Origin of the sequence: Sulfuricurvum sp. (assembly GCF_028681615.1) — a bacterium.
Taxonomy (GTDB): Bacteria; Campylobacterota; Campylobacteria; order Campylobacterales; family Sulfurimonadaceae; genus Sulfuricurvum.
Genome location: NZ_JAQUHV010000010.1, coordinates 1 through 57,671, shown reverse-complemented (window position 1 = coordinate 57,671; position 57,671 = coordinate 1). Strand labels below are relative to the sequence as shown.

The 57,671-nt window shown below is 44.1% G+C and carries 56 protein-coding genes (1 of these 56 running past the window's edge); 28 read left to right on the top strand and 28 right to left on the bottom strand.

All coding sequences use genetic code 11. The annotated features are described in order from the left end of the window. The 6 genes in view from speA to flgA are tightly spaced (at most 9 nt apart) and all read right to left on the bottom strand, a layout consistent with a single transcriptional unit that may run on beyond the window. Positions 1 to 92 carry the start of a biosynthetic arginine decarboxylase gene (gene speA, locus PHE37_RS09860; protein WP_299997059.1) on the bottom strand. Its footprint begins 1,738 nt before the window's first position, so only the first 92 of its 1,830 coding nucleotides appear in the window; it begins with the start codon at positions 90 to 92; the stop codon falls past the left edge of the window. Positions 93 to 101: 9 nt separating this feature from the next. Next, entirely contained in the window at positions 102 to 1,316 is a 1,215-nt protein-coding gene (hisS, locus tag PHE37_RS09855; RefSeq protein ID WP_300008544.1) for a histidine--tRNA ligase, read from the bottom strand. Then, a complete protein-coding gene (tmk, locus tag PHE37_RS09850; RefSeq protein WP_299997053.1) occupies positions 1,313 to 1,894 on the bottom strand; it encodes a dTMP kinase in 582 nt (193 codons plus the stop codon). Before tmk ends, hisS begins: the two co-directional genes overlap by 4 nt. After that, positions 1,879 to 2,370 (bottom strand): pantetheine-phosphate adenylyltransferase, encoded by a 492-nt coding sequence (coaD, locus tag PHE37_RS09845; protein ID WP_299997051.1) that lies wholly within the window; start codon positions 2,368 to 2,370, stop codon positions 1,879 to 1,881. Before coaD ends, tmk begins: the two co-directional genes overlap by 16 nt. Continuing rightward, positions 2,363 to 2,893 (bottom strand): UbiX family flavin prenyltransferase, encoded by a 531-nt coding sequence (locus tag PHE37_RS09840; protein WP_299997049.1) that lies wholly within the window; start codon positions 2,891 to 2,893, stop codon positions 2,363 to 2,365. Before PHE37_RS09840 ends, coaD begins: the two co-directional genes overlap by 8 nt. Further along, positions 2,890 to 3,753 (bottom strand): flagellar basal body P-ring formation chaperone FlgA, encoded by an 864-nt coding sequence (gene flgA / locus PHE37_RS09835; protein WP_299997046.1) that lies wholly within the window; start codon positions 3,751 to 3,753, stop codon positions 2,890 to 2,892. The genes PHE37_RS09840 and flgA overlap by 4 nt, the downstream gene beginning before the upstream one ends. An 81-nt stretch (positions 3,754 to 3,834) precedes the next feature. Here flgA and PHE37_RS09830 point away from each other — a divergent pair, with 81 nt between their 5' ends. After that, positions 3,835 to 6,180, top strand: a complete 2,346-nt coding sequence (locus tag PHE37_RS09830) for a bifunctional diguanylate cyclase/phosphodiesterase (RefSeq protein WP_300008541.1) — start codon at positions 3,835 to 3,837, stop codon at positions 6,178 to 6,180. Here PHE37_RS09830 and PHE37_RS09825 read toward each other — a convergent pair. Together PHE37_RS09825 and sulP are read right to left on the bottom strand one after the other, a co-directional pair. After that, positions 6,143 to 6,400: a thioredoxin family protein gene (locus tag PHE37_RS09825; RefSeq protein ID WP_300008538.1), complete on the bottom strand. Its 258-nt coding sequence runs from the start codon at positions 6,398 to 6,400 to the stop codon at positions 6,143 to 6,145. The genes PHE37_RS09830 and PHE37_RS09825 overlap by 38 nt on opposite strands. Then, positions 6,400 to 8,067: a SulP family inorganic anion transporter gene (gene sulP, locus PHE37_RS09820; RefSeq protein ID WP_300008535.1), complete on the bottom strand. Its 1,668-nt coding sequence runs from the start codon at positions 8,065 to 8,067 to the stop codon at positions 6,400 to 6,402. Before sulP ends, PHE37_RS09825 begins: the two co-directional genes overlap by 1 nt. Positions 8,068 to 8,180: 113 nt before the next feature. On the opposite strand from sulP, the gene PHE37_RS09815 reads away from it, so the two are divergent. Further along, positions 8,181 to 8,801 (top strand): hypothetical protein, encoded by a 621-nt coding sequence (locus PHE37_RS09815; protein WP_299997482.1) that lies wholly within the window; start codon positions 8,181 to 8,183, stop codon positions 8,799 to 8,801. Next, positions 8,798 to 9,208 (top strand): c-type cytochrome, encoded by a 411-nt coding sequence (locus PHE37_RS09810; RefSeq protein WP_299997484.1) that lies wholly within the window; start codon positions 8,798 to 8,800, stop codon positions 9,206 to 9,208. The genes PHE37_RS09815 and PHE37_RS09810 overlap by 4 nt, the downstream gene beginning before the upstream one ends. Positions 9,209 to 9,212: 4 nt before the next feature. Here the strand turns inward: PHE37_RS09810 and PHE37_RS09805 are convergent, their stop codons facing one another. Then, complete coding sequence (locus PHE37_RS09805; RefSeq protein WP_299997487.1) at positions 9,213 to 10,508, bottom strand: TolC family protein; 1,296 nt, start codon at positions 10,506 to 10,508, stop codon at positions 9,213 to 9,215. A gap of 150 nt (positions 10,509 to 10,658) precedes the next feature. Here PHE37_RS09805 and PHE37_RS09800 point away from each other — a divergent pair, with 150 nt between their 5' ends. From PHE37_RS09800 to PHE37_RS09785, 4 genes are read left to right on the top strand one after another with little or no spacing between them, the layout of a single operon-like run. Further along, the gene (locus PHE37_RS09800) at positions 10,659 to 11,825 is read left to right on the top strand and encodes an HlyD family efflux transporter periplasmic adaptor subunit (RefSeq protein ID WP_299997489.1); all 1,167 of its coding nucleotides are present in this window, start codon (positions 10,659 to 10,661) and stop codon (positions 11,823 to 11,825) included. A 14-nt stretch (positions 11,826 to 11,839) separates the two neighbouring features. Further along, positions 11,840 to 13,456 (top strand): ATP-binding cassette domain-containing protein, encoded by a 1,617-nt coding sequence (locus PHE37_RS09795; protein ID WP_300008532.1) that lies wholly within the window; start codon positions 11,840 to 11,842, stop codon positions 13,454 to 13,456. Beyond that, positions 13,453 to 14,565 carry an ABC transporter permease gene (locus PHE37_RS09790; protein WP_299993438.1) on the top strand — a complete coding sequence of 371 codons (1,113 nt, stop codon included), beginning with the start codon at positions 13,453 to 13,455 and terminating at the stop codon, positions 14,563 to 14,565. The genes PHE37_RS09795 and PHE37_RS09790 overlap by 4 nt, the downstream gene beginning before the upstream one ends. Continuing rightward, complete coding sequence (locus PHE37_RS09785) at positions 14,562 to 15,644, top strand: ABC transporter permease (protein ID WP_299993437.1); 1,083 nt, start codon at positions 14,562 to 14,564, stop codon at positions 15,642 to 15,644. The genes PHE37_RS09790 and PHE37_RS09785 overlap by 4 nt, the downstream gene beginning before the upstream one ends. Here the strand turns inward: PHE37_RS09785 and PHE37_RS09780 are convergent. Genes PHE37_RS09780 through PHE37_RS09770 form a run of 3 tightly spaced genes read right to left on the bottom strand, consistent with a single transcriptional unit; the run spans position 15,641 to position 19,054 of the window. Then, complete coding sequence (locus PHE37_RS09780; RefSeq protein ID WP_299993436.1) at positions 15,641 to 16,810, bottom strand: MFS transporter; 1,170 nt, start codon at positions 16,808 to 16,810, stop codon at positions 15,641 to 15,643. The two genes, PHE37_RS09785 and PHE37_RS09780, sit on opposite strands and share 4 nt — an antisense overlap. Before the next feature lie 20 nt (positions 16,811 to 16,830). Next, positions 16,831 to 18,294, bottom strand: coding sequence for a diguanylate cyclase (locus tag PHE37_RS09775; protein WP_299993435.1), 1,464 nt, complete (start codon positions 18,292 to 18,294; stop codon positions 16,831 to 16,833). Beyond that, positions 18,284 to 19,054 (bottom strand): phosphate ABC transporter substrate-binding protein, encoded by a 771-nt coding sequence (locus tag PHE37_RS09770; RefSeq protein WP_299993434.1) that lies wholly within the window; start codon positions 19,052 to 19,054, stop codon positions 18,284 to 18,286. Before PHE37_RS09770 ends, PHE37_RS09775 begins: the two co-directional genes overlap by 11 nt. 258 nt (positions 19,055 to 19,312) lie before the next feature. On the opposite strand from PHE37_RS09770, the gene PHE37_RS09765 reads away from it, so the two are divergent. Next, a complete protein-coding gene (locus PHE37_RS09765; protein ID WP_299993433.1) occupies positions 19,313 to 20,806 on the top strand; it encodes a SulP family inorganic anion transporter in 1,494 nt (497 codons plus the stop codon). 34 nt (positions 20,807 to 20,840) lie between these two features. Here the strand turns inward: PHE37_RS09765 and PHE37_RS09760 are convergent, their stop codons facing one another. The 9 genes from PHE37_RS09760 to PHE37_RS09720 form a co-directional block, all read right to left on the bottom strand. Next, entirely contained in the window at positions 20,841 to 22,700 is a 1,860-nt protein-coding gene (locus PHE37_RS09760) for a GGDEF domain-containing protein (protein ID WP_299993432.1), read from the bottom strand. Positions 22,701 to 22,779: 79 nt separating this feature from the next. Then, on the bottom strand, positions 22,780 to 23,211 hold the full coding sequence (locus PHE37_RS09755; protein WP_299993430.1) for a rhodanese-like domain-containing protein: 432 nt from the start codon (positions 23,209 to 23,211) through the stop codon (positions 22,780 to 22,782). 9 nt (positions 23,212 to 23,220) lie between these two features. Next, positions 23,221 to 23,589, bottom strand: a complete 369-nt coding sequence (locus tag PHE37_RS09750; RefSeq protein ID WP_299993428.1) for a thioredoxin family protein — start codon at positions 23,587 to 23,589, stop codon at positions 23,221 to 23,223. 9 nt (positions 23,590 to 23,598) lie between these two features. Beyond that, the gene (locus PHE37_RS09745; RefSeq protein WP_299993427.1) at positions 23,599 to 24,303 is read right to left on the bottom strand and encodes a cytochrome c biogenesis protein CcdA; all 705 of its coding nucleotides are present in this window, start codon (positions 24,301 to 24,303) and stop codon (positions 23,599 to 23,601) included. Then, complete coding sequence (locus PHE37_RS09740; RefSeq protein WP_299993425.1) at positions 24,304 to 24,540, bottom strand: thioredoxin family protein; 237 nt, start codon at positions 24,538 to 24,540, stop codon at positions 24,304 to 24,306. It lies immediately after the preceding gene. Positions 24,541 to 24,659: 119 nt separating this feature from the next. Beyond that, positions 24,660 to 24,920 (bottom strand): hypothetical protein, encoded by a 261-nt coding sequence (locus PHE37_RS09735; RefSeq protein ID WP_299993423.1) that lies wholly within the window; start codon positions 24,918 to 24,920, stop codon positions 24,660 to 24,662. A gap of 8 nt (positions 24,921 to 24,928) precedes the next feature. Beyond that, the gene (locus PHE37_RS09730; RefSeq protein ID WP_299993440.1) at positions 24,929 to 25,873 is read right to left on the bottom strand and encodes a permease; all 945 of its coding nucleotides are present in this window, start codon (positions 25,871 to 25,873) and stop codon (positions 24,929 to 24,931) included. After that, entirely contained in the window at positions 25,873 to 26,277 is a 405-nt protein-coding gene (locus PHE37_RS09725) for an arsenate reductase ArsC (protein WP_299993421.1), read from the bottom strand. The genes PHE37_RS09730 and PHE37_RS09725 overlap by 1 nt, the downstream gene beginning before the upstream one ends. After that, positions 26,274 to 26,597 (bottom strand): metalloregulator ArsR/SmtB family transcription factor, encoded by a 324-nt coding sequence (locus PHE37_RS09720; protein ID WP_299993418.1) that lies wholly within the window; start codon positions 26,595 to 26,597, stop codon positions 26,274 to 26,276. Before PHE37_RS09720 ends, PHE37_RS09725 begins: the two co-directional genes overlap by 4 nt. A 115-nt stretch (positions 26,598 to 26,712) precedes the next feature. On the opposite strand from PHE37_RS09720, the gene PHE37_RS09715 reads away from it, so the two are divergent. Both PHE37_RS09715 and PHE37_RS09710 read left to right on the top strand, forming a co-directional pair. Beyond that, on the top strand, positions 26,713 to 27,129 hold the full coding sequence (locus PHE37_RS09715; protein WP_299993417.1) for an arsenate reductase ArsC: 417 nt from the start codon (positions 26,713 to 26,715) through the stop codon (positions 27,127 to 27,129). Between the two features lie 17 nt (positions 27,130 to 27,146). Continuing rightward, a complete protein-coding gene (locus PHE37_RS09710; RefSeq protein WP_299993415.1) occupies positions 27,147 to 28,400 on the top strand; it encodes an arsenic transporter in 1,254 nt (417 codons plus the stop codon). A 63-nt stretch (positions 28,401 to 28,463) separates the two neighbouring features. Here PHE37_RS09710 and PHE37_RS09705 read toward each other — a convergent pair whose 3' ends face one another. Further along, the gene (locus PHE37_RS09705) at positions 28,464 to 29,147 is read right to left on the bottom strand and encodes a transglutaminase-like cysteine peptidase (protein WP_299993413.1); all 684 of its coding nucleotides are present in this window, start codon (positions 29,145 to 29,147) and stop codon (positions 28,464 to 28,466) included. A 194-nt stretch (positions 29,148 to 29,341) separates the two neighbouring features. Between PHE37_RS09705 and PHE37_RS09700 the strand changes: the two genes are divergently transcribed. Then, positions 29,342 to 30,709 carry a class I SAM-dependent methyltransferase gene (locus PHE37_RS09700; protein ID WP_299993411.1) on the top strand — a complete coding sequence of 456 codons (1,368 nt, stop codon included), beginning with the start codon at positions 29,342 to 29,344 and terminating at the stop codon, positions 30,707 to 30,709. Positions 30,710 to 30,713: 4 nt separating this feature from the next. Here PHE37_RS09700 and PHE37_RS09695 read toward each other — a convergent pair whose 3' ends face one another. From PHE37_RS09695 to proB, 3 genes are all read right to left on the bottom strand, one after another. Continuing rightward, entirely contained in the window at positions 30,714 to 31,964 is a 1,251-nt protein-coding gene (locus PHE37_RS09695; protein WP_300008529.1) for an ArsS family sensor histidine kinase, read from the bottom strand. Further along, positions 31,957 to 32,625: a response regulator transcription factor gene (locus PHE37_RS09690; RefSeq protein WP_299993409.1), complete on the bottom strand. Its 669-nt coding sequence runs from the start codon at positions 32,623 to 32,625 to the stop codon at positions 31,957 to 31,959. Before PHE37_RS09690 ends, PHE37_RS09695 begins: the two co-directional genes overlap by 8 nt. 77 nt (positions 32,626 to 32,702) lie before the next feature. Then, positions 32,703 to 33,470: a glutamate 5-kinase gene (proB, locus tag PHE37_RS09685; protein ID WP_299993408.1), complete on the bottom strand. Its 768-nt coding sequence runs from the start codon at positions 33,468 to 33,470 to the stop codon at positions 32,703 to 32,705. Positions 33,471 to 33,664: 194 nt separating this feature from the next. Here proB and nhaD point away from each other — a divergent pair, with 194 nt between their 5' ends. Genes nhaD through PHE37_RS09670 form a run of 3 tightly spaced genes read left to right on the top strand, consistent with a single transcriptional unit; the run spans position 33,665 to position 37,057 of the window. Beyond that, positions 33,665 to 34,990 (top strand): sodium:proton antiporter NhaD, encoded by a 1,326-nt coding sequence (gene nhaD / locus PHE37_RS09680; RefSeq protein WP_299993406.1) that lies wholly within the window; start codon positions 33,665 to 33,667, stop codon positions 34,988 to 34,990. 22 nt (positions 34,991 to 35,012) lie between these two features. After that, positions 35,013 to 36,083, top strand: a complete 1,071-nt coding sequence (locus tag PHE37_RS09675) for a hypothetical protein (RefSeq protein ID WP_299993404.1) — start codon at positions 35,013 to 35,015, stop codon at positions 36,081 to 36,083. A 41-nt stretch (positions 36,084 to 36,124) separates the two neighbouring features. Further along, on the top strand, positions 36,125 to 37,057 hold the full coding sequence (locus tag PHE37_RS09670; RefSeq protein WP_299993403.1) for a mechanosensitive ion channel family protein: 933 nt from the start codon (positions 36,125 to 36,127) through the stop codon (positions 37,055 to 37,057). A 27-nt stretch (positions 37,058 to 37,084) separates the two neighbouring features. Here PHE37_RS09670 and PHE37_RS09665 read toward each other — a convergent pair whose 3' ends face one another. Next, positions 37,085 to 37,765 (bottom strand): EF-hand domain-containing protein, encoded by a 681-nt coding sequence (locus PHE37_RS09665; protein WP_299993402.1) that lies wholly within the window; start codon positions 37,763 to 37,765, stop codon positions 37,085 to 37,087. Positions 37,766 to 37,909: 144 nt separating this feature from the next. Here PHE37_RS09665 and PHE37_RS09660 point away from each other — a divergent pair, with 144 nt between their 5' ends. After that, positions 37,910 to 38,824 carry a cation diffusion facilitator family transporter gene (locus tag PHE37_RS09660; protein ID WP_299993400.1) on the top strand — a complete coding sequence of 305 codons (915 nt, stop codon included), beginning with the start codon at positions 37,910 to 37,912 and terminating at the stop codon, positions 38,822 to 38,824. A 4-nt stretch (positions 38,825 to 38,828) separates the two neighbouring features. Here the strand turns inward: PHE37_RS09660 and lolA are convergent, their stop codons facing one another. Beyond that, on the bottom strand, positions 38,829 to 39,347 hold the full coding sequence (lolA, locus tag PHE37_RS09655) for a LolA-like outer membrane lipoprotein chaperone (RefSeq protein ID WP_299993398.1): 519 nt from the start codon (positions 39,345 to 39,347) through the stop codon (positions 38,829 to 38,831). Between the two features lie 117 nt (positions 39,348 to 39,464). Here lolA and secA point away from each other — a divergent pair, with 117 nt between their 5' ends. Genes secA through PHE37_RS09640 form a run of 3 tightly spaced genes read left to right on the top strand, consistent with a single transcriptional unit; the run spans position 39,465 to position 43,942 of the window. After that, entirely contained in the window at positions 39,465 to 42,032 is a 2,568-nt protein-coding gene (gene secA / locus PHE37_RS09650) for a preprotein translocase subunit SecA (RefSeq protein ID WP_299993396.1), read from the top strand. Beyond that, positions 42,029 to 43,225 (top strand): ABC transporter permease, encoded by a 1,197-nt coding sequence (locus tag PHE37_RS09645; RefSeq protein WP_299993395.1) that lies wholly within the window; start codon positions 42,029 to 42,031, stop codon positions 43,223 to 43,225. The genes secA and PHE37_RS09645 overlap by 4 nt, the downstream gene beginning before the upstream one ends. 9 nt (positions 43,226 to 43,234) lie before the next feature. Beyond that, complete coding sequence (locus PHE37_RS09640) at positions 43,235 to 43,942, top strand: hypothetical protein (RefSeq protein ID WP_299993394.1); 708 nt, start codon at positions 43,235 to 43,237, stop codon at positions 43,940 to 43,942. Positions 43,943 to 43,952: 10 nt separating this feature from the next. Here PHE37_RS09640 and PHE37_RS09635 read toward each other — a convergent pair whose 3' ends face one another. Next, positions 43,953 to 47,150: an AsmA-like C-terminal domain-containing protein gene (locus PHE37_RS09635; protein ID WP_299993392.1), complete on the bottom strand. Its 3,198-nt coding sequence runs from the start codon at positions 47,148 to 47,150 to the stop codon at positions 43,953 to 43,955. On the opposite strand from PHE37_RS09635, the gene mltG reads away from it, so the two are divergent. From mltG to PHE37_RS09585, 10 genes are all read left to right on the top strand, one after another. After that, entirely contained in the window at positions 47,149 to 48,024 is an 876-nt protein-coding gene (gene mltG / locus PHE37_RS09630) for an endolytic transglycosylase MltG (RefSeq protein WP_299993390.1), read from the top strand. The genes PHE37_RS09635 and mltG overlap by 2 nt on opposite strands. 101 nt (positions 48,025 to 48,125) lie before the next feature. Next, a complete protein-coding gene (locus tag PHE37_RS09625; protein ID WP_299993389.1) occupies positions 48,126 to 50,321 on the top strand; it encodes an NADP-dependent isocitrate dehydrogenase in 2,196 nt (731 codons plus the stop codon). A gap of 134 nt (positions 50,322 to 50,455) precedes the next feature. Next, on the top strand, positions 50,456 to 51,415 hold the full coding sequence (gene mdh, locus PHE37_RS09620) for a malate dehydrogenase (RefSeq protein WP_299993387.1): 960 nt from the start codon (positions 50,456 to 50,458) through the stop codon (positions 51,413 to 51,415). Further along, positions 51,415 to 52,806: a class II fumarate hydratase gene (gene fumC / locus PHE37_RS09615; RefSeq protein ID WP_299993385.1), complete on the top strand. Its 1,392-nt coding sequence runs from the start codon at positions 51,415 to 51,417 to the stop codon at positions 52,804 to 52,806. The genes mdh and fumC overlap by 1 nt, the downstream gene beginning before the upstream one ends. 19 nt (positions 52,807 to 52,825) lie before the next feature. Continuing rightward, positions 52,826 to 53,995: an ADP-forming succinate--CoA ligase subunit beta gene (gene sucC, locus PHE37_RS09610; protein WP_299993383.1), complete on the top strand. Its 1,170-nt coding sequence runs from the start codon at positions 52,826 to 52,828 to the stop codon at positions 53,993 to 53,995. A gap of 3 nt (positions 53,996 to 53,998) precedes the next feature. Further along, positions 53,999 to 54,871, top strand: a complete 873-nt coding sequence (gene sucD, locus PHE37_RS09605) for a succinate--CoA ligase subunit alpha (protein WP_299993380.1) — start codon at positions 53,999 to 54,001, stop codon at positions 54,869 to 54,871. Then, positions 54,871 to 55,173 (top strand): heavy-metal-associated domain-containing protein, encoded by a 303-nt coding sequence (locus PHE37_RS09600; protein ID WP_299993378.1) that lies wholly within the window; start codon positions 54,871 to 54,873, stop codon positions 55,171 to 55,173. The genes sucD and PHE37_RS09600 overlap by 1 nt, the downstream gene beginning before the upstream one ends. A gap of 98 nt (positions 55,174 to 55,271) precedes the next feature. After that, entirely contained in the window at positions 55,272 to 55,601 is a 330-nt protein-coding gene (locus PHE37_RS09595; RefSeq protein ID WP_299993376.1) for a 4Fe-4S dicluster domain-containing protein, read from the top strand. Then, positions 55,601 to 56,752 (top strand): 2-oxoglutarate synthase subunit alpha, encoded by a 1,152-nt coding sequence (locus PHE37_RS09590; protein ID WP_299993374.1) that lies wholly within the window; start codon positions 55,601 to 55,603, stop codon positions 56,750 to 56,752. The genes PHE37_RS09595 and PHE37_RS09590 overlap by 1 nt, the downstream gene beginning before the upstream one ends. After that, positions 56,752 to 57,606: a 2-oxoglutarate ferredoxin oxidoreductase subunit beta gene (locus PHE37_RS09585; protein ID WP_299993373.1), complete on the top strand. Its 855-nt coding sequence runs from the start codon at positions 56,752 to 56,754 to the stop codon at positions 57,604 to 57,606. The genes PHE37_RS09590 and PHE37_RS09585 overlap by 1 nt, the downstream gene beginning before the upstream one ends. Positions 57,607 to 57,671: the final 65 nt, after the last annotated feature.

Sequence of the window (57,671 nt, the reverse complement as noted above, 5' to 3'; positions counted from 1 at the left end):
AGTGACGGGGAACTTTTATAATTAACTTTGACAACGCCCTGATCGATCATGAAGTTGTTTTCACCCCAAATGTCAATACCGTAATTTTGCATAGTTGTCCTTTAGAGAAGTTCGTTTATAGGGATGACTGACTCAGATTTTTCAACCAAATCTTTAATCCAAATCGTGTTATGAGCAAGCTCATTTTCCCCGATCACGGCACAATAGCGTGCATTGATGCGATCAGCTCCCTTAAGATGCGCTTTTAGTGAACGCGGCTCGTATTCTACGACAGCTTTTTGGGTGCGTCGAATTTTTTCAGCAGCCAAAAGGACAGGGGTGATCGCTTCTGCATCCATAGCACCGAAATAGTATCCCTCGCGTTGTGGCTCAGGCATGACGATGAGTTCCATCAATCGCTCGATTCCGAGTGCAAAACCGACCGCGGGAGTCGGTTTTCCATCCAGAAATTCGATCAGTCGGTCATAGCGCCCGCCTCCGGCGATAGCGCTTTGGCTCCCGATGTTATCACTGACAAATTCGAATGCGGTTTTAGAATAATAATCCAATCCACGGACGAGGTTGGTATCGATTTCATAGGCGATAGCATGTTGGTCCAAAATGGATTTTAGGGTATCGAAATCGCTTTGGCATCCATCGCACAGATTATGGATAAGTTTTGGAGCATTGACGTATAGACTCTGACACGCTTCGTTTTTACAATCGAGCACACGGATCGGATTGGTCAGTTTACGTCGTTCGCAATCGCCGCAGATCGCGTCTCCACAGCTCTCGATAAAGGAAACGAGTTTTTCGCGATACGCGGGCATGCAGTTTTGGTCTCCGAGGGAGTTGAGCTTCAGGCGGTACCCGATTCCGAGCGCTTTGAGAATATCGGCGACCATCATGATCATCAACGCGTCTTCATAGACCGATGCAACACCAAAGCTTTCTACGCCGAACTGGTGAAACTCTCTTAGGCGACCTTTCTGGGGGCGTTCGTATCGGAACATTGGACCGTGGTAATAAAAACGGTGGATTCCCCCTTTTTTATCCAGTTTGTGCTGGACAAATGCACGGACGACTCCTGCTGTCCCTTCCGGCCGAAGGCAGACATCGTTTTCCCCTTTATCGGTGAATTGATACATCTCTTTGCCGACGATATCGCTGGATTCTCCGACGGAGCGTTTGAACAGAGCCGTTTCTTCGAGCAGGGGAGTTTCGATGTAATGAAACCCGTATCGTTTGGCGATAGTGGAAGCTGTGGCTAAAAAATATTCAAAACGTTCATAGTCCTCGGAGAGGATATCGTTCATTCCGCGCAGAGATTGGATCATAAGGCTCCTTTGATAAGGGTGGTAATTTCATTCGTAATTATATCGATAGATTGTGTCGCATCGATTACATGGGTTTGAATTCCCAATGCATAGGCGGATACGATTAGAGACTCTTGAATCGATAGCAGATAGTCAATCCCACGTGATTCAATCACGTCATGCTCTTTTTGATTCAAACGATTTGCAAGTTCGTCGGGTGTGAGTTTAAGGATAAAAACCGTGTCCGGCAAAGTTCCGTTGGTCGCGAGACGGTTAAGCAGGACAAGGGTCGATTCATCACATAAGTTCTGGACACTGGCATATGCCATTCCCGAAACAGCGGAACGGTCGCTGATAATAAGTCTGTTCATATTGGGTAATATTACAGCTTCGGTATGTTCGGCACGATCCGCTAAAAAGAGTAAAAGCTCTGCTGTTTTGCTTTTGAGATTTCCGTGTAAGACCATGTTGCGGATTTCAAGACCTGCAGCAGTACCACCCGGTTCTTTGGTAATCAGAGCATCCGGAAAGTGTGATCGGAGTGCTTCGATTTGAGTGCTTTTTCCGGCAGTATCGATCCCCTCTATGGCAATGTACATGATTTCATACTCCAGATAACGTTTTGGACCGGTGCGGGGAGGAGATGCTCCGTTTTGCCGTTAAATTTCAACAGATTACGGACAATGGATGAGCTGATAAAGGCATGTTTGAGCTTCGGCATCAAATAGACGGTTTCGATATTGGGATCGAGGGAGTTGTTAAGATACCCTAATTGCAGTTCAAACTCAAAATCACTGACGGCACGAAGTCCGCGTATGAGAACGGTGGCTCCAAGTGTGTTTGCGAGTTCAACCGTAAGATTATCAAAGCCGACAACCTGAACCCGTTCTAAACCTCTGACTGACAGTTTAACCATATCGACTCGCTCTTGTAACGTAAACATCGGTTTTTTTTCCTGGGAGTCTGCAACCGCAACAATCACTTCGTCAAACAGTTTGATCGCCCGCTCAATAATGTCGAAATGTCCGTTTGTGATAGGGTCAAATGTACCCGGATAAAGTGCAATTTTATGCATTGTGATCACTCCAGCGTTTATAGAGATCGTTTGGTATGCCGAGAAGATCGAACCATTTTCCGATCATAAAATTTTCCATCTCTTCAAGGCTGTTTTGCTCACCGTAATAGGCCAATACCGGGGGAGCGATAATAACTCCCAGCATGGAAAGTTTATGCATGTTTTCCAATGCGATCGGTGAAAACGGTATCTCACGCGGAGCGAGTATGAGGGTGCGTCGTTCTTTGATCATCACTGCAGCTGCACGGGTAATAAGATTATCGGCAATACCGCAGGCGATTTTCGCGAGTGTATTCATACTGCACGGGGTAATAATCATCGCATCGGCACCATAGGAACCGGATGCGACCGATGCCCATATTTCGTTGTTTTGGTGAACCTTCAGGTTCTCTTCTTTGTCCAAGACTACTTGGGCATGTTCGGAAAGGATAAGATGCTTTTGAACCTCGGACGGGAGGGTGTGCAAGAGTTTAAGTCCTAGAGCCGCACCGCTTGCACCGCTGATCCCTACGACGATTTTCATTGAAGTTCCACCCGATTTTCTCCGATCACTTTGGCTTTGGCGCGTTTGCCGTCATTTTTTTGGATTGTAATAATATCATAGAGTAGCCCCTCTTGTGTTGCGGTGGCCTCAAACTCTATGACAACCGCTCCGTTTTGGAGTTCAACCGTTACCGGAGTATTTTTTAAAACCAAGGGGATCTCTTCGATATTTCGCAGCGTTAAAAGCTGCATAGGCTTGAGGCTGGAGCGAAACCGAGAAGGGTGTGCGGGAAGTGCCGTAAGAGGCTTGTCTTTGAACGATTGGAAGGGGATGGTTTTGAGCAGAGTATTAAATCCGTTCAGGCTCTCTTTTCGAGATACCTTTTGGTTGGTATGGAGTACACCGAGCGTGGCATTGACGGTGTAATCGAGATAATGTCTGAGCCCTTCATTGTCGAGGATATAAAACGTCCCTGTAGCATTTTGATAAAATCGTTTATCAAACTCACCGTGAACGTTTTTACCGAGCTTTGCTAAATAACCACGCGGGGTGATGATGATCTCTTGAATATGGATTGTCGGATAAAACTCAGTAAGCATTTGTGCCAACTGCTGTTTGATCGGTGTAAAGTCTATCGGGCTGTGACGGGTAAAATTGATATAACGGGTTTTTGAAATATTGAGCTCAAACCCGTTTAATTCAAAGGTTTTGGCAATAATCTGAGCATCGATACGATATTGATTTTTATCGGCAGGAATTTGCAGAATTTCAAACTTTTTAGGTATGTTGGGAACGAGATCATCCGAATAGACGGTATAGTCGGTAAATTCATAATTTTCGCTCAATTCATAAGCACTGAGGCGGAGACAAAAAAGAAGTAAAATGAGGAGTCGTTTCATCGTTGAATTGTAACATACCGAAATTTGTTTTTCATTAGCTTTACGTTATTCTTAGGGGAAGTAATAGAGTAAGCGAGTAAAATGGTTTTTAGACAAAAAGATTTTTTATCGGAATTGGATGCAGAAGAAAAAAAGCATATTCGCGGTGAACAAGTAACGATTGCTTTTAAACAATCCTTTGCATCGGTTTTTCCTCTCTTTTTTGCCGGATTGGTTGTTTTGTATCTGTTTTTTCAGACGTCTATTTTTTTGATAACGGTTTTCTGGTTTATAGTCGTAATGATCACGTTAGTATGGCGTTTGCAGGTACTGTATACTTATCGTATGAATCCACAACGGTACGACAGTAATGCTTGGGAAAGAAAATTTTACTATGTGATGCTTACTTCGGCATTTGTATGGGGCAGCGTGGCATTTTTTATTTTTAAATCTCCTAATGCGCTGCATCAATTTTTTCTCATCTTTCTGATTGCCGGAATCGCATCGATTGCATCGGGTACTTTGGCATCATTGTTTGGATTGGCAATTCTTTTTCTATTTTTTCTCCTTATCCCTTTGTTTGGTGTGATGTTTTTTAACGGCGGTTTGGAATACCATATGATGGGTATTTTGGTCGTTACTTTTTTTCTTCTTTTAGCAAGTGCATCCCGACGAATACATACTAATATTTTGAGTTCGCTCGTATCAAAAACGCTTCATGAAAAAGCGACACAGGCGTGGGCCCTTTCAGAAGAGCATTTTCAAACGGTTTTTAAAGAAGCTCCGGCAGGTATTTTTTACTACAACAGCGATTTGATAATCATAGACTCTAATGTTGAGATGATGCAAATATTGAAAATCGATAAGGCACATATCATCGGTTTGGATTTGAAAAAATTACCGGATCACTCCTTATATGAGGCGCTCAATGCGCCTTTCGGCGCTAAAAAAGGGTATTATGAAGGCCCATATACGACCATGATCAATAAGATTGATCTTTGGATTACGCTGCGCACGTCTCCGATGTACGATTCTAAAAAAAATATCATCGGCGGGGTTGCCATCGTTACGGATATTACCGAACGGATTAATGCCGAAGTTAAGATCAAGCATCAGGCCTATTTCGATGCGCTCACCGATATTCCGAACCGTGTATTGCTGAAAGATCGGATTGAACAGTCTTTGGCCCATTATCGACGTCATCGCAGTTTGATTGCGATCATGTTTTTGGATTTAGACCATTTCAAAAGCGTTAATGACTCGTTAGGGCATCATATCGGCGATTTGCTTTTGATTGAAACGGCAACCCGTTTGACCTCTATATGTCGTGAAGAAGATACGGTAGCACGTCTTGGAGGGGATGAATTTGTCATATTATTGAATGAACTCGGAACTGATCCGCTTAGTGCCGCCAACAAAGCAGAAAAGATTGCCGAAAAAATTCATGAAGTGCTTTCACACCCTTTTAATGTCGGACAGAGTGAACCTATTATGACCAGTTCCAGTATCGGAATATCATTGGTGGGTTCTGACAGCCAAAATGCGGATGATTTACTTAAATATGCCGATACGGCAATGTACCAGGCAAAGAAAGAGGGGAGAAACACGACCCGCTTTTATCAAACCCAAATGGATGAATGGATTAAGAAACGGCTCTTTTTGGAAAACGGTATGCGTCATGCAATCAAAAACGGTGAATTGGAACTCTATTATCAACCTGTCATTGAAATCAAAACCAAAAAAATTATCGGAGCTGAAGCGCTTTTGCGATGGAATCACCCTGAAATGGGGCTGATAATGCCGGATGAGATGATCAGTATTGCAGAAGAGAGCGGACTTATCGTACCGATTGGCGAATGGGTTATGAAACAATCCTGTACTCAGTTTATCGAATGGAAAAAACACCATCCGAAGGGAGGCGAAATTGAGCGTATCGCTATCAATGTCAGTGCGATACAGTTTAGACAAAATAATTTTGTCGATAAAGTGATCGCTATCGTTACCGAAACGGGAATTTTGCCCTCAATGGTCGAAATAGAACTGACTGAATCGATGATTATCGACAAACTCGATACTGTGATCGAGAAGATGCAACGGCTTCGTGAATTCGGGATTAATCTCTCTATGGACGATTTCGGTACGGGATATTCATCACTTGCTTATCTCAAACGGCTTCCCTTTACGACATTGAAAATTGACAGAAGCTTTATACGCGATATCATGAGCGACACAGATGATGCGGTATTGGTCGAAACGATACTCACTATGGCGAAAATCTTTGATCTTGATGTCATTGCCGAAGGGGTGGAGACGGTCGAGCAGTTTGAATTTTTAGAACGGCACGATTGCCGTTATTTTCAAGGGTATTTGTGCAGTAAGCCGGTACAAGTCAATAAGTTTGAAGAACTTCTTAGTTTTGATGTTCAGAGTTGTAATTCGCGCGTATAAGTGCCAATACGTCATCAATACTCAAATAGGTTGAGATGGAGACGACAGTTTCATCAATGACGACGGAAGGGGTACTTTTGATCCCGTACGAGAGCATCCGGTGGAGATCGGATGTTTTTTCGAAATTGATCTCATATTCTTGTGACGCGATAGCGGTTTCAATATTGTGAGCGATTTCGCGGCACATTTCACATCCCGTTCCAAATAGTATAATCTGCATTAAAATTTTTCTCCTATGATTTCGTTGGCCCTCATGATGGCTTTGTCGATGTGATCGACGATATTGTCTTTCCCGATTTTATCATCGATATGCGATGTCCCTATAAAGCGGCGTACTTGTGGATTGACCCCTGAGAGAATCAAACGGGTATGGTTGTGATGAAGCCGTTCGTGCAGTACCTCAAGTGCATGTAAACCTGCGGCATCGATGAGGGGAACATGGCGCATGCGCAGTATAAAGATAATCGGCGGTTTTTCAAACAGCAGCAATGTGTCAACCAGCTTTTCAGCAACGCCGAAAAAGAGCGGGCCGTCAATCTCATAGACTTCGACACCTTCCGGAATTTTTTTATTATGGATGGAATCAGGATCGTCTTCTTCACTCTCCACCGCTCGGATTTGCGTCGATTTCATCATTTGGTCGATAAACAGTATGGAAGCAAGGGCTATCCCGGCTTGGATCGCAAAATTCAGGTCGACCAGTACTGTCAAAAGAAATGTCACCAAAAGGACGATCCGATCGCTTCGAGGTGAGTGCATAATCTCACGAACGTGTTTGATTTCCGACATATTCCATGCGACAACCATCAAAATTGCCGCTAATGCTGCCAAAGGGACTTTAACGATCAGGGGAGAGAGGAGCAGCATAAAAACAAACAGCCATAGAGCATGCATCATTCCGGCTATCGGAGAACGGGCACCGGCTTTGATGTTCGTCGCGGTTCGTGCAATAGCACCGGTAGCGGGAAGACCGCCGAAGATGCCGGATGCGATATTGGCAATCCCTTGACCTAAGAGTTCGGCATTCGGTTTATGACGGGTACCGGTCATTCCGTCAGCGACAACAGCTGAAAGGAGCGATTCGATAGCGGCGAGGGTTGCGATGGTGATTGCATCGGGAAGTATAAGTCGCAGTTTGTCGAATGTTATTTCGGGCCATACCGGAGAAGGGAGCATTGATGGAATAGCACCGAAACGGCTTTCTATCGTATCGATGGGGAGGTTAAGCCCCCACACGGCAAGCCCTGAGAGGGTGACAACGATGATAGGGCCCGGGATTTTCGGAAAATAGCGTTTGGAGAGGAGTATGATCCCGATCGAGGCCAGTGCAACGAGGACTGCGGCAAAGTTGGTTTCGTGAAGATGGGCGACATAGACGGTGAGTTTATCAATGAAATCGGGTGGAACGGTTGTGATGGAAAGACCGAAGAAATCGCGAATTTGTGAAAATGCGATGAGCAGAGCAATCCCCGATGTGAATCCGACAATAACCGGGTAAGGGATAAATTTGATCATCTCTCCCGCACGGAAAAAAGCCATAACTATTAAGATCATCCCTGCCATGATGGTTGCGAGGACGAGTCCTTCATAGCCGTGTTTCATCGCAACGGTAGCAACGGTTACGATGAATGCTGCTGTCGGGCCGCCGATCTGATAACGGCTGCCGCCGTGTGCCGAGATTAAAAATCCTGCGACGATAGCGGTAAAGAGACCCCGTTCAGGGGGGAGATTTGACGCGATAGCGATGGCCATTGCGAGAGGAAGCGCAACGATGGCTACGGCAAGACCGGCGATGGCGTCGGCACTGAAATCAGGCCATGAGTAGCCTTGTCGACGAAAGAGGGTAACGAGTTTAGGCTCCAGAGAGTCGTGAACCTTGCGTAGCATCGGAGAGCATCCTTGGATAACGTGTCCGAAAGTGTAGCACTTGATTTCGGTCAAGTCAAATGATTCGCTATCGCATTATAATCACAAGCAATATTTCAATAAAAAGAGTAAAGATGAATGCTCCCTATTTTTTTAATCTTATACCTCAGATTAGCATGTTTGATCCGCTGGCTGAAGTGTTGGGTGCAGCAGAAAACGGCATGCTGGAATACAGTTACCAAGATGTCGTGAAATTGGCAGGGCACTCGTGCCCAACGGTTGCAGGCGCTTTTTTGATGACACGATCCGGATTAAAGTCGCTGTACGCTGAGGAGATACCCGTTCGGGGTGAGATCAAAGTGCTGATGAAGGGTAAACTTGGAGATGGTGTTGTGGGAGTAATCGCCAATGTCGCTTCAATGATTACCGGTGCAACCGAAAAAGGCGGTTTCCATGGATTGGGCGGGAAGTTCGATCGGAGAGATTTAGTCTGTTTTGAAGCGGACATAGAGAGTGAAATGGCTTTAGAACGAACCGATACCAATGAACGTGTCCTTTTGGACTATGATCCATCATGTGTGGAAGCAGATCCCCGAATGGGGGCATTGCTTCCTCATATTCTCTCCAAAAAAGCCGATGAGGATGAACGTAATCTATTCGGAACGCTTTGGCAAGAGAGGGTGCGAAAAATTATGATCGATCATTGTGATGATGAACGTCTGATTCGCTGTAGAAAAGTAGTGGGAGAAAAATGATGAAATTGGTGTGGATAACAGTATTGGCGGGATATACGCTGTGGGGTATGGATGGATACGGTGTATATCAAAAACACTGTATGAAGTGTCATGTGGAAATGATGGAGAAACAAGAGGTGATGAAACATTTAGCCACGCTCAAAGCTCCGCCTATGGTCGAGGTATCAAATCGGCTCAAAGAAAATATCATTATCGCCGATGAGGACAACGATGTGAAACGGCGTGTGATTGTTGCATTCATCAAAGACTACATTCAAAATCCGAGTGTTCAGTACAGTATGTGCCATCCTATGGCGATAGAAAAATTCGGGATTATGCCTTCGCTCAAAGGGAAACTCTCCGAAAAAGAGCGCCAAGCCGTGGCAGAGTGGGTGTATGACCGATACAGCGGAGTGACATTTAAATAACCGGTTAGGGCGTGTTGCGGAATGTCCCGATTACTTTGTCTTGAAACGCGTTTAATCCACCCTCAAGCCACAGAACGGCAGTTTGATTAAAGAGTTCACTTTCCAGATTCGCCGCTTTCGCTTTGGCGGAAGCGAGATCCGCAATTGATCGGCTGAGTTCATCGGCACCGACGAGCTGGTTCTCAAATCGTCCGCGTGTAAGTTTGGCGTATTCGCCGGAGGCTTTTACCTGCATCCGTGCACTTTCAAGTTTGCTTTGGGTGGCATGCATATCCAGATAGGCGTTCTCGATTTCCGTACTGATACGATGTTTATAATCCTCTAGTGTGATTGAAGATGCAAGTCTGGCTGCCTTTGCCGCTTCCGTCGTATGGATGTCGCTGAAACCGCTGAAAAGATTCCATGAAGCGGAAACTCCTGCATAGCTTTTATTGCCGTTGGTGTAGCCGTCACCGTCAAACTCCAATGAATCCCCCTGACCTTTGAGACTTCCGATGAGTGCGACAGTGGGATAATATCGGCTTTTGGAAATCTTTACGTCACTTTGGGCAATATCCATGGATTTGGACAGAGCGAGAACATCTTCGCGTTCTGCCAATGCTCGGGCTAAAATGTCGTTTTCGTCCGGAATGGAGAGAGTGTTTTCCGGTATATGGGCCGAATCGATCTTTACACCGGTGAGATAGCTGAGTTGATTGAGCGCTTGGGATTTGCGGTTTCTACTCTCGGTAATCTGTGCATCGATTTCAAATTTTTTGGCTTCGATCGCATACAGCTCCGCAGGGGCCAACATACCGTTGTCATAAAGTCCTTTGGCCTTTGCATACGATTCGCCGATCGCATATTTTGCCTCTTCCTGCGCTGCAATAATTTCATCGGCAACGGCAACGGCACTGTAGAGTTTCGTCGCGTTGACATAGAGGTTTCGTTTAAGATCGGCTACTTCCAATGCAGCTTTTTCATGGGAAAATTTTGCTTTTTCGATAGAGGAGCTGATGGCAAAACCACTGAAGAGAGGGTAGGTCAGCGTAAGTGAGCCTTCCGTATGGTTTTTTGTCCCCATCGGAAGTTTCATCGATCCAAATGTGACGGTAGGGGTATCTTGGAATTTAATAGCGCTGAGACTGGCATCCAATGTCGGCAAGTTTTTTCCCTCAGCCGCTTTATAACTCTCATAAGCGGCTATCTCCAATTGCTGTGCACTTTGGAGCATCAGGGAATGATCCAGAACAGAGATAACTTCGGGGTAGCTTTGAGCCCAAATCCATGTGGGGAGAATAAAAAGAAACAATCGTTTCACACGAGATCCTTGTTTGGTTTAACTACAAAAGAAAAGAGATCATTTTGACCCAATTGTATTCGCCACAAAATTAATTCATTCTTAGTTAAGCAAGAAGAATATAGTATAGCTACAATATACTGTAATAGCAAAAAAAGACGAATCGGAGAAATGGATAGTATGCTTCAGATCGCTAAAAAATATTGGTTGGGTGTTGCTGCCGCAGTCCTTTTTGGCATTGCAGCAGTGTTGATTTATCTCAAACTTCATACCAAAGAACTTCCTGAGAATTTGGTGCAGGGGAGCGGGCGAATCGACGGCGATTTGATAAATATGAATGCAAAATACCCCGGTCGTATCGCTAAAATGGATATTTATGAGGGCGAAGCGATACAAAAAGGAGCCGTTATCGCGATTATCGACAGTGCGGAGCAAAAAGCCCAAAAAGCCCAAATTGATGCCCAGATTGAAGCACTGATACAGCAGCTTGCCGCCAGAGAGATCGAACTCTCCATTGCAGAAAAAAGTCTCCCTGAATCTTTGGTCAAAGCAAAAGCAAACAGTTCGATAAAAAAATCACAGCTGGATGAGCTCGATGCGATGATCAATACCCAAAAAAGTGTGGTCTCCCAAGATCAGCGGGACAGTGAACGTTTGAACAATCTTTTTTCCAATCGTCTGATTGAAAAACATCAGCTCGAAATGGTTATGTTGAAACTTCAAGGTGATAAAGACCAGCTTTCTTCGTTAATGGACAAACGCGAGCAGCTCAGTAAAGCGATCGATATATCGCAAAGCGATCAGGTTGAAGCTTCTGCTGCTCAGCAAAAAATCGCAGCATTGCGTGAGGGGATCAAAGCCTCGGAATCGGGGATCAAAGCATTAAAAGCTTCTCAAACACAGATGAATGCCGTTCTTTCCGAAATGGAGCTTCGATCTCCGGTGGATGGATTTGTTATGGAAAAGATTGCCAATAACGGTGAAGTCATCGGTTCGGGAATGGCGGTCGCGACCTTGATTGATCCGAAGAGCCTTTATCTGAAAATTTTTGTCGATACGCTGAAAAACGGGAAAATTAAAATCGGTGATCCTGCCGTCATCTTTTTAGATTCTGATCCCGATCATGCCATTGCGGCCAAAGTGGCTCGGATAGAGCAAAAAGCAGAATTTACCCCAAAAGAAGTAAGTGTAGCGAGTGACCGTATCCAGCGGGTTTTTGCCGTACATCTGCAGCCTCTAAACGTAGATCCTCTTTTGAAATTAGGGATTCCGGCCGTGGGTGTTATCTCATTGGATGGTAAAGGGCTGCCTACGAGCTTGCATGCAGTACCCGAATAACACGGATGCAGACGATGGGAATGCTGAACCTTGGACAAGTGAGTGTCTCGCATAACAAACGCATTGCGATCAAAGACGCTTCCTTAACCGTCAACGAAGGTGAAATTATCGGTTTTATCGGTGCCGACGGTGCCGGCAAAAGTTCACTGATGCACGCTATTGCGGGTGTGATCCGATTTGAGGGGGAGATCTCCTTCCAAAATCATATTTATCACTCTCCTTCCGAAGCTGAAAAGCTAAAATCACAGATAGGACTTATGCCTCAGGGGATCGGATTAGTGCTTTATGAACTGCTCACGGTCGATGAACATCTTAGTTTTTTTGCCAATATTCGCTCTATCAAGCAGGATGAGCGTTTTAATGAATATAAAAACAGACTGCTTCGTATGGCAGGTCTGGATAAATTCGTCGACAGAAGAGCCGGCAACCTGAGCGGTGGAATGATGCAAAAACTCTCTTTGATCTGTACACTTCTGCATCGTCCGAAACTTCTGATTTTGGATGAGCCGACTACGGGAGTCGATCCGCTGAGCCGAATTGAGTTATGGAAGATCCTCGATCAAATACGCCGTGATGAGGGAACAATTGCCATTGTCAGTACGGCATATATGCAAGAAGCAGCGCAAATGGATCGGGTATTGCTGTTTGATAACGGAGAGATTATCGCTCAGGGAAGTGCGAAAGAATTGATCGAATCGGTACGGGAGATGACGTATGCCTTAACTCCATCTGCGAGTAGTGATTCGATGAGTACCCTCGATACAACCTATTCGCTGGAGCCGCTTTCGGCTGAACACACTGAACCTACACTGGAAGCTTTGTTCTTTGTCAATGCACTTCAAAAAAAGCGTCTTCTTCCTCCTGTCGAAATAACTCCACGTGACGGAGATAATACTTTTTCTTCCGTAGTAATGGAGGCGCGCGGGTTAAGCAAGATCTTCGGCGATTTTGTCGCCAATGACGGCGTTGATATTCAGCTGAACAGAGGGGAGATTTTGGGACTGCTCGGTGCCAACGGAGCCGGTAAAACGACCTTTATCAAAATGCTTTTGGGACTTTTGCCGATTGACGGTGGAGAATTGAGTCTATTAGGAAAACGGATAGCCACCGCTAAAGATCGTCAGGCGCTTAAAAGTTCCATCGGCTATGTGAGTCAGCATTTTGCTCTCTATAACGATATGACGGTGCGGGAGAATCTCCATTATTTTGCTTCTATGCATCAGATTCCGATGGATACAGCGATCAAAAGAATAGCCCGGTATGCGGCGGAACTTGGATTTGAAGGGTATATGGATGCGATCCCTACGGAACTTCCGTTGGGGATTAATCAGCGGTTCTCACTTGCAGCCGCACTCTTGCATGAACCGGTGATATTGTTTTTGGATGAGCCGACATCGGGAGTCGATGCGATAGCGCGTGCCCAGTTTTGGCAGCTGCTGGTAGCACTCAAAGAGAAATGGAAAATTGCGATTTTGATTACGACGCATTACATGAGCGAAGCGGAATTTTGTGATCGGATCGTTCTGATGCGTGACGGGCGCAAAGTTGCGGACGATACGATTGCTAATCTGTATGAGGCACATCCGAACGCACAAACATTTGAAGAGATCTTTTTGGAGTATTACCGATGAGGAAGGGGATACTCAAGGCCTATATCCTCAAAGAGATGAGCGAACTTCTACGATCACGGCTGATTATTATGGTTTATCTTTTGCCGACGATGCTTATGCTGTTGTTCGGATACGGGATACGGATGGAGGTGACCCATGCGAGGATCGCAATTATCGATAATGATCAAAGCCGTCTTTCAAATCTGTTGGTAAGCAAGTTTGAACACTCCAAATATTTCAATACGACAACAACCGTTATGAATGAATCCGAAGCTCTGAGAAAGATTAAGCAAGCCCAGAGCGATGCGATTATTATTATCCCTGCCTCTTTTGAAAAACGGCTGTTGAAGGGACAGTCTACACAGATCGGAGTTTATGTCGATGCGGCTTTTCCAAGCCGCGGTTCGACGATAGAGAGCTATGTGCAGGGGGTGATTCTTAATGCGGCGGCAGGCTTGATTCCCAATGCAACGAAAGGCTCCATTGAGATCAATCAGAGAACCCTCTTCAATCAGGCTATGCGGGATGAAGATGCCATTGTTCCGGGTCTGATCGGATTAGTCCTGCTGGTAGCTCCTGCTATCATCGCCGCATTGCTTATCGTCAAAGAAAAAGAGAGGGGGACGATTTTCAATTTTTATGCATCACCGCTTTCAAAAGCGGAGTTTATAGCCGCAAAACTGATTCCGGTTTTTTTGCTCCATTCTCTCAATATTTTTATTCTGTTGTTGTGGGCTCTGTATCTTTTTGAAGTTCCGTTTCGGGGGAGTTTTTGGATCTATTGGGTGGCTTCGGAACTCTATATCCTCGTCAGTATTTCGATCGGGATTTTGATTTCGGTTATAACCAAAACCCAGATCGTTGCCGTAGTATTAACGGTAATGGTGACGATTATTCCCGGATTTATGTATTCAGGGATCATCATGCCGATATCCTCGATGGTCGGGATGTCCCGCTATGAAGCCCATCTTTTCCCGGTGATGTATTACAACCATATTCTCTATGATGTCTTTTTGGTCGGTGAAGGTCTCGCGTCGGAGAAAACCCAACTCTATTTGGTGATTTTGGCATTGTATGGGATTATTTTTTTGAGCCTCGGTACTCTTTTGCTGCGAAAGGAGATCAAATGAGCCGAATATTTTGGTCGATCGTCGGAAAAGAGCTGATCAGTTTTATACGATCGTGGCAGCTTGTCTTGGTCGTGTTGTACATGTTTACGATGGAGGTATACATCGCGGGAAGCGGGATAGAAATTAATCCTAGAAATGTAGCCGTAGGATATGTAGACGATACTGCAGGGGGTTTAAGCCAAAAGATTCTCACCCATCTGCACGGTCCCGAATTTCTATCACCGCACCGTTTTAACAGTCAAGCTGAACTCAGCCGTGCTATTTTCGATAAAGAGATCATCGTCGGACTCGTATTTGATGAGGATTTTGAAAAAAAATGGCGCCAAAACAAAAGGGCACAGCTCGATATATTAATGGATGCTACGGCGGCATCACAGGCCTATACTACACTGAATTACCTCCAGCATATCGTTTTGGATATCTCAAAGGTAAACATCCCTGTCGATATCGTAACCCATAAACTTTTCAATCAAAATGCCGACAACCATACCTTCATGGCACTGACCGAATTGCTTTCCATTATAACGATGCTCTCTATCATATTGACGGCTGTGGTATTTGTGCGTGAAAAAGAGCAGGGGACGTGGGATTTGATGCTTCTCATGCCGGTAAATCCGAAGGTCATTATTCTGGCAAAATCGTTTTCGCAGATCATTGTGGTTATGAGCGGTATCGTGATCTCTTTGGGGTTTATTGTATTAGGCATTTTTAATGTGCCGTTAAACGGGTCGCTCAGTGCCTTTTTATTATTGAGCTTTTTCTTTGTTTTTGCCGGTTCGGGAATCGGTCTGTTTATCGCGGCAGTAGCCCGTGATGTGATGCAGGTGGCACAGCTCTCCATCGTTATTATGATGCCGCTTATCTTCTTGAGCGGAGCATGGACACCTATTTATGCCATGCATCCGGTATTGCAGTATGTATCGCTTATTTCTCCGCTACGTTACTACATCGAGGGAAGCGAGAGTATTTTTTACCGCGGGACGGAGTGGATCGATTTATGGCCGTATTTTCTCGGAGTTATTGCGGTCAGCGGGATTATGTATCTGATCGGTTTTCGAAAAATCGGGCGGTTGTTCTAATAGTGGTTTAATCGATCACGCATACTAAAAAGGGCAATTGCCAAAAGCAGTGCTGAAGAGGATGCGATGATAAAAGGGATATTGCTTCCGTAGTGATCCCATAACCATCCTGCCCCGCTCAAAGAGATGAATGTCATGATGCCGACTGCCGTATAATAGACACCGTATGCGGTTGCTTTTAATTCTTGCGGAGCGGTGTCTGAGATGATTGCTTTTGCCAGTGCATTAAATCCTCCGGCAAAAAACCCGTAAATCCCGAATCCGAGCCATACGCCCCAAATCGAGCCTGTCGCCATGGCGAGCGCACCCGAGCCAAAGGCTAGGTAGATAAATGCGAGCAATGCCGGTTTACCGAAACGGTCGGCTGCTTTTCCGATCGGTATGGCTAATGCTGATTGGGTGAGATTGTAGAGGGAATAGGCGAGGGGGATCATGACTAGAGCGATACCGTTACTTTCTGCTTTGAGAAGCATAAACGAGTAATTCATCGCAAAAAGGCTAAAGAGGCTCTGAAAACCCACCAGAACATAAAACGGTGTGGGGAGTGCCTCAGGACGGAACCGGCGGATCGAGGCAGGGGTAAAGGGGACGTCGGTAACCAAAAAAACGAGAATCATCATGGATATAAGACCCGGTATGAGACTGATGGCAAAAACACTGCGAAATGTCGATTCGCTCTCACCCCAGAACCATAAGACGCCAAACGCGGTCAGCGAACCTGCAAGTGCTCCCGCACCGTCCATCATTTTGTGAAACCCGAAGACAAAGCCGCTGATCTCTTTAGGGGTATAGGCGCTGATGAGGGCATCTCTCGGAGCGACACGTACCCCTTTCGCTAAACGATCACCTATACGGATCATAGCGATCATCGTAGCAGTCTGCGCAAAAAATGCGAGGGGTTTGATGAGGTTGGACATGCCGTATCCGAATACGGTGATCCCTTTGCGTTTTCCGAGGCGATCCGAGTAGAAGCCCGATAAGGCGATCAGCATCGCGACTCCGAATTCGGCTGTCCCTTCGATCAGACCGATTTCACTTTTGCTCGCATGTAAAAAACGCTCCAAAAAGATTGGCAGAAGAGGTAGGATCATCTCTGTGGAGAAATCGGTGAAGAAACTGTTTGCCCCCAGGGCGATGATATTACGATTAAGCGATACTATTTTCATAGAGGGATGCACTGTTGCATTTAGATGATCTCTTGATTTTGATATCGTCTAATTCGACCTTTTCCGGATTGCTTTGCATCATACATAGCAATGTCAGCATGCCGAATCAGCAGGTCAATATCACCACTGTCTTGCGGATACAAGGTATAGCCAATACTCACTCCAACTTTGATTGCAATGCCATTGACAACGATTGGTTCAGAGACTTGGCTGATAAGCCGCATAAATGACAGCTCTGCTTCATTTTTTGTATTAATTGAAGTAAGAAGAACAACAAATTCATCACCTCCAAACCGGGCAACAAGATCGGATTGGCGTAACGTTGATTTAAATCGTTTCGCCACCTCTTGTAAAAGAGTGTCTCCGACTTCATGGCCATATGTATCGTTGACCTGCTTAAATCCGTCCAAATCCAAAAATCCGATCGAAATAATTTTATTGTCACGATTGGCCTGAGCTATCATCTGTTCAGCTAATATGGTAAAAAGTCTTCTATTCGGTAAAGTGGTCAGTGCATCGTAGTTGGCATAACGATCCAGTAGAGCCTGCTCTTCTTTTTGGACCGTTATGTCCTGAAAAACAACAATGGATCGATCTGTCCCAAGTGGGGCAACCGTTAAACTCACCGGTAACAGTGAGCCGTCTTTACGGATAAAAGTCTCTTCTGTATGGCGTATTGTACGATCTTGTTCTGAGAGGTGGATCGGGCAATCTTTTTCCGGATAGACGGTTCCATCGGATCTGTGATGATGAAATAAACGGTGTTGATTTTGTCCTATTACCTCTTCTTCCGAAAATCCGAGCATATCAAGTGCCGATCGGTTGATAAAAATACAATTCCCTTCTCCATTGATTCCGTACACACCGTCTCCCAAAGCGGCAATCATTTCGGAACGTTCACTCTCTTTGGCCCGTATCGATTTGAAAGAACGGAAAAGGATCAAAATATTGGCAATAATGATGATGACCAGCAAGATGGCAGAAAAGACCATTAGGGTATTAATTGCCATAATGATCCGTTCTTGCTCTTGATTGATTTTTTCTCGCATCTCTAAGAATGCCGAGTGCAGAATTTGATATTTCTTTTGGCTTATATGATCCGCTACATGTGCTTCATCCAGTCGGTGTTCAAGAACCAAAGAGGTTGTCAAAACCGTCTGGCGAAAAAAATCGTAATAATTCTGTTTCAGCGAACGGGTGTCAAATCCACTTTTGGAGAGATTGTGCATAAAATATAAAGCGTTATTGGATGACAGTGCCGCACCAGTGAGATAATCGGGATTGTTTAACATAGCCGATTGATAAAGATTGACCGAAACATGATCGCATGAGTGAATAAAAGATGTCATATTTTGACGCTGCTGAGTGTTCTTGGCAAGTTGAAAGTTTAAAAAATTAAATACGGTATAGAACGTTCCAAAAACCAAAAGGATAATAAGGGTATTGGCCCCGATCAGTTTAAAAATAAAATTTTTATTTTCCATGATCTATCCGGATATAGTTTGTATGTGAGACGGCTTGCTGTCCAGTCGAAGAGAGGATAAAGGATGCAAATTTTTTGGCTTTCGGATTGTTTTTGGTGTAAATAATATTCAGCTCCCGTACAATAGGATAACGGTGGGAGAAAATGGTTTGTTCGTTGGGCATTACACCTTCATAGGAAAGAATTTTGATCGGCATGCCGTCTTGAATAGTACTGACAGCACTTCCTGACGAGACAAATCCGATTGCATCAAGCAACCCGCCGACCCAAACAATCGCATCATTATTGGATCCTGAATCCCATGTATTACGAGAGATTTTTTTCGTTTCATCCTTGTTTTTAGGATTGGACGGATGAAAAAGACCTGTCTCCTCTTCAATGATACGCATTGTTCCGCGATCAGGCTTTTTGGATATGAGAATAATGGGTCGGTCATTTCCTCCAATCTGCTTCCAATTGGTGATTTTTCCTTTGTAAATATCGATCAGTTGCCCTCGGGTTATTCCATTGACAGGATTGCTTTTATGGACGATGAATGCTGTTGCATCATAACCGATAGTGGTATAGTCTAACGAGGCTTTTTCTTCGCTGCTAAGCGGACGATTAACCATTCCGATGTTGCTTTTGCCGGAAAGAACATTTTTAATCCCCTGATCGCTGCCGCCCCCTTCGATTGAGAGGGTATAACCATTTTCATTGGCATAATATGGAGCGATGTATTCCATAATAGGCTGTATGGTCGTAGCTCCTGAAAATGCCAACCGTTCTCCTCCATACATAAGACACGGTAAAACTAAAAGCAGGAAAAACCTCATTATTCTCTTATTACAACATTAAATTAACTCTCTTATTGATTTATTCTATCACTTCAAAGCCAAAATGGGTACTAAAGGAGGAAGATTTTTCAATTTTACCCCGAGTTTAGGTCGTTTTGGTTAGAATTTCTACATCTATATCTGCAAATTCTCTTCTCTCTCCCACCTTTTTTGTGAGTTTTTGTATTTGTCATAAGGATTTGAATGCTATTGATGTCATCAAAACAAGAGTGGTTCGGCAATATTCGCGGGGATATTCTCGCCGGTATCGTCGTCGCTCTCGCACTTATTCCCGAATCGATCGCTTTTTCGATTATTGCAGGAGTAGATCCGAAAGTGGGGTTGTATGCCTCATTTTGTATCGCGGCGGTCATCGCCTTTGTCGGAGGACGTGCAGGGATGATCTCTGCGGCTACTGGGTCGATGGCGCTGTTGATGGTGACGCTGGTCAGAGATCACGGTTTGCAGTATCTTTTAGTTGCTACGATAATGACGGGCGTGCTTCAGTTGGCGGCAGGGTATTTGAAACTGGGCTCACTCATGAGTTTTGTCTCCCGAACCGTTGTGATCGGGTTTGTCAATGCGTTGGCGATTTTGATTTTTATGGCTCAGTTGCCTGAGCTCACGAATGTCACATGGCATGTTTACGCACTTACTGCGGCCGGCCTCGGGATTATCTATCTCTTCCCGTATGTCCCGAAACTAGGAGAACTCATTCCCTCTCCGCTGGTCACGATTTTAGTCCTTACGGTCGTTGTCGTAACGATGGGGATCGATGTACGAACGGTCGGGGATATGGGGGCGCTACCCGATACATTGCCGATCTTTTTATGGCCGGACGTTCCGTTTACTATGGAAACCCTATCGATTGTTTTTCCCTATTCGGCAGCTTTGGCCGCAGTGGGTTTGTTGGAATCGTTTATGACGGCCACTATCGTCGATGATATGACCGATACCGACAGCGATAAGAACCGCGAAGCCAAAGGGCAGGGGATCGCCAATATTGCTACGGGGTGTATCGGAGGGATGGCCGGATGCGGTATGATCGGACAGTCGGTTATCAACATCAAATCCGGTGGACGCGGGCGTCTGTCGACCCTTGTTGCCGGGGTGCTTTTGCTTATTATGGTCGTATTTATGTCCGATTGGATCAAAATTATCCCGATGGCAGCATTGGTTGCAGTCATGATCATGGTATCGATCGGGACATTTAACTGGGCATCGATCAAGGGGTTGAAAACCTTGCCTCTTTCGACGAATATCGTGATGTTAACAACGGTTATAGTCGTCGTATTTACCCATAATCTCGCATATGGTGTTTTGAGCGGCGTGCTGCTTGCATCGCTCTTTTTTGCCAATAAAATCAGCCATTTTATGTACTGGGAGAAATCCTATGAAGAGACCAGCAGTACGCGGGTCTATAAATTTATCGGACAGATATTTTTCAATTCAGCCGACCGTTTTGCCGATGCGTTTGATTACAAAGAAGACGTAAAAAATGTCATTATCGACGTAACACGGGCCCATTTTTGGGATATTTCAGCGGTGTATGCACTCGATAAAGCGGTGATAAAACTGCGTAAAGAGGGGAAAGAGGTCGAAGTGGTAGGTCAAAACGAAGCGAGCCGAACCATCATTGACCGTTTCGGTATACATGATAAACCCTCAGAGATCGAAAAAGTGATGGGTGGGCATTAATATTTAAAACATTAATGCCCTTTCGTTTGTTTGCTTAGGAATAAAAGACGACTTGATTTCTCCCTTGGTGTTTTGCTTTGTATAAAGCTTCATCGCATTTTTTAATCAATGTCATCATGTCATCGGTTTCACTGTATGTCGAAACTCCCAGACTGATTGTTAGGTGTTTAACGGTCTCAAATTCATACGCTTCAATCGTCCTTCTGATCTGCTCTGCAAGAGTCAAAACCCCTTCTTCCGGTGTTTCAGGACACATTATCAGGAACTCTTCACCGCCGTATCGTGCACAACAGTCAATTTTTCGAGTATTGTTATTTATGAGCTCAGCCACTTTTTGTAAGACTGCATCACCAGTTTGGTGTCCATAGGTGTCATTGACTTTTTTAAAATAATCGATATCGATCATGATGAGGGATAACGGTTTACTATAGCGCTTTGATTTTTCCACTTCGATATACAGACATTCATCCATTTTTCGTCTGTTATAGAGATGGGTTAATTTATCGACCATTGCAATGGCTTCCAGCTCTTTTTTAGCTGTGTGATCGGTTCCTACCGACATAAAAGAGGTAATAGTGCCGTTTTCATCTTTGATTGGAATGATCGTTTGTCCAAGCCAATAAGAATCACCGCTTTTTGCTTTATTTTTAATTTCACCTTCCCATGAACTTCCCTGTAATATCGTGTTCCATAAATCTTGGAACACTGCTTTAGGAGTATCAGGATGACGGATGATATTCATCTTTTCGCCGATAAGCTCTGCTTTGCTGAATCCGCTTATGTTTGCGAAGGCGGTACTGATACTGGTGATGATTCCGCTGGTTTTAGTGGTGGCACTGATGACATATCGGTCGATAATATCGGAAAAACGCTTTAGTTCCACATTAGAGTTATGCAAGGCGCGCTGAAGCTTAATAGGTGATCGTGCGGCGTATATCGCCAATGGGATACTGATCAGAAGACTTAAAAGGGCAACGATAACCGTTACGATCTTATTGGTGTTTTTTAATGAGCTGATCATAGTTGCTTTTGGTTTTAGTATTAAAATCGCTTTATCGTCATTATTCAAAATAGAATTCAACGGATAGGCGAAAAAATTAGTACCTGATGCACGACCTGCCAAGATAGAGGATGCGTCTTCGGGGAAATCTTCATAAAGATCCCGCTTTACTCCGGTATATTTGTTCCATGCAAATTTATTGTCGGGATGAAGAATATAGTTTCCCTCTTTGTCTATGATAAAAAGATCAAACAGAGGTGAATTTTCTACGGATTTAAATAACTCGCCGGAAAGCATGTTGCAAATGACCATTCCGGAAAATTTTCCCTCATTAAAAAGGGGGACGGCGATTCGGATAGTGGGACGATAGGGGACTTCTATTTTACCGTTTTCAATATTGAGATCGAGTTTCGAATGCCAAATTACCGGTCTATTCAGTTTGCTGACAGCCTGAAAATAATCTCGCCCTTTTTTATTTTGAAGATCCGATTCTTTGACAATATAGGGAAGGCTTTGTCCGTTATCACGATTTACTCTAATGACCTCTTGGCCGTTTGCATCGATAAATCGTGTTTGCATGATGGCTTTATTGGAGTTAGTGAGAGTTAAAAAAAGATTTTGAAGTTCACGTTTTTTTAGCAGGTTCCCGGTCTGAACAAAATCTTTCATGGCTTGATCGTTGGCGATTGAGTTAACAATATCGTCCATTTGATCGATGTGGGGTTGCAGAATATAATTTTTTCTGCTGATCGATACTTCTTGGGCATATTTTTTTACAGAACCCTCTATATCAATCATATGAATTTTGTAACTGATGAGAGAACTTAGGACGGTGATGAGTATCCCAAAGATGATGAAATATCCTAAAAAGTAGGATTTGTAATTTTTATCCATAAATTTGTATCAATGCTTTTTAGAATAATTATAACTAAAACATATCAACAATTAATCACAATGTTAAAAAAAATTCATCTTATCTCTTCTTCATTTCTTCTATAAACTCTTTTGCCTCATCACCGCGTAGGTAACCTGCAAGCCCTATCAGTCCATCGGTCAAATATCGGCTTTTAAACCCCTTCAGAGTCAAAAAGATACGAGCCATCTCAGCACGGTCGTAATGAGGGCAGACGGTTACAATGGTTTTATTTTTATCGAGTTCGTTTAAACGGTCCGGCAGTTCGTTCAGAGGTATCATTTTCATAAAAGGAAAACTCCAAATGGCCTGTTCTTCTTTGAAACGTATGTCTACGAACTCGACCTCACCCATTTTGTAGAGTTCAACGGCCTCAAGACTTTTGATCTTCATTTCGGTACGTTCATTGTAATCGAAGCGTTTGAGGTAATGGTCGAATGTTTCGCCGCTAAGTGAACCTGCGAACAGAAGAATCGCTAATATTCTTTTCATATATTTCTCCTAGATTTTATTCTTGGCTAAAAACTGTTTCAGAGCATCGGTGGTAAACCCGCCGATATGACGGTCGATTTCACGCCCCTGCGGATCGTAGACTATCTGTGTCGGGATCATCTGGATTTTCATAGCACGCGCCGCGCTACGCTCTTCTGCAACATTGACAAAAAATATCTTTCGTTTGGGGTTGAGTTCCATTTCACGGTAGAGCAGTGCCCCCATCTCTTTACAGGCATTGCATTTGGTAGAACCCGCTTCGACCATAACCGTTTGCCCTTTGCCTATCTCTTGAAGGACCAGTGCATACGGGCGCGGTTGCAGTTCGGCGGAGAATAACGATGCGCAAAAAGCAAGAAGTGAAATGAGTTTAAACATGATAATCCTTTAAAATTGCTCGTAGGCAAGGGTGAAAAAATAGACTCCGATACCGATCAGGGCAAAGGAGAAGATTTTGGTGATCCATCCGGTTATTAACGCTATTTTTGTGCTGGAGGCGACACTTTGGGCAAATCCCACCGATACTCCCGCCGCCAGCAGCAAGAGCGAATGCCCCAGTGCAAAGGTGAGGACAAGGGCATATGCGTACCAATCGGGAGCATTGGAGGCTACCGTGATGATCGCCACCAGCGGAGCCGAAGCACACGGGGTGGAGACGAGGCCAAACAGCATCCCGATCAACAGTGCCCCCGCATAGCGTAGGGTGATGAGACGGCTCATCCAGCGCGATTTGTCGATAACCTCAGGGAGTATCCCCAGAGAATACAGACCGATCGCGATGGCCGCAATCGCCCCGGCGATATACGCTTCCAGCGGCGCGACAGAGAAAAAGTACCCCATTTTCGCCACCATATACGCAAGGATCGAAAAACTCACCGTCACCCCAAACGCAAACATCAAGGAGAAGAGATAGGTAAACGTTACCCGTTCGCGCGGAGTGAGATGAGAACTCATCCCCAGTGCGCTTCCCACCAGCAGCGGGACGGAGATGATAGAACAGGGGGCAAGCGAGGTTAGGGCTCCGACACTAAAAGCTCCGGCAAATACCAATGCTCCGTGGGTTTCGAGAAGTCCTAAGAGAAAACTTTCCATCTACTGCGCTTTGATCAGCTCTTTGATCTCATTAACGCTTAATACTTTGCCGGTACTGACGACTTTTCCGTCGATCACGAGGCCAGGGGTACTCATCACGCCGTACTCCATGATTTTCATGATATCTTCGACCTTTTCGATCTGGGCAAATTGTCCGCTTTGAGCGACAGCCTGTTTAGTCGCCTCTTCGAGAGTTTTGCATTTCGCGCATCCGGTACCTAAGATTTCTATTTTCATTTTTGCTCCTATTTGATGTTATGCACCCAAATGAGCAAAACCCATCTGGGCGGCAAGGACAAGCTTGTCCTTCGCAATCCCCTAAAGCTTTCCGCATAAGTGCGGAAGATTCACAAAGTTTATTCTTTATTTCCTAATAGACATTCTCGCATCATCGGTGCGAGGGTTTGTGCATCGACATCTCCGGTAATGGTGATCGCAGAACCGCCATCGGTAGATGAAAGTTCAATAGAACTGATCTTTTGCATTAATTCAGGATCGCATGCACAGTCGCATTGACCATTTTGGCATGCCTCTATTTTGGCTCCGAGTATTTCGGTGCTAAACCCGCTTATAAAAGCTTTGACTCCGCCTTTTTGGTTACTGATTTCGATATTCATATTAATTCCTATAAAATGGTGTTAAAGATAAATCCGATCCCCATTATACCCGCACCGATGATCGCAAAAAAGAGGGCGATCAGGCGGATATGGAGAATCTGTTTTAGGATGATTGCCTCAGGGAGGCTGAGCGCCGTTACCGCCATCATAAACGACAGTGCAGACCCAAGCAGCATCCCTTTTTGGGTCAGAACTTCCACCAGAGGCATAACCCCGGCGGCGGACGAGTACATCGGTATCCCCATTAACACGGCGACGGGAACCGTATACCATGCATCTCCTCCGGCATACTGCGCGATAAACTCGGCCGGAACATAGCCGTGGAACCATGCACCGACACCGACACCGACCATGACCCAGAGATAGATTTTATGGAAAATATCGCGTGTGTTGATCCATGCTTCATTTACACGCTCACGAAATGGAGGATTATAGGTCGGTAGCTCGATATCGCCTGAGAGAGGCGGCACAGTAATGAGGACGTATTTTTCGACGTTGAAACGGCCGATAATCCAGCCTCCCAATATGGCGACAAAAAGGCCGAATCCGATATAGATGGCCGTGATCTTCCAGCCGAATAAGCCAAAGAGCATGGCGATTGCGATCTCATTGTTCAGCGGGGCGCTGATGAGAAAGCTGAACGTCACACCGATGGGGATGCGTGCCTGCAAAAATCCCAGAAAGAGGGGGATTGCCGAGCAGGTGCAAAACGGGGTAATGATCCCAAACAGCGCCGCGAGGATATTGCCCGTAAATTCCCGTTTTCCGGCCAGATAAGCACGCACTTTTTCGGTATTGAACCAAGTGCGTAAAAAGGATACGGCAAAAATGATGGAGAGGAGTAAAAACCAGATTTTGATCGTATCATAGAGGAAAAAATGGAGTGCTTCGCCCAGACGGCCTGAAAACCCCAGCCATTCGAGAATGATTTTTCCGCTCAGTTCCTGCCACATCAGTCGCACAGCTCCGCTTTAATGATAGGAAGCAGAGTTGCTTCGATCAGATCGAGTGTTTTAGCATATTCTTCTACCGCTTTTCCGCTCGGGTCTTCGAACGCGACATGGATCGTTTTGACCGCTTTAGGGAACATCGGACAGGTCTCATGGGCGTGATCGCAGACAGTTACAACGAGATCAAATGGGGTATCGATGACGGTATCGATCACTTTGGAATGGTATTCGTCTCTCCAGTACCCTTTTTCTTCCAGCAGCGCCTGAGCGTTCGGATTGACTTTGCCGCTCGCTTTGACACCCGAGCTTTGCGCATACACGCAATCGCCCATTTTGGCATTGATCAACGCTTCACCCATGATAGAGCGGCAGCTGTTGCCGGTGCAGAGGATTAAAACATTTTTCATAGAGTACAACCTTCGTTTTGAGATAATTTGACGAGTGGGGGGAGTTCGATCCCCAGACAGCGGATTTCAGCCAACGCTTCGCTTCGGAAACGATCCAACGGGCTGCGGATAGAGTAATACGCCCATGTTCCGCACCGATCTACCCGTAAAAACCCTCCGTCTTTAAGGATTTTCAGGTGCCGTGAGAGGCGAGATTGGATCATCCCGAAACTCTCCTGCAGATCACAGACGCACAACGCTCCGTGCGTATCTAAAAATGCGAGGAGTTTGATGCGGGTTTCATCATTAAGCGCCGACACCGTTTCCAAAAAAACATCCATAGAATACCTCCGATTTATGAAAGTGTAACGTAATTAAAATAATATATCAAGATATATTGATATATTTATTCTAAAATACGCTACAATTCCATCAAAATATACAAAGGGTTATCGAGTGTTAAGAATATTGTTTGTTTGCAGTCATAACAGTGCGCGAGGTCAAATGGCCGAGGCATTTTTCAATAAGTATGCGCATGAAAATGAGAGTGCAGAAAGTGCGGGAATCGAACCGGGTGAACTTAATCCCTATGTAGTTCGGGCTATGGCAGAAAAAGGGTTTGATCTTTCTCAGAATCAAACCAAATGTATTTTTGAACTCTATAAAGAGGGGCACCATTTTACCCATGTGATTTCCGTATGCGATGCGGAAGTAGCGGAACAATGTCCCGTATTTCCGGGTGTAATGAAAAACGAACATTGGAGTTTGAAAGACCCGTCGACTTTTGTCGGAAGCGATGAGGAGATCATGCAGCAGGTTCGTGCTGTCCGTGATTCGATCGAAGAGTATGTAAAAGCTTTTTTGGCTGATTAAATAAAGAAGGATATACCATGATAACCGCCATAGGGCTTTTTTTAGCGACGCTCGTTTTTGTCATATGGCAGCCGCGAGGTTTGCAGATCGGTACTACGGCTGTTATCGGGGCAGTCGCGGCTGTGGCATTGGGGGTTGTGAGTATCGCCGATGTCTGGACGGTCACCTCCATCGTCTGGGATGCGACACTGGCGTTTATCGGAATCATACTCCTCTCGATGGTACTTGATGAGATCGGATTTTTCGAATGGGCAGCGCTCAAGATGGCGCGCCTATCAGGCGGAAACGGCAATTTCATGTTTGTCTATATCCTCATACTCGGTGCTTTGGTTTCGGCATTGTTTGCCAACGACGGTGCGGCGCTGATCCTCACCCCGATCGTTCTGGCCAAAATGAAACATCTCAAGATGAACCCCGTCGCCGTTTTCGCTTTTTTGATGGCGGGAGGATTTATCGGCGACAGTGCTTCCAATCCGTTGGTTATCTCAAATCTTACCAATATCGTGACGGCAGGGTATTTTCACATCGGGTTCTGGGAATATGCCAAGACAATGTTCCTTCCGAATCTACTCAGTATCATCGCCTCCATCGCCGTACTCTGGATCTACTTTCGCAAAGATATCCCGATCCATATCGACATCACCCAATTGGCCACTCCGGAATCCGCGATTAAAAATAGGACGATGTTTCGGCTGAGCTGGTGGTTTTTGGCTCTGCTCATGGCGGGGTATTTTATCGGAGATCATTATCATCTTCCCGTATCGGTATTTGCACTCGGAGGTGCACTGGTCTTTCTGGCTATAGCGACCTATTTTAAAGCGACAAAACCGTTTCTAACGATTAAAGCGGCACCGTGGCAGGTGGTGTGGTTCAGTATCGGGCTCTACGTTGTCGTCTACGGTCTCAAAAACGGGGGATTGACCACCTATCTCGCAGGGGTGATCACCGAATTGCAAAGTATGGGGAATGTGTATGCCGTTATCGGAACGGGCTTTCTCTCCGCGATTCTCAGCTCGGTTATGAACAATATGCCGACCATCATGGTGATGGATATCGCGATCGGCGAAGCAGGGAATCATGCGTTAGCGTATGCCAATATCCTCGGCTCCAACCTCGGGCCGAAAATGACCCCTATCGGCTCGCTCGCGACGTTGCTCTGGCTTCACGTTTTGGCGCAAAAAGGGGTTAAAATCGGTTGGGGCGAATATATGAAAGTGGGACTGGTGATTACGCCACCGGTGTTGTTGGTGGCGTTGATTGGGCTGCTTTAGAATTTAATTTTTTCTGCTGTTTTCTTTTTGTAATAGATCGTCGGGCTCATAACCCGAAGGTAATTAGTATCGCTTTATTACTAATTCATCCCAGGCTCGGGTCTGTCTTGTCGAAGCTGGGAGCATCTTACCGATTTGTGCCTGCTTAGCCTGGAAAAGATCGTCTCCACTAAAGCTGTAAATAGGTACGAGATCTGTCCGCACGTTTGCAGGTAGGATCTTGTAATTGTAATTGTCCATGATCAGGGGAATAGAGTGCTCTGTTTCATAGTAGGAGAGCACTACATGGGATGTCTTGAGGCGTAACGACTTCACATATGTCATAAAGAGCTTGGAAGTCTTCACTCCAAGCTCTTTGAGAGTAAAGTATTTGGCGATGACATAATCTTCGCAGTCTCCTTTGCCTTTTCCGATGAACTCCAGTCGTGTAGCCCAGTAATCGCTGATACCCCATATCTTTTCATCAGATTCATACGGAAATGCGTTAAAAAAATCGTTGACTTTCTCCATTTTCCCCATGTCGTCAAGGTACTTCGCTTCGTTCATCGTCTCTACCAGTGCAAGTGCCCTACGTTTCGCAAAAATACCGTACTCTTTTTCGATTTCGTTTGCAAAACTCTGTGGATATATTTTGTAACTGTCCTCAACAATAGGTGTTTCGATGCTTTTATCAATTTTCGGCTGCTGTGCACATCCACCTAATAATAAAACCAATAAAGTTATTATCGATACTAATGATATATTCACCGAGGACTCCTTAAAAGTAGACATCAACATCACAAAAATAACGAAATTTTTTTATGGATAAGTATAAATCAAAAAATATTCTAATTTCTTATTTCGCGCTTATACCCCTAAGATATAGGCATTATAGCTGACATCAAATGACTATACGAGGAATTATTCTGTAAAATAACAAACTTTTTACCGTTAGGATCACCATGGCTTCATCTCAATGTGCACTCCAAGGCGTCATCGCACTCTACAGCAATCTGGCCCAAAATCCGGATAAAGATTTCGGATGGGACAAAGGCCTGACAAATGCCCGAAACCACGGCTACAAAGAGGAGTGGACCGAGAAACTTCCTTTGGCGATGTGGGACTATTGTGCCGCGGTGGGAAATCCGTTCGAGCTCGGAGAATTCCCAAAGGGATCGACTGTATTGGATTTAGGATGCGGTGCGGGTGTCGATCTGTGTGTTGCGTCATTGCTGGTGGGTGAGAGCGGAAAGGCGATCGGAGTGGATATCACGCCGCTGATGGTCGAAACCGCACGCCGTCACGCCAAAGAAGCGGGCTTGAGCAATGTCGAAGTCCTAGAGGGGAATCTCGAACATCTCCCCGTTGAGAATGAAAGCGTCGATATCGTCATCTCCAACGGTGCGATCAACCTCGCTTCCTCCAAACCCAAGGTATTCGAAGAGATATTTCGTGTCCTGAAACCTCAGGGCAAGCTCTATTTCGCCGATATGATCGATATATCCGAAGGGGGCTGCGCCACGTCGTGTTGTGCGCAAAGCGTTTCGGAGGGGGACTGGGCCAACTGCGTGGAGGGAACCCTCAAAAAAGAGGCGTTAACCCTGATGATGAGCGAAGCGGGGTTTGTGAATATCGAGTGCACTGGAACCAATCACTATACGACAGCCCCGACGACTGCGGGTGCGACATTTCGCTCAACCAAAGGGGACGGAAACGTCAAGCAGCGCCACTGGGAAAACGTCTATACGACCAAGGATATGAGCAAAGTAGGGTGGTATCAAAAAGAGCCCTCGATTTCGCTGGCATTGCTGCAAAAAATAGGCTCGACCCCAAAAGACGCAATCATCGATGTCGGGTGCGGTGTTTCTACGCTCTCAGATCGTCTGATCGACTTGGGCTATAGAGACATCTCACTTCTCGATATCTCATCAAGCGCGCTGGAAATTGTCAAAAAACGGCTGGGAGCATCCGCCGATATTCCCGTCTATCATGTCGGTGACGTCTGTACTTTTGCTTCGGATAAGCAGTTTGACGTATGGCATGACCGTGCGGTATTTCATTTTCTGCAAAAAGAGGAGGAACAGCATGCCTATATGGATACGCTATACCGTTCACTTTCTCCCGATGGGCACGCCATCATCGGCACGTTTGCGGTAGACGGACCGGACAGCTGCAGCGCGTTGCCGGTGCGTCAGTACAATAAAGAACGGATGGAAAATTGTATTCAGGGGCGTTTTGAACTTATCGATCTCATTGATGAGACGCATATTACCCCCGGCGGAAGCGAGCAAAAGTACTGTTTTTTTATTTTAAAATCAGTAAAAGATTGATCATTTAGTGCAGCCGAATCCTAAAACAGTTCATTCCGGCGGCATATTGATAGTCAAGTTTAAATCCATGCTTTAACAAGATCGCGTTAGAGATATAAAGACCCAGCCCCAATCCATTCTCCGAACTTTCATAGGTTCGGTTAAAGGGTTTGCTAAAGGTTCGGTTTTCATCCGGCAGAGGATCACCCAGAGAACATATCTCTATCGAATGTGCCAATATCAGAAGGGTTGGTTTGGCAGTAGAGTATTTGAATGCGTTGTCGAGGAGATTTTTCAACGCGATTGCAAATAGCTCGAAATCGACTTTGACGATGAGGGCCGACTCTTCACCTTTGACCGTGATATTTTTTTTCTCACACAATAAGATATCGCAGGTATGATCGAGAATATCCACAAAACGGTATTCCTGAAGGTTGAGGTACCATTCACCGCTGCTAAATTGTTCCATTTTGGAAAACTCGTTTAACAAATAATCCATCCGGTTAAAAATACGTTTGAGCCGCTCTCGATCTTCAGAAGAATCGATACAGTCTGCACTCAAAGAGCCTTTCATGATCGGTGTTTTAAGCTCATGCAGAATATTGCGTAAAAACAGAGACCGAGCCTCTTTCATCGAAGCGATTTTTTGCAGTACGAGATTGAACTCATGGGTTATTTGAGCAATTTCATCTTTGCCGTCTATCGGCATTTTGAGATGGGTATCTCCCTCTTTGAAATGGATGATGGCATCTTTTAGACGCTGGAGAGGAAGAAGTTTACGAATCAAATAGCCAAAAAAGAGCAAAATCAGCAGATCGATAATGGTGATGATACTCCAAAAGGGCAATGTGGAATGCGGTGCCAAGTCTTCGATTACGACTTGAGTGAACTCACGATACGGAAGTGGATGCGGTTCAAACATGTGCTTCCGATTCATCCGCTCAAACAGCATTTTCGGCGGAGGGGTTGTCACGAAATAGTGTTTGTGATGGTATTCGACCATCTTTCCGAAAGGATAGGTCCGAAGCGTTTCCCCCTCAGTGAGGATGAGCTTCGGGCTGTGGAATGAGACGCGGATCATCAGCTGTTTCAACTCACGATCAAAATTTCCATTTTTGTGATGGACCAGTCTCTCGGCGATCATAAAACGGCGCAGCTGTTCTTCTTGATGCTGCTCACGAAAATATTGGTGCGCGATCCAAAAGAGGACATTGATAAGGGTAAAGATAAAAAGGAAAAAGAGGGTAATGAGCCTCAGGATAGAGTGTTTATTCATTGACAAATTTATATCCTACTCCTCGCACTGAGACGACAAACCGCGGATTTTTAGGATCATCGCCGATTTTTTGGCGTAGACGTCCCATAATAACATCGATACTTTTTAGGCTGCTCTCATATTTTATCGAGCCGATATTAAGGAGCAGCTCTTCGCGTGAAATGGCATATCGGTCTTTTTTGATCATGTAGGAAACGATATCGTATTCGGCTTGGGTCAGCCGTAGAATCGAGCCGTTTTTGCTGATTTCATGCCGTTCGTCATCCACGATAAACGGGGTGGTTTTATGCGCCATGGCAGGATGAAGTCGGCGCATAATGGCATCGATACGGAATATCAGCTCTTGCGGGTCATAGGGTTTGGGGAGATAATCATCGGCACCGCGCGAAAATCCCATCATCTTGTCTCGTATATCGGAGCGTGCAGAGGAGATGATGATAGGAACGGCACTCTCTTGGCGAATAAGGCGGCATATCTCCATGCCGTCCATTTGCGGCAACGAGAGATCAAGCACCAACAAATCAAAAGAGCGTTTTTGAAACAGACTCAGACCTTCCAGTGGAGTCGATGCTGTCGTAACCTCAATATCATCTTTCATTAGGCGCGTTTTTAGCAGTTGAGCCAGTTCAATATCATCTTCAATCATTAATACGTTAATCATAAAGGCGATTATATCGGGGGGAAAGTAAATAAAAAGTATCACATATTCCTAGGAATATGAGCAGGGCGGTTAACCCATTATCGCGATGCGGAAATGAAAAGGGTACCTCTTCTATGAACACCGTCTAGAAGATAGCTTTCGATATCGCTTAAATCATATCCGCTGCATAAAAACATCTTTCGTCCGCGCTCCAAAAGGAACTGTGCCGCCATTAATTTTGTAACGATTCCTCCGGTTGCAAATGCATTGTTCGGGGAGTGTTCGGCATTCAATGCTTCAGATGAGATGGAATTGACCTCTTTTAGGATGGTGGCATCAGGGTATTCAGAGGGATTTTTGTCATAATAACCGTTTATATCACTTAATATTACAAGTAAATCGGCATCCATATAGTGGGCGACATGGGCGGAGAGCTGGTCATTGTCACCGAATACCTGTTCGGGTGTGGTGGAAATATCATTTTCGTTGACGATAGGGAGGATCTTGTGGGTCAAAAGTGTGTCGATGATTTCTGTAAAAATGGCAGTTCTCTTTCGTGAGTCGAAATCCTCTTCGGTGAGGAGAATCTGTGAAATTGTTACGTTGTGTTTTTCAAATTTACGTTTATAACTGCTCATCAAAATCGGTTGTCCCAAAGAAGCTAGTACTTTTTTACTGATTTGTTCTTTTCGGTTGAGCTTTAATGCCGTATATCCTGAAGCGACTGCTCCCGAAGTGACCAAAATGATCTCAAAGCGTTCTTGAAGCTTGGCTACGAGAGCGACCAGATTGAGCATTCTTTCTTTTGCAATGGTGTTGTTCTCCGTCAAAACACCGCTTCCGACTTTAATTACGATACGTTTCATATATAACCTTTTAAACTATGCCCCTAACTATATACTAAAACATTAAACGGTAAATTAATTACATAATTTATATCTTAATTTTTTAAATTAAATCTAGCTTATTTGAGAATTAATTTTTTATATTTACTTTGATTGATTATACTGGAAGCAACCAATTAGCATGTAAAAAAATAGTCTCAACAAAGGAGAAGATCATGACATCGGATATGCAGTTAGACGGCATTGATCTTTCAGTCCATCCTTTCGGATGGATGCTGCTGCTTATTTTCATCATCGGATATTACTTCATTGCGATGGAAGAAAAATATCACATAGATAAGGCTAAGCCCGCACTCTTTATGGGGACCTTTCTCTATATCCTCATCGGAGGATATTATGCGGTTTTCGGTTTGGATTTTGAGGCTTTTCACTATGAGATAACCCATCTTGTTTATGAAATCGCGCAGATTTTCTTTTTCTTGTACGTCGCAATGACGTTTGTTGAAGCGTTGATTGAGAGAGGTGTTTTCAATGCCCTCAAAGGAAAACTGATCGCAAAAGGGTACAGTTACCGTCAATTGTTTTGGATTACGGGTGTTCTTGCTTTCTTCATCTCTCCGATTGCCGACAACCTGACGACAGCTTTGATCCTCTCAACCGTATTGATCACGATTGAAAAAGAAAATAAGGCCTTTTTAGTCCCCAGTGCGATTAATGTCGTTGTGGCATCGAATGCCGGAGGTGCATGGAGTCCGTTTGGAGACATTACGACTCTTATGGCGTGGACGGCACAAAAAGGGGAATTCAGTGATTTTCTCTATCTTTTTCCGGCTTCGTTTTTGGGCTGGCTTGTAACGGCTTATCTTCTTTACCGCTATATTCCTAACGAAGACCCGAATAAAGAGGGTGATACTAAAACGGCTGAAAGCATTGAAATCCTCAAAGGGGGAAAGGTCATTATAGTCATCGGAATTGCAACGATTGCAATGTCGGTCATCTCTAAACAGGTAATGCATCTTCCTCCGATGTGGGGAATGCTTTTTGGTCTTTCCATTTTACAATTGTATACGTACACGTTAAAACGTCGGCACAAACAAGATGTCAATATCTTTAAATCGATCAGCAGAATCGAGAACAATACGCTTCTCTTTTTCTTTGGGATATTGGCTGCCGTCGGAGCACTCTATTTCGCAGGATTTTTGGAATACATTAGCAAACTCTATGATGTTATCGATCCCACCCTCGTCAATATCGGAGTCGGGTTTGTTTCAGCTATTATCGATAACGTTCCGGTCATGTCAGCGGTATTGAAAGCTAACCCTCAGATCGACTATACCCAATGGATGCTTTTGACGCTGACAGCAGGTGTCGGAGGATCGCTTATCAGTTTCGGAAGTGCCGCAGGCGTAGGGGTGATGGGACGGATGCACGGAATTTATACGTTTTCATCCCACATGAAATTGGCTTGGACGGTATTAATCGGGTATACTGTTTCGATTGGAATATGGTATCTTCAATTTATCGTTTTAGGGTTCAATTAATTTTTTGGAATAAGTTTGTAATATGAAAAAAGCAACAATGACAGTCTCTTTTTCGTGGATAACGCGTTTTTTTGCCTATCCTGTTTTAGTGTTGTTTTTTTTAACATCTCAGAATGCCCGATCCGATTCGTTGAGTGACTCTTCTACGGTCGTTGCGAATGAAAAAGGGATCAATTTTATCAAGCATGACAGCGACATCATTCAAAATTTATCCATAGCACCGCGCGAAAACAATATCTCGACCCAATTCGTTTATACTAACAATCAATGGTTCAGCATAAACATCGGGTCCAACAGCACACTGCACCAAGTAGAAGACAGCTCTGTTTTTAATGTTGATTTCAAGGCCCTTTATCCCGGAGGCACTATGGGGACGTATATCGGTGCAGCTGAATCACCGACTATGGACAAATTTGTCGTCTCTCAAAATCTTAAGCTTCAAGAAGGTCAAATCAAACTCTCCGGTGCCTATTTGACAAGATTTTTGGATCCGTATGTCAGATCAGCTCAGAAAACGGTAGGCGCCGAGTATTCATATGACCTTTTTGATGAAGAATTTCCGTTGCAAGAGATTCAAACTTCTTTCGTTTATTATGATGTAGAAGGAAAAAATACAGGTTTGATCTCAGATAATAATTTTGAGGAATATATACAAAAAAATAGGAAAATTTCTACCGAAATGGCAGCCGTATTGAGGCTATCACCGAAATTAAAAGCGATCTTTGCTATGAATTATAATAAAGAAGAGACAACCTTTATGGGTTCGAATCGTTTGGAGTTGAAATATCGGGAGAATGACTATACTCAAATGAGTTTATATTCCAGTAATGACATGGTCAACAATAAAGTTGCCGGAATAAAGTATACGCATAATTTTAAAGATTCCATGAAAGCCTTTTTGTCGGCGGAACGGCACTACAATAGTATGGATATGAATCAAAATATATGTCAATTCGGCCTTAGCTATCGTTTCAATACCGATCAAATAAGCTCTCGACTTCCGCAGTTGTTTAAAGAAAAAAATCATTTATTTCATCTTACTTTGCCGGAAATTACACCTATTAACAGAGTCAATGTAAATGATATAATCTAAATGAGTTGATGAAATAGTATTCTTGACTTAAAAGGGTAAAGATGAATGACATTCTGCAAAAATGGAGTCAGTGGATAGGGCTTTATCCTTTGATTGTAAAATTATCCGTTGTATTACTTGCTTTTTTCATGATTATGGGTATGGTTTATATTCTCAAATCCCGTATTAACACGTTAGTCGACGAAAGTACAACACGGTATCGAATGCGAAAAGCCGTTACCCTTATCGCTTATTTGATTTTTACAGTGATTGTCATTGCAACCTTTAAAAAGGATATGAGTGGATTTGCAGTAGCGATTGGGGTGATTGCAGGGGGGATAGCGTTTGCCCTTCAAGAAGTGATCATCAGTATTGCAGGATGGCTCGCGATTACCTTTTCATCTTTTTATCGTGTCGGAGACCGGATTAAAATCGGATCCATTTACGGCGATGTCATTGACATAGGGATTTTGCGTACTACGCTAATGGAGTGCGGAGCATGGGTCAATAGTGATCTGTACAACGGAAGGATCGTTCGGGTAACGAACAGTTTTATTTTCAAGGACCCTGTCTATAATTATTCGGGAGAGTTTCCTTTTTTATGGGATGAAATTATACTTCCGATTCGATACGGAAGTTCTGTTGAATACACGCGACTTACATTAATGAATATCGCCAACGATGTTGTCGGTGATTTTACAGAGTCCGTTCGTGAAAGTTGGCATAACTTATCAAAACTTTATGCAGTTGAATATGCGACAATCGAGCCGATGGTAACGATTGCGGCTACCGATAACTGGATTGAATTCACGTTACGTTATGTAGTCGATTTCAAAAAACGACGTTCTACCCGAGATCAGCTATTTACCCGTTTTTTAGTGGAAGCAGAAAAAAGCGAAGGAAAAATACAAATGGCATCGCAAACGTCTGAAATTGTCTCATTTCCAAAGCTTCATATTCATTCAGAGAACATTCCGGAGAATACTAAAATTTGAGGCATGCCCAAAATGGGCATGTACTCATTACGCACTGATACTTAGAAGCGAAGTTGTATCGGTTGAAGAGGCATTATTACCGTAGTAGGAGAGAATGTTTTTGAGCATAAGATCACTCAATTTTTGAGATGAAGTACTGGATTGAGTCGTTGATGACGCAGTAGAAGAATCCGTTGCAGAAGATGTGCCATTTTTAGTGGACGAATCTGTTTTTGAATTTCCTAATGCAGCCAGTAATTCATCAACACTGACGTTTCCATCTTGATTTGTATCCATTGCATCAAAAATCTCACTGCTGCTTGAAGTGCTCGATGCAGTTGAGGATGAATCGCTCGGTGGCGGAGGTGGCGGCATACCGCCTTCGTGCCCTTTAGGCTTTGTATTTTGTAGTGCGGCCATGAGTTCATCGGTGCTCAAAGTGCCGTCACTATTGGTGTCGAGTGCGTTAAAAGCATCTGTGACGGATGAATTGCTTGCAGTAGAACTGCTGCTTGAAGAACTGTCGCTGCTGCTTGAAGTGGCTGCAAGCGCTTGTGCCGCCGCACTAAATTCGGCTGAATCGATCGATCCGTTGTTATTGGTGTCCATCGAAGTCAGTAACTCTTTTGCCAAATCCTCAAAACTCGGTTTGTTCGATTGTTGAGAAGAGGATATTGCGGAAGAAGTGTAAGACGAATACGCATTGCTGTAGTTGGAACTAACGGTCATGGCATACTCCTTGTCGGGTGTAGCAAGAAAAAAAATCTTACTCGAGTGTAAGAATAATTTTGAAACAGTAACTAATGGGTAACATCCAACCGCTTTAAAGTTATTTACGATAAAGTTTCTCAATTTCAATTCTGGCAGATATTAATGGACCATCATCATCACCATCATCACGACAGTGATATCAGTGGAGGCAAACTCCTTTTTAGTGTACTGCTTAACGTAGTAATCACCGCAGCACAATTTATCGGGGGGATACTATCGGGTTCATTGGCACTTCTCAGTGATGCCCTGCATAACTTTAGCGATGTGATGAGTCTCATCATCAGCTATTATGCCCACCGCTTGTCGCATCGTCCCCAAAATATCCGTCAAACATTCGGATTTAAACGTGCCGAAATCCTTGCAGCGTTGTTTAATGCTTCGGTTCTGATCGCGGTATCACTCTATCTGATTATCGAATCCATTCACCGATTTTTAGCTCCGCAGGCAATCGATTCGACATGGGTCATGGCACTGGCTGCATTGGGGATTGCCGTGAACGGTCTCTCTGCATGGTTGTTGCACCGGGATGCCGGTCATAACCTAAACATCCGGTCCGCTTATTTGCATTTGATGGGAGATCTGATGACGTCGTTTGCCGTATTGGCTGGCGGAGCGATGATCTACTTTTACGGATGGTATTGGATAGATCCTCTTTTATCCTTACTCATCTCATTTTATCTCATCCGCTCCTCGTATGGAATCGTTCGTGAATCAGGCAGTATGTTGATGCAGTTTTCACCGGAACATATTTCTGTAGATGCGATTGTAGAAAAAGTCAGAATGTTCAACACGATTGAAAGCATTCACCATATTCATTTATGGCAGTTGGACGATGAAACAGTATTCCTCGAAGCTCGTCTCAACTTTTGCGAAGACTTGACGCTGAGTGCAACCAATAGCATACTGCATGATCTCACACATGCTCTCGAAGAGATAGGGATCAACCATACAACGTTTCAATGTGAGATCGGTAAAGAGGGGCGGGAACAGGTATTAGAGCGATGCATACACCATTAACACGTTAGCGATCTCTGAGAATATCAAAATCTGCAGGTATGACCGGTTTGAATCGGCCGGATTCGATCGGTTTGTTCTGAACCGGGTTATTAAACACAATTGCAACACTGTTGTCATACCCGTCTTTATAACTGATAGAGGTAAGCAGATCATTTTTGAATACAACGCTATACGTCTGTCCTTTGACGGTTGCGGAGTATCGGTTTTCATCTATCTTTTTTGCTTTTTGGATAATTTGTAAAAAATCGATTTCGTCATCGAGACTGCGAATTGTCACTTGTTCGATTTGCGGTTCAATAACGGTGATTTTTTGACCGTTAATATAAACACTTTTTTGGATCGGTTTTTGATAAACCCATAATGCGTTTTGCGGTTTGTCTGCCCACAGCTCACCATGGTAGATTATTTTTTTCCCGTTGTCATCGATAATGGTCTGGACAAATTTAGCGTTAAACGAGTTCAGTTCTTTCGGCGAAGCAAAAACGGTTAGTGTAAGTAAAAAAAACAGGGGAAAAAAACGCACATAAATTCCTTGATTAGTTGATTTTGACATTATACCCTATGCTCATTAACCAAAACAATAGATTTCGTATGTTAAAATCTGCGACTTTTTCAATACTGTTCATAATGAAGGCTTTTAATGCTCCAATCGCTTGTCGGAAAAATTTTCGGTACCAAAAACGATCGAGAAGTCAAAAAATATCGTAAAAATGTAGAGGCGATCAACGCCCGTGAATCTTATTTTAGTGCTATGAGTGATGAAGAGTTACAGCAGGCATTTCATATTCTCAAAGAGTCGGTACAAAATGGTACCAAGAGTATGGACGATGTTCTGGTCGATTCGTTTGCAATTACGCGTGAAGCGAGTAAGCGTGTTTTAGGAATGCGTCATTTTGACGTTCAGCTTATCGGCGGTATGGTTTTGCATGAAGGACGAATCGCTGAGATGAAAACAGGGGAGGGGAAAACCCTCGTTGCAACATTAGCGGTTGCACTCAATGCAATGAGCGGCAGAGGGGTTCATGTCGTCACGGTCAATGATTATCTCGCATCCCGTGACGGAACGCAGATGTCTGCACTTTATTCCTTTTTAGGGTATTCAACCGGGATATTGGTTGAAGAGGGATACAATCCGACAAACAAACGTGATCAATATGCTTGCGACATCACTTACGGTACGAATAATGAGTTCGGATTTGATTATCTTCGTGACAATATGACCTATACGCGCGAGCATATGGTTCAACGCGGTCATGCCTATGTTATTGTCGATGAGGTTGACTCAATTTTGATCGATGAAGCACGTACACCGCTAATTATCTCCGGTCCGACTAACCGTACGTTAGAGAACTATACCCGTGCCGATGCTGTTGCTAAAGCTTTGGTCAAAGATGAACATTTTACGGTGGATGAGAAAGATCGCCTCATTTTGATCACCGAGGAGGGGATTGGACGCGCCGAAGAGCTATTCGGAGTCGATAACCTCTACAGCATTGAAAACTCAGCACTTTCACATCACCTCGATCAAGCGCTGAAAGCGAACTATATTTTTGAAATCGATGTCGATTATGTTATCCAAGACGGACAAATCGTAATCGTCGATGAGTTTACGGGACGTCTATCTGAAGGACGTCGTTACTCAGAGGGACTGCATCAGGCTTTGGAAGCAAAAGAGGGGGTTATTATCAAAGAAGAGACTCAGACTCTTGCGGATATTACCTACCAAAACTATTTCAGAATGTACGCAAAAATTGGCGGTATGACCGGTACGGCACAAACTGAAGCAACTGAATTTGCCCAAATCTACAATCTAGATGTTATCTCAATCCCGACCAACGTACCTGTTATTCGTCAAGACTTGAATGACTTGATTTACAAAACGGAAGCGGAAAAATTTGATGCAGTCATCAAAAAAGTCAAAGAACTGCATTCTAAAGGACAGCCGGTATTGATCGGTACGGCATCAATTGAAAAATCAGAAAAATTGCATGAATTGATCAAAAAAGAAAAAATTCCTCATACCGTTCTTAATGCAAAAAACCATACTCAAGAATCTGAGATCATTAAAAGTGCCGGTGAAAAAGGGGCCGTTACCATCGCGACCAACATGGCGGGACGTGGGGTAGACATTAAAGTCAGTGATGAGATAAAAGCGCTCGGAGGTCTTTATATCCTCGGAACCGAACGACATGAAAACCGCCGTATCGACAATCAGCTTCGCGGACGTTCAGGACGTCAGGGTGATCCGGGAACGAGTCAGTTTTACCTCTCATTAGAAGACAGTTTACTCCGTATTTTCGGTTCGGACAAAATCAAATCGATTATGGAACGCTTGGGTGTCGAAGATGGCGAATACATCGAATCGACCATGGTCACACGAGCAGTTGAAAAAGCGCAGAAAAAAGTTGAAAATATGCACTTTGAAGGGCGTAAAAACATCGTTGAGTATGATGATGTTGCCAACGAACAACGTAAAATTGTGTATAAATTCCGCGGAGAATTGCTCAATCCAACGTATGCAATTGCTGAGAAAATCGATCTGATCCGCAGTGAATATGTCAATCGTACGTTGACATTGTGCGGGGTGTACGATGGAATTTCAGAAGATGAGATCGATTTGGAACGTCTTGTATTGATGTTTAGAGAAGAGACCAATACGGACATCGATAGTTCAATCTTTACAGAGAAAAGTGCCGAATCTATCCGAACAACACTTTTGAATGCTTTGAAATCCGAGTATGATGAAAAAATGTCGGTTGTTGATGACAAACTTCGAAGCGAAATCGAGCGGGAAATTTATCTTAAAACGCTTGATACCGCATGGCGTGAACACCTTTATCAAATGGACAGCATGAAAACAGGTATCCGTCTTCGTGCCTACAACCAAAAAGATCCGTTGGTCGAATACAAAAAAGAGAGTTTTAACCTCTTTAGCGAGTTGGTAGAGACGATCAAATACGATACAATCAAAACATTGCATGTCATCCGATTCAGAGTCGACAGCGCTGAGGAAGAAGCCGAAGCACTTGCCCGTCAAATGGAACTAGAAAAAAAGCAGGAAGCATTTCGTATGAGCCTCAATCATCAGGAACATGAGAATGAAGAGAAAAAGATCTCACGAAATGACGATTGCCCTTGCGGAAGCGGTCTCAAATACAAAAACTGCTGCGGCAAATCCGGACCGAAAAAAGGGGTATTTGCCTCTTGAATATTGTCTCTTATCTTGTCAAACGATTTTTGCGCTTTGACAAAGAGCAGCCTTTTATTTTTCTCTCAGCACTTTTGGCGTTCTCCGGAATCGCACTGGGTGTGATGGTGCTCATCATCGCGATGGCACTGATGAACGGTTTTGACAATGAGTTTAAAAAGAAACTCACCGTTATGAACTATCCTCTTACTATTCAGCCCAAATTTTACGCAACATGCGATACCTTATTGGTTGATCAGTTACGCAAAAAATTTCCCGATTTATCTTTTAGCCCTTATGTGACTTCAGCTGTCCTCTCCCGTGGCGGCGATCAGATGGAGGGCGGATATTTGTTCGGTGTCGATTTTTCCCAAGAAGCAAAAGTAAACCGTATCGTCGCAGAAGGGCTAAAAGAAGGTGTCCCAAAAGGGTTTCAGGTAATGGTCGGGAAGTCTCTAAAAGAAGAATTTCTGCTAACGAACGGAGAAAAACTTACCTATATCTTTACCCAAATGGAGCCGGGCGGTTTGGCATTGACCCCTAAAATTAAACGCTTTACCGTAGTTTCGAGTTTTAATTCGGGACTTAGTGCGTATGACAAAGGCTTCTCCTATACTTCCTTGGATGCATTACAGCGCATTTTGGGTATTCCGTCAAATCTTTATGACGGTATCCATATCCACTCTCCAAATCCCGAAGCCGACATCAAACGTATCGCAGAGGTACTGCCCGATACTGTTTCGATCCGCGGATGGTGGGAAGACAACGGTAACTTTTTTGCTGCGCTCAAAATGGAGAAAATGTCACTCTTTATCGTTTTAATGTTGATTATTCTGATTGCCGCGATCAATATCATCTCTTCGCTTTTGATGACTGTGATGAATCGACGCAGCGAAATTGCCCTTTTGATCTCACTCGGAGCATCCAAACACGAGGTGAAAAAAATCTTTTTAATCCTTGGAATCGTTATCGGTGTATTAGGGATTACGACAGGCGCGATATTAGGCTTCTTAGGAATGTGGGTATTGGGAACATTTGATATAATTTCTCTGCCTGCGGATGTGTATCCAACCTCTACGTTGCCGCTTGATTTGAGTGTGGTTGATTTCTTTTCGATCATAATCGGAGCTTTTATCATTGTGTTACTCTCAGCCTGGTATCCGGCGAAGAAAGCATCTGAAGTGGATGTTCTAACTGTACTAAGAAACGAATAAAGGATATTTATGTCACCTTGGCTTGCTATGGCTATTCCTGCTGTTGTCGCTTCACTCGGAGGATTACTGGCTATTTTTTGGAACCCTTCCCATCATGCGCGCAGTCTTATTCAGCATTTTGCTGCAGGGGTCGTTCTTGCCGCTTTGGCGGTAGAAGTTTTGCCGGAAATCGGGCGAGAACACGCACCTGCATGGATATTGATCAGTGCTTTTAGCATCGGCGGTATTTTGATGTATATTATGAAGCTGTGGAGCATACGTTTAGAAGCAAAGACGGAACATTTGGGTGATAACGCTTTCAATTACGGTCTGATAGCGGCGACTTTTATTGATGTGGCAGTGGATGGCTTTATTATCGGTGCCGGATTTGCCGCCGGAGGCAGTACGGGATTGATTTTGGCGCTCGGTTTATCGGTTGAGCTTTTGTTCCTCGGATTATCTCTCGTATCGGACACGATTAAAGGGTGGCGTGTTATTTTTATGACACTCATGCTTGCAGGTGTGGTACTGAGTTGTACACTCTTGGGGAACTATCTTTTATCCGGTGCTTCTACAAGTGTGATCAGTGCGATTCTCGCTTTCGGTGTGGCGGCATTGCTGTATCTGGTAACCGATGAACTCTTGGTTGAGGCACATGTGATCGAGGAAAAACCTTCCTCGACGCTTTGGTTGTTTGCCGGTTTTTTAGTCTTTTGGAGTATTCAGCTTTTTAGCTGAGCATAAAAAATTATTTTTTCTTCTTCTCATCCGGCATCATCCATAAAAACGGATAAACCAATGTCCGTTTCAGGATATTAAACGGTGCCGTAACAATCTCTTTTGCAATAGCCGTCTCTACTTTCGGATCATCGAGTTTTCCGCTAATAGTGAGGGTAGTAGAGAGTGAACCGTCATTTCCAAGCAATATATACCCTACAACCGGAACTTTACCTAACACCGAGCCAAGATCGGTTTTAAGGGTAAGTTCTCCTTTTAATGTCTGCGTTTTCAAATCGGCACTCCCGTCTCCGAGTATTTTCATCTCCGGTGAATTAAGGGTGAAATTGTCGACATGGACAATACCGCGATTATAATCAAAATGGGCATACCCTTCTTTCAGCGGAAGACCTTTTGTATTGTAATTTGGAAGTGAAAATGTTGCTAATGACGGTACCGTATTGATAAATGCCAATACGTTATTCAGTACCTTATAATCTTTCAAAATAGAGTTCTCTACTCTCATAACCCCGTCAAATGCCTCAGCTTCTCCTTTAGCCTGAAACGAAAACTTCCCTCCGGTAAAATCACTGAATAAGAAGAGGTGTTCCATAAACGTATCGTTAAATCCATTTCCATTGATCATAAACAGACCGTTGCGTATTTTTAGCGTTGCAGTTCCGCCCATATGTGCGAGTGTCGCATCCATATCGTCATCATGCACTGAAGCATCCAAACTGTCTGCAACGATTTTACGCCCCTTCATTAGATAAAGATAGGTATTGGAAGCATGAATCTGTACGGGGAGTGTTGTTTCATCCGTATGACTTTGAGTTCTGCTTTCTGACGCTATTCCAGGGCTCTCTTCAGGTTGATGCTCTGAGAGAAAGCGGAAGAGTTGAGGCATATTAATACCGGCATTTTTGGCAGTGATATCTATTTTTTCACCGTTGCGGGTGAGGACAAGCCGATCGTTAATCCGAAGTTTGGTTTCACCTTCATGATAGACGCCGCTAAAGTTATAGCGGGTAACAGGTTTGTCATTGAGCATCATAATAGGGTATGGATAGATAACCGAACCGTTAAAATTGTAGTGAGAGCTCTCAGGTGAATAAAAGAGATTGAGATAGCCGTTATCGATATTATATTTGCGAAGAAGTGGAGATTTTTGGGAAAGGAGTGAAATATCGCTCAGCGCCATTTTCCATCCGTGCGGAATAGTTGTAAATCGGGCTTTCAAAGCATCAACATCCAATACAATTTCATCTTTGGATGCATCCACATTCAGATTTAACGACTTTTGAGCATCCAGAATAGGGAATATTTTTGGACTCAAGGGGATCATGTCAGTGATAAGAATAGAGCCTTTTTGTGTACCTATCTGATATTTTCCGCTAAATTTACCTTTTAATAGATCCCCTAAGACGGTTTCGATGTCTTTAAAAATAAGCTCATCACCGTTCATGGATACGCTAAACGGTGAAACCAGCAGCGGGAGTTGATGGACGGACCACGCAGAAGCGTTATTACTGTTGAGTACAATGCCGTCATAATCATAGTGCAGACCAAATTTCAGAGGGGTCTGTTGGAGCTGAACATCCCCTAGTTTAAAGTCGTCGAGTTGTATTTGAATATCGGTTTGTTTGTTAGAACCGTCCAACAATGCATCGATTGTTCCGTGAATCGTATTGTCGAGACTAAAATGAACTGATTTTAGAGTGCTGCGGGCGTTATGATAGTCAAATGGAGCATGAAATGCATCAATATTCAGCGGTTTTCCGAGAATGTTCCATTGGGAGGAAGCGATATCGAGAGTATCTTCTTTAGGCGTTATTATATAGTTGACTTTAAGCGGATGACGGAGATTTAAATGCTGTTTATTGGTTAATGGAGAGACTTCGTAGGCACTGATAGAGACAATTCCACGGTCAGAAGAGGCGTCATAGTCTCCTTTTACGAAGGCATCGGCGATGTTATCTCCGTAATGGGCCGTAAAATTTTCAAAACTGACATGCGTATTATTGAGATTGACTCTTCCGCCTTCTGATCTTAGAGCAATTTGATCCAGTAAAATATCCGATGCGCTAGGACGAAATACACCCTGAGCGGTAGTATCCAGCGTATGCAGATCGACGGAGAGATTCAAGTCGACATCGCAGGTACCGGATGTCTGTTTTATCGGAAGATCGATTTGATAAAAATGCAAGAGAGACAAGATCGGATCATTCAGCATTGCATGAGCGGTTTTAATATGAGTAGTTAGCATCGTGTGTTGTGTAGAAAAATCAATGAAAAGTGAACTTTGTTCGGTAGGCAGTGTATAGAACATACCTTGAATCGGGGTAATATAGAGTTTTCCGTGATGGAACGAGAGATCAACACGCGGTGCTTTTATAGGTTCAAACCTTTGTGCAAACGTGTATTCTCCTTGCTCAACCGTTGCTTCAGCCCGGAGAGACTCTAACAGCTCGTCAGGCTTGTCATAATGAAATTTTCCTTCCAGACGGTGAAGGGTAATCGAACGGGCTTTCGCGTATTCGCTAATCCAAGGCTGTACCTGAGGGTCAAGGTCAAATACTTTTACAAGCGGCTTAATAGTGCTGAACTCCTGATCCGCAAACATTTTAAAGCTCAATGTATCGGTATCTCCTGATGCCGAAATACGTAGAGTAGGAGTTTCAGGCAAATTAACGATGAGATTGGATGTAAGCGTCTGTTTTAACAGTTCGATATTTAATGTTAGAGAAATATTGGCATCATCGATACGGCAAGGCGGGAGTGAAAGATTAAAAGATTTTTCATCGAGAGTATAGGTACCGTGGCATGTGTAATGGCCATGTTGTAATACAAACTCTCCGTTGGAGCCTTTGCGGTAGTGGAGAGAGGAATAGATCTTTTTATATTGAATAGTATCAATGTCGATCCGGTCTACCCAACGTTGTATGTTACGCACTAGCGGCGGGAGTTTAGAGAGGGGTTTTAAGGTAATAGGGGTATTATCACTTTTGAGAGCACTTAGGTCTATTTTTGAGGCACGAATCAGTAGTGCATTGTTCCATTTGAGATATAATTGCTCAATTATGACACCTTTAAATGTCAGGTGATCAATTCTAATACCTTCTAGTAAAGCGATAAACGTGAAAAAACCGATCAAAAAAGTAAAGCCTAAAAAAAGAACAATATTTCGATGGGTTTTCGGGATAATACTGGTGATGATTTTTTCTTTCATGACTTACCTGTTTTCTACTGTTACATCACCCAAAATTGTTTATATTCCGCAAGGTTCCGTCTTTAAAAGTATATCACACCTCCAGTCTGAAGGGGTAAATGTTCACTTTATAGATGCATTTATTTTACGCTTGATGGGAGCTCCTCAAAAAGGGTGGATTGATATCAAAGAAGAAAAAATGAGCCGTTTTGAGTATCTCTATCAACTTACTACCGCAAAAGCGGCAACACGAGAAATTACATTAATCCCCGGTGAAACGACAGTTGTATTTTTGCAACAGATTGCGGATCAGCTTTTACTCGATGTCAACCTTTTGCAAAAGGCGTATGATAAACATGCACTCTATAAAGAGGGTAATTTTGTTCCGGATACCTATAGTATTCCAAACGATACCGATGAAGAAAAACTGATTGTCCATCTTTTAGCCGAGTCGGATAAGAAGATGAGAAGCTGGGCAGATGAGTATCATACCCCATTTGATAAAGATAAATGGTTACAAATTGTAACAAAAGCATCGGTAATTCAAAAAGAGGCAGCTTCTGAAGAAGATATGCCGTTTGTTAGCTCGGTTATTGATAATCGGATACAAAAGGGGATGAGACTCCAAATGGACGGCTCATTAAACTACGGTGAATACTCCCATCAAAAAGTTACGGCAAAACGGATAAGAACGGACACAACTCCCTATAATACGTACAAAATCAAGGGTATTCCTTTGTATCCGGTATGTAATGTCTCTAAAGAAGCCATCCATGCCGCACTTAATCCGGCGCATACCGATTACCTCTATTTCGTTAGAGGGAAAAATGGGGAGCATATTTACAGTAGTTACTTTTCTACACACCATAAAAACATAGTAAATGCTACAAAATGAAACATATTTGCAACTTTTTATCCTTTTTTGGAGTTTAAATAGAAAAACTCCCCCTCAGTAGTGTTATGATGCTTGTATAAAAATAATGACAGGAGAACCTGATGGCAAAAATCATTTGGTCAGTAATTGATGAAGCTCCGGCTTTAGCGACATATTCGCTACTTCCAATCGTAAACGCATTTACAAAAGCAGCAGGTGTAGAAGTTGTCACAAGTGATATTTCACTTGCAGGTCGTGTTATCGCAACCTTTCCGGAAAGAATGACTGATGCTCAACGCATTCCGGATAATCTCGCTGAATTAGGTGTTATTGCAACTCAACCTGACGGCGTTATCATTAAGCTTCCAAATATTTCAGCTTCAATTCCACAGCTTAAAGCGTGTATTGAAGAACTTCAATCACAAGGTTATGATCTTCCGAATTATCCGGAAGAGCCTAAAACAGATGAAGAAAAAGAGATTTTTGCCCGTTATGCAACGTGTTTGGGCTCTGCCGTTAATCCGGTTCTTCGTGAAGGTAACTCGGATCGCCGTGCTGCGGTTGCGGTTAAAAACTTTGCTAAGAAAAATCCTCACAAACTTCGTGCATGGGATGAGGGTTCAAAAACTCGTGTTGCTCACATGAACAGCGGTGATTTCTATGCGAATGAGCAATCAGTCATCAAAAACGGTGACGGCAAAGTAACGATTGCACTTAACGGTAAAACATTAAAAGAGATCGATGCAAAAGACAAAGAAGTTCTTGACGGTACATTCATGAGCGCAAAAGCGCTTCGCTCTTTCTTGGCGGATTCTATCGCTGAAGCAAAAGAGAAAAATATTCTTTGGTCGATTCACCTCAAAGCGACCATGATGAAAGTAAGTGATCCGATCATGTTCGGTCATGCTGTTTCTGTATTCTTCAAAGACGTATTTGAAAAATATGCGGCTGATTTCAAAGAGATCGGTGTTAACCCGAATCTCGGTCTTGGTGATCTTTACAAAAAATTGGCAAAATTGCCTTCGGATAAAAAAGCGGAAATCGAAGCGGCTATCATGGCGGTTTACCCGACTCAACCGGCTATGGCGATGGTTGATTCTGATAAAGGGATCACTAACCTACATGCATCAAACGATGTTATTATCGATGCTTCACTTCCTGTTGTCGTACGTGACGGCGGTAAAATGTGGAATCCGGCAGGAAAAGTAGAACAATGTGTCGTTACGATTCCGGATCGTTGTTATGCAACAATGTACTCTGAGATCATAGAGGATTGCAAAAAGAACGGTCAATTCGACGTTACAACGATGGGTTCTGTATCCAATGTCGGTTTGATGGCACAAAAAGCGGAAGAATACGGTTCTCACCCGACAACGTTTGAAATTGCTGAAGACGGTGTAGTAACCGTTACTGATGACAGTGGCGTATTGATGACGTTCAACGTTGAGAAAGGTGATATCTGGCGTATGTCTCGTGCAAAAGATATCCCGATCAAAGACTGGGTACGTCTTGCGGTAGAGCGTGCAGAAATCGAAAACGTTCCGGTAGTGTTCTGGTTGGATGAAAACCGTGCACATGATGCGAACATCATTAAAAAAGTGAATGAGTACCTTCCTGAATTTAATAAAGGAAATATTGAGTACCATATCTTGGCACCTGAAAAAGCGATGGCGTTTTCATTGAAACGTGTTCGTGCAGGACAAAATACTATTTCAGCAACCGGTAACGTACTACGTGACTATTTGACTGACTTGTTCCCAATTTTGGAACTTGGTACATCGGCTAAAATGCTTTCAATCGTTCCATTGCTTGCAGGCGGCGGATTATTTGAAACAGGTGCAGGCGGATCGGCTCCGAAGCACGTTGAACAATTTGTGAATGAAGGTCACCTTCGCTGGGATTCACTCGGTGAATTCCTTGCTTTGGCAGAGGCGATGCGCCATATTAACAAAACAGAAAAAAGCAACAAGTTGTCAGCATTGACTGCAGCGCTTGATGAAGCGAATGCGGCTTACCTTGACAATAATAAAGAGCCTTCACGAAAAGCGGGAGAACCGGATAATAAAGCAAGCCATTTCTTCTTGGCTCAATATTGGGCAAAAGCTTTGGCTGAGCAAACTACAGATGCAGAACTCGCAAGTCGATTTGCTGCGGTTGCTAAAGCTCTTAGTGAAAATGAAGCTAAAATCATGGAAGAACTTCTCTCAGTAGAAGGAAAAGCACAGGATATCGGCGGTTATTTCCACCCGGATAACGCAAAAACTGAAAAAGCAATGCGCCCAAGTGCAACACTTAACGCAATTATTGCCGCTATCTAAATCGAACAATGGATTGGGGAATTTCCCCAATCGCTTTTTATCTGTAGATAGGATCTATAGATAAAAGGCGATTAATCGTCTTTTATTTCTCTTTTACTAAAAGGGAATACTGATATGACACAAGGAGTAGGAAAATGGTAAAAGGAAAACGTGTCGGGATCGTCGGTGCTGGAAATGTCGGATCAACGATCGCCTACTCACTTGCTATGCTTGGCTCTTGCCATGAAATTATTTTACGCGATAACAAAATCGAAATTGCAAAAGGTAAAGCACTTGATATGTCTCAAGCCGCTGCTGCGGTACGTAGTCACTCAGTGGTAAGCGTTGCCGAAACAATGGCAGATATGACGGACTGCGATGTAGTCGTAATTACGGCAGGAAGCCCGCGTTTGCCGGGCATGAGCCGTGATGATCTATTGATGATTAATGCGAAAGTAACGCGTGAAGTCATCGAAGGCGTTGCACAATACTCTCCGAATGCAATCGTGATTATGGTCTCCAACCCGTTGGATGCAATGACTTATGTCGCGTTACGTGAAAGCGGCTTCGATCGCAGCCGTGTTATCGGTATGGCAGGTGTTTTGGACAGTGCGCGTATGGCGGCATTTATTCAGGAAAAACTGGGTTACGGCGGAGGTCAGATCCGTGCATCCGTTATGGGGGGACATGGTGACGATATGGTTCCGTTACCTCGTTATTCGACGGTTGCCGGGGTTCCCCTCTCGGATGTTTTGACGCATGATGAAATTGAAGAGATCGTACAACGTACCCGTAAAGGGGGAGCGGAAATCGTAGCGCTTCTTCAAACCGGTTCGGCCTATTATGCACCGGCTAAAGCAACGGCAATTATGGTTGAAGCGATTTTGAAAGATACAAAACAAATTCACCCGTGCGCCGTCTATCTCGAAGGTGAATACGGATTCCATGATGTTGTGAGCGGGGTCCCGGTTATGCTGGGAGCCAACGGTGCCGAAAAAATTATCGAAGTGACATTGAACGATGCAGAAAAAGAGATGTTCGCTGCATCATGCAAGTCGGTACAAACATTGATCGATACTCTTAATACCAACAATTTCTTTCAAGGAGCAGAATAATGGGCTTTCGCGTAGAAAAAGACACAATGGGGGAAATTCGGGTTCCGAATGACACCTATTGGGGGGCGCAAACACAGCGTTCATTGGAAAACTTCCAAATCGGCGAAGAAAAAATGCCGTATGAGATTACAAGAGCTTTTTCACTTCTAAAAAAAGCGGTTGCACTTGTTAACTGCGATCTTGGAATGCTCTCTAAAGAGAAAGCGGATGCGATTGCTCAGGCGGCAGATGAGATGCTCGATGGAAAATTGGATGCGCATTATCCGCTTGTCGTATGGCAAACCGGTTCAGGCACCCAGTCCAATATGAACAATAACGAAGTATTGGCAAGTCGTGCGACTGAGATTCTTGGCGGTGATTTCCGTACACAAAAATTGGTTCATCCGAATGATGATGTCAATAAATCACAAAGTTCAAACGATACCTACCCGACAGCGTTGCACGTAGCGGCAGTAATCGCGGTTGAGACCCGTTTGCTTCCTGCGATTGACCATCTTCGTAACACATTGATTAACAAGTCGGTTGCATTTAGCGACATCGTTAAAATCGGTCGTACCCATTTGCAAGATGCCACACCGCTTACGCTGGGTCAAGAGATCAGCGGCTGGGTTGAGATGCTCAACAAATGCGAAAAAATGGCGAAAGATTCTCTTGAATCGGTTCGCGAACTTGCCCTTGGCGGTACGGCGGTCGGAACTGGGCTTAATGCACACCCTGAGTTAGGAACACGTGTAGCGGCAAAATTGACGGAGCTTACCGGTCATAAATTTGTGACGGCTCCAAATAAATTCCATGCGTTGACAAGCCATGATGCCCTTGTCTTTGCACACGGAGCCCTTAAAGCGCTTGCGGCAGACATGATGAAAATTGCAAATGACGTTCGTTGGCTAGCATCCGGTCCTCGTTGCGGTATCGGTGAGATCACCATTCCGGAAAACGAGCCGGGTTCATCGATCATGCCGGGCAAAGTCAATCCGACTCAGAGCGAAGCGGTTACGATGGTAGCGTGTCAAGTAATGGGTAACGATGCGTGTATCGGTTTCGCGGCAAGTCAAGGTAACTTTGAATTGAATGTCTTCAAACCGGTCATTGCGTATAACTTTTTACAGTCTGTGAGATTGTTGGCCGATTCGATTGTATCGTTTAACGATAATTGTGCAATCGGAATTGAGCCGGTTCGTGAACAAATCAATGCGTATTTGAATAACTCATTGATGTTGGTTACGGCGTTGAATCCGTACATCGGATATGAAAATGCGGCAAAAATTGCCAAAACAGCACACAAAGAAAACTCGACACTGAAAGAGACTGCGATAAAACTCGGTCTTCTTACAGCTGAAGAGTTTGATAAATATGTCATCCCTGAAGAGATGACAAGACCTATAGCGTAAACTTAAACAGGAGGAATTGATGAATATTCACGAATATCAAGCAAAAGAATTATTCAAAAAGTACAACGTACCGACACTGCGTGGTCACATTGCATTTACGCCCGATGAGGCTGTTAAAGCGGCTCAAGAGCTCGGTGGAAATATTTGGGTTGTCAAAGCTCAAATCCATGCAGGCGGACGCGGTTTAGGCGGCGGTGTTAAACTGGCTCGTTCAACTTCTGAAGTACGTGAAATGGCTTCTCAAATCTTGGGTATGCAACTGGTAACACACCAAACAGGGCCTGAGGGTAAACTTGTTCAAAAAGTCTACATCGAAGAGGGTGCGGATATCAAAAAAGAGTATTATCTTGGGCTCCTTCTTGACCGTGCACTTGAAATGCCGATCATGATGGCTTCTACAGAGGGCGGTATGGCGATCGAAGAGGTTGCACATAACACTCCTGAAAAAATCATCAAAGTGTCTATCGACCCGTTGACCGGTTTCCAATCGTTCCACGGCCGTAAATTGGCATTCGGTTTGGGTCTTCCGGTTGAAGAGATCAATACGTTTATTAAATTTGCATCTGCACTTTATAAAGTATATATGGATCATGATGCCGAAATGATCGAAATCAATCCGTTGGTTAAAACCGGTGACGGTAAATTCTTGGCACTGGATGCTAAAATGGGCTTTGACAACAATGCTCTTTATCGTCAATCTCAAGTCAATGAAATGCGTGATTTGAGCGAAGAAGAACCGACTGAAATCGAAGCGGGTAAATTCGGACTTAGCTATATCAAGCTTGACGGTGATGTCGGATGTATGGTTAACGGTGCCGGTCTTGCGATGGGCACAATGGATACCATCAACTATGAAGGCGGAAAACCGGCTAACTTCTTGGATGTCGGCGGTTCTGCAAGTGCGGAAACGGTTGCCAAAGGGTTTGATATTATTCTCAAAGATCCGAACGTAAAAGCGATTTTTGTCAATATTTTCGGTGGAATCGTACGTTGTGACCGCGTTGCCAACGGGATCATCGAAGCAACAAAAATCACAAACGTCAATGTGCCTGTTATCGTACGACTTGACGGAACTAACGCTATCGAAGCGGCAGAAATTTTGAACAATGCCGGTATCGCGAATATCATAGCGGCAACCGATCTTGCAGACGGTGCGCGCAAAGCCGTTGCAGCAGCTAAGGGAGAGTAATTAATGTCTATTTTGGTTAATAAAGATACAAAAGTAATCGTTCAAGGGTTTACAGGTAAAGAGGGGACGTTCCATGCAGAGCAATGTATGGCATACGGTACTAAAATCGTCGGCGGTGTTACACCGGGTAAAGGGGGACAAGAACACCTCGGTCAACCGGTATTCAATACGGTAGCCGAAGCGGTAGCCGCTACCGGTGCGACGGTTTCTATGATCTTCGTACCGCCGGCTTTTGTTTCCGATGCGGTTATGGAAGCTGCTGACGCCGGGATCAGCCTTGCGGTCATCATTACCGAGGGTGCCCCGGTTAAAGATATGATGTTTGCAAAAGCGTATGCGGTTAAGAAAGACATGATGACAATCGGGCCGAACTGTCCGGGTATCATTACGGCAGAAGAGTGTAAAATCGGTATTATGCCGGGCTTCATTTTCAAAAAAGGAAATGTCGGTTTGATCTCTAAATCGGGAACGTTGACGTATGAGTCTGCAAATCAGGTTGTAAAAGAGGGATACGGTATTACAACAGCGGTCGGTATCGGCGGTGACCCGATCATCGGTTTGAGCTACAAACAACTCCTTCCGATGTTTGAAGCAGATCCGGAAACACATGCAATCGTTATGATCGGTGAGATCGGCGGTGATTTGGAAATCCAAGCCGCGGCGTATATCAAAGAACACATCACGAAACCGGTTGTTGCGTTTATCGCAGGTCAAACAGCACCTGCCGGTAAACGTATGGGACATGCAGGGGCGATTATCTCCGGAGGTGCAGGTACGGCAGCAGAAAAAATGGCGGCGCTTGAAGCGGCTGGCGTAAGAGTTGTTGTCTCTCCGGCAGATATCGGTAAAGCACTTGCCGAAGTGATGAAAAAATAATGATCACCGTCTTTGAAGTTGCCAATATTCGTTGCGGCGGGTGTGCCAATACGATTACGAAAGCACTCAAAGAGGGTGGATTTGAAGAGGTCAGTGTTGACCTCTCGTGCGAGCCTCGCAAAGTAACAGCAGATATTCTTGATGAGGCGCAATCAGCACACTTTAAGGCTATATTAAGAAGCCTCGGATATCCTCTAAACGGTGAGGAAGAGGGTGTTATGGATAATGCCGCTCTAAAGCTCAAGAGTTTTGTCTCATGTGCAGTAGGCAAATTTTCAGCGGATGACGAGACAAAAAAATAATGTGAATTTCGCCTGAGTGCGTAGATTCGATGCCGTATCGGCCAGTGTAGACGCGGAAATGTTTTCCGCGATGTTCAAACTAAAATGTAGGAGAGCAGATGTTTAAAACGATCAACCCCGGTAATGTCCCTGTATGGGTAAATACCGATAACTGTAAAGCGTGTGATATTTGTGTATCAGTATGTCCATCAGGTGTACTTGGTATGCGTTATGAGCCTACATCAACGTTAGGTGCTATGATCTCTATCGATCATCCCGAAAGTTGTATCGGCTGTAATGAGTGTGAACTTACATGTCCGGACTTTGCAATTTATGTTGCAGACAAAGCCGATTATAAATTCGCAAAACTTACTGACGAAGCAAAAGAGCGTCAAGCCGCTATTATTGCTAACAAGTATATGTCTTTAGACCAAGTAGGAGTGAAATAATGGCAAGAGAAGTAATTTCAACAGGTAACGAATTATCAGCACTCGGTGCTTTTGATGCAGGGTGTATGTTTTTCGGAGGATATCCGATTACTCCGTCATCTGAAGTCATGCATGAGATGTCTGATCTTTTGCCGACTGTCGGTGGAAAATTTATCCAAATGGAAGATGAGATCGCCGGTATTTCCGTAGCGCTCGGTGCTTCTATGGCGGGTACCAAAGCAATGACGGCAACTTCAGGTCCGGGGATTTCACTTAAAGCGGAACAAATCGGTTTGGGCTTCATCGCTGAAGTTCCATTGGTTATCGTTAACGTTATGCGTGGTGGTCCTTCAACCGGTCTTCCGACACGTGTATCTCAAGCCGACATCGGTCAAGCACAATATCCGACTCACGGTGACTATGCGTCAATCACATTGTGTGCCGGTTCACTCGAAGAGTGTTATACTCAAACGGTACGTGCATTCAATTTGGCTGAAACGTATATGACTCCGGTATTCGTTCTTTTGGATGAAACAGTAGGACATATGCACGGTAAAGCAGTTCTTCCTGATTTAGAAGAAATCAAAGCTTCGATCAAAAATCGTAAACGTTTTGATGGAAAACCGGAAGACTATCGTCCGTACGATGTTCCGATGAACACTCCGGCAGTATTGAATCCGATGTTCGAAGGATATCGTTATCATGTTACAGGTCTTCACCACGGTCCAACCGGTTTCCCTACCGAAGATGCGGCACAATGCCAGTTCAATATCGAACGTCTTGTCGGTAAAATCAACACAGTAGCGGCTGAAAATGACGGTTTGGATGATCAACCGGATTATGAAGAGTTTATGATGGATGATGCCGAAGTATGTATGATCGCGTACGGAAGTATCTCTCGCGGAGCGAAAGAAGCGGTTATGAAACTTCGCAATGACGGTATAAAAGCTGGTCTTTTCCGCCCGATCACTATCTGGCCAAGTCCGGCTAAAAAGCTAAAAGAGATCGGTCAAAAATTCGACAAGATTTTTGTAACAGAGCTTAATATGGGTCAATACCTCAAAGAGATCGAACGTGTAATGGGTAGAAGTGACTTCGGTACACTTCACAAAGCAAACGGTCGTCCGATTGCACCACTTGAAATGGTAGCTAAAGTTAAGGAGATGTTCTAATGGCTTTCAATTATGATCAATATCTACGTGTAGATAAAATGCCGACACTCTGGTGTTGGGGATGTGGTGATGGTGTTATTCTTAAAGCATGTATCCGTGCCATTGAAAAAATGGGATGGGACATGGACAAAGTATGTGTCGTATCGGGGATCGGTTGTTCTGGACGTTTCAGCTCATACATCAACTGTAATACGGTTCATACGACACACGGTCGTACGGTTGCATACGCTACAGGTATCAAATTGACTCGTCCTGATGCAAATGTAATCGTTGTAGCCGGTGACGGTGACGGGTTGGCGATCGGTGGTAACCATACAATTCACGGATGCCGACGTAATATCGATTTGAACTTTATCTTGATCAATAACTTTATTTACGGTTTGACCAATTCTCAAATTTCTCCGACGACTCCACAAGGTATGTGGTGTGTATCGGCACAAAACGGGAATATCGATCCAACTTTCGATGCGTGTAAATTGGCGATCGGTGCGGGTGCGTCATTCGTAGCACGTGAAACGATGCTTGATCCGAAAAAATTGGAAAAAATCTTTGTAAAAGGGTTCTCTCATAAAGGATTCTCATTCTTTGACATTATGTCTAACTGCCATATCAACCTTGGCCGTAAAAACAAAATGGCAAGTGCAATGGAAAATCTTGAGTGGATCGACAGCATCACCGTTCCATTGAAAAAATGGGAAGCTTTGTCACCGGAAGAGCAAATGAATAAATTCCCTACGGGTGTATTGCGTGAAGTTGAACAAGCAGAATACTGTGATCTTTATGACATGGTAATCGAAGCGGCACAAGGTAAACGTGCAAAAATCACGCAAGACGATTTTGCGAAAAAAATCTAAGGAGAAACCATGAGACATACGATACGATTTACAGGCGTCGGTGGACAAGGGGTTCTTCTTGCCGG

Bases quoted from the DNA above. Each gene is read 5' to 3' on its own strand.
- hisS (WP_300008544.1), bottom strand. From the start codon at position 1,316: ATGATCCAATCTCTGCGCGGAATGAACGATATCCTCTCCGAGGACTAT.
- tmk (WP_299997053.1), bottom strand. From the start codon at position 1,894: ATGTACATTGCCATAGAGGGGATCGATACTGCCGGAAAAAGCACTCAA.
- coaD (WP_299997051.1), bottom strand. From the start codon at position 2,370: ATGCATAAAATTGCACTTTATCCGGGTACATTTGACCCTATCACAAAC.
- PHE37_RS09840 (WP_299997049.1), bottom strand. From the start codon at position 2,893: ATGAAAATCGTCGTAGGGATCAGCGGTGCAAGCGGTGCGGCTCTAGGA.
- flgA (WP_299997046.1), bottom strand. From the start codon at position 3,753: ATGAAACGACTCCTCATTTTACTTCTTTTTTGTCTCCGCCTCAGTGCT.
- PHE37_RS09830 (WP_300008541.1), top strand. From the start codon at position 3,835: ATGGTTTTTAGACAAAAAGATTTTTTATCGGAATTGGATGCAGAAGAA.
- PHE37_RS09825 (WP_300008538.1), bottom strand. From the start codon at position 6,400: ATGCAGATTATACTATTTGGAACGGGATGTGAAATGTGCCGCGAAATC.
- sulP (WP_300008535.1), bottom strand. From the start codon at position 8,067: ATGCTACGCAAGGTTCACGACTCTCTGGAGCCTAAACTCGTTACCCTC.
- PHE37_RS09815 (WP_299997482.1), top strand. From the start codon at position 8,181: ATGAATGCTCCCTATTTTTTTAATCTTATACCTCAGATTAGCATGTTT.
- PHE37_RS09810 (WP_299997484.1), top strand. From the start codon at position 8,798: ATGATGAAATTGGTGTGGATAACAGTATTGGCGGGATATACGCTGTGG.
- PHE37_RS09800 (WP_299997489.1), top strand. From the start codon at position 10,659: ATGGATAGTATGCTTCAGATCGCTAAAAAATATTGGTTGGGTGTTGCT.
- PHE37_RS09795 (WP_300008532.1), top strand. From the start codon at position 11,840: ATGGGAATGCTGAACCTTGGACAAGTGAGTGTCTCGCATAACAAACGC.
- PHE37_RS09790 (WP_299993438.1), top strand. From the start codon at position 13,453: ATGAGGAAGGGGATACTCAAGGCCTATATCCTCAAAGAGATGAGCGAA.
- PHE37_RS09785 (WP_299993437.1), top strand. From the start codon at position 14,562: ATGAGCCGAATATTTTGGTCGATCGTCGGAAAAGAGCTGATCAGTTTT.
- PHE37_RS09780 (WP_299993436.1), bottom strand. From the start codon at position 16,810: ATGAAAATAGTATCGCTTAATCGTAATATCATCGCCCTGGGGGCAAAC.
- PHE37_RS09775 (WP_299993435.1), bottom strand. From the start codon at position 18,294: ATGGAAAATAAAAATTTTATTTTTAAACTGATCGGGGCCAATACCCTT.
- PHE37_RS09765 (WP_299993433.1), top strand. From the start codon at position 19,313: ATGCTATTGATGTCATCAAAACAAGAGTGGTTCGGCAATATTCGCGGG.
- PHE37_RS09760 (WP_299993432.1), bottom strand. From the start codon at position 22,700: ATGGATAAAAATTACAAATCCTACTTTTTAGGATATTTCATCATCTTT.
- PHE37_RS09755 (WP_299993430.1), bottom strand. From the start codon at position 23,211: ATGAAAAGAATATTAGCGATTCTTCTGTTCGCAGGTTCACTTAGCGGC.
- PHE37_RS09750 (WP_299993428.1), bottom strand. From the start codon at position 23,589: ATGTTTAAACTCATTTCACTTCTTGCTTTTTGCGCATCGTTATTCTCC.
- PHE37_RS09745 (WP_299993427.1), bottom strand. From the start codon at position 24,303: ATGGAAAGTTTTCTCTTAGGACTTCTCGAAACCCACGGAGCATTGGTA.
- PHE37_RS09740 (WP_299993425.1), bottom strand. From the start codon at position 24,540: ATGAAAATAGAAATCTTAGGTACCGGATGCGCGAAATGCAAAACTCTC.
- PHE37_RS09735 (WP_299993423.1), bottom strand. From the start codon at position 24,920: ATGAATATCGAAATCAGTAACCAAAAAGGCGGAGTCAAAGCTTTTATA.
- PHE37_RS09730 (WP_299993440.1), bottom strand. From the start codon at position 25,873: ATGTGGCAGGAACTGAGCGGAAAAATCATTCTCGAATGGCTGGGGTTT.
- PHE37_RS09725 (WP_299993421.1), bottom strand. From the start codon at position 26,277: ATGAAAAATGTTTTAATCCTCTGCACCGGCAACAGCTGCCGCTCTATC.
- PHE37_RS09720 (WP_299993418.1), bottom strand. From the start codon at position 26,597: ATGGATGTTTTTTTGGAAACGGTGTCGGCGCTTAATGATGAAACCCGC.
- PHE37_RS09710 (WP_299993415.1), top strand. From the start codon at position 27,147: ATGATAACCGCCATAGGGCTTTTTTTAGCGACGCTCGTTTTTGTCATA.
- PHE37_RS09700 (WP_299993411.1), top strand. From the start codon at position 29,342: ATGGCTTCATCTCAATGTGCACTCCAAGGCGTCATCGCACTCTACAGC.
- PHE37_RS09695 (WP_300008529.1), bottom strand. From the start codon at position 31,964: ATGAATAAACACTCTATCCTGAGGCTCATTACCCTCTTTTTCCTTTTT.
- PHE37_RS09690 (WP_299993409.1), bottom strand. From the start codon at position 32,625: ATGATTAACGTATTAATGATTGAAGATGATATTGAACTGGCTCAACTG.
- proB (WP_299993408.1), bottom strand. From the start codon at position 33,470: ATGAAACGTATCGTAATTAAAGTCGGAAGCGGTGTTTTGACGGAGAAC.
- nhaD (WP_299993406.1), top strand. From the start codon at position 33,665: ATGACATCGGATATGCAGTTAGACGGCATTGATCTTTCAGTCCATCCT.
- PHE37_RS09675 (WP_299993404.1), top strand. From the start codon at position 35,013: ATGAAAAAAGCAACAATGACAGTCTCTTTTTCGTGGATAACGCGTTTT.
- PHE37_RS09670 (WP_299993403.1), top strand. From the start codon at position 36,125: ATGAATGACATTCTGCAAAAATGGAGTCAGTGGATAGGGCTTTATCCT.
- PHE37_RS09665 (WP_299993402.1), bottom strand. From the start codon at position 37,765: ATGACCGTTAGTTCCAACTACAGCAATGCGTATTCGTCTTACACTTCT.
- PHE37_RS09660 (WP_299993400.1), top strand. From the start codon at position 37,910: ATGGACCATCATCATCACCATCATCACGACAGTGATATCAGTGGAGGC.
- secA (WP_299993396.1), top strand. From the start codon at position 39,465: ATGCTCCAATCGCTTGTCGGAAAAATTTTCGGTACCAAAAACGATCGA.
- PHE37_RS09640 (WP_299993394.1), top strand. From the start codon at position 43,235: ATGTCACCTTGGCTTGCTATGGCTATTCCTGCTGTTGTCGCTTCACTC.
- mltG (WP_299993390.1), top strand. From the start codon at position 47,149: ATGACTTACCTGTTTTCTACTGTTACATCACCCAAAATTGTTTATATT.
- PHE37_RS09635 (WP_299993392.1), bottom strand. From the start codon at position 47,150: ATGAAAGAAAAAATCATCACCAGTATTATCCCGAAAACCCATCGAAAT.
- PHE37_RS09625 (WP_299993389.1), top strand. From the start codon at position 48,126: ATGGCAAAAATCATTTGGTCAGTAATTGATGAAGCTCCGGCTTTAGCG.
- mdh (WP_299993387.1), top strand. From the start codon at position 50,456: ATGGTAAAAGGAAAACGTGTCGGGATCGTCGGTGCTGGAAATGTCGGA.
- fumC (WP_299993385.1), top strand. From the start codon at position 51,415: ATGGGCTTTCGCGTAGAAAAAGACACAATGGGGGAAATTCGGGTTCCG.
- sucC (WP_299993383.1), top strand. From the start codon at position 52,826: ATGAATATTCACGAATATCAAGCAAAAGAATTATTCAAAAAGTACAAC.
- sucD (WP_299993380.1), top strand. From the start codon at position 53,999: ATGTCTATTTTGGTTAATAAAGATACAAAAGTAATCGTTCAAGGGTTT.
- PHE37_RS09600 (WP_299993378.1), top strand. From the start codon at position 54,871: ATGATCACCGTCTTTGAAGTTGCCAATATTCGTTGCGGCGGGTGTGCC.
- PHE37_RS09595 (WP_299993376.1), top strand. From the start codon at position 55,272: ATGTTTAAAACGATCAACCCCGGTAATGTCCCTGTATGGGTAAATACC.
- PHE37_RS09590 (WP_299993374.1), top strand. From the start codon at position 55,601: ATGGCAAGAGAAGTAATTTCAACAGGTAACGAATTATCAGCACTCGGT.
- PHE37_RS09585 (WP_299993373.1), top strand. From the start codon at position 56,752: ATGGCTTTCAATTATGATCAATATCTACGTGTAGATAAAATGCCGACA.